The organism is Paraburkholderia sediminicola (assembly GCF_046026855.1).
Lineage (GTDB): Bacteria > Pseudomonadota > Gammaproteobacteria > Burkholderiales > Burkholderiaceae > Paraburkholderia > Paraburkholderia sediminicola_A.
Genome location: NZ_JAQQET010000047.1, coordinates 1 through 57,671 on the forward strand (window position 1 = coordinate 1; position 57,671 = coordinate 57,671).

At 55.8% G+C, this 57,671-nt stretch carries 44 protein-coding genes and 3 pseudogenes (1 of these 47 running past the window's edge); 31 read left to right on the plus strand and 16 right to left on the minus strand.

Features of this window, described 5'->3' with window-relative positions; all coding sequences use genetic code 11:
* Positions 1–302 precede the first annotated feature (302 nt).
* Positions 303–1,091: an IS6 family transposase gene (locus PQR40_RS35355; RefSeq protein ID WP_408510924.1), complete on the minus strand. Its 789-nt coding sequence runs from the start codon at positions 1,089–1,091 to the stop codon at positions 303–305.
* Between the two features lie 912 nt (positions 1,092–2,003).
* Between PQR40_RS35355 and PQR40_RS35360 the strand changes: the two genes are divergently transcribed.
* Positions 2,004–3,143, plus strand: coding sequence for an IS110 family RNA-guided transposase (locus PQR40_RS35360; RefSeq protein ID WP_120305888.1), 1,140 nt, complete (start codon positions 2,004–2,006; stop codon positions 3,141–3,143).
* A 533-nt stretch (positions 3,144–3,676) separates the two neighbouring features.
* Here the strand turns inward: PQR40_RS35360 and PQR40_RS35365 are convergent.
* The 7 genes from PQR40_RS35365 to PQR40_RS35395 form a co-directional block, all read right to left on the minus strand.
* Entirely contained in the window at positions 3,677–4,171 is a 495-nt protein-coding gene (locus PQR40_RS35365) for a RidA family protein (RefSeq protein WP_408510925.1), read from the minus strand.
* A complete protein-coding gene (locus tag PQR40_RS35370) occupies positions 4,164–5,177 on the minus strand; it encodes a threonine ammonia-lyase (protein WP_408510926.1) in 1,014 nt (337 codons plus the stop codon). Before PQR40_RS35370 ends, PQR40_RS35365 begins: the two co-directional genes overlap by 8 nt.
* Complete coding sequence (gene argE / locus PQR40_RS35375) at positions 5,174–6,433, minus strand: acetylornithine deacetylase (protein WP_408510927.1); 1,260 nt, start codon at positions 6,431–6,433, stop codon at positions 5,174–5,176. The genes PQR40_RS35370 and argE overlap by 4 nt, the downstream gene beginning before the upstream one ends.
* A gap of 108 nt (positions 6,434–6,541) precedes the next feature.
* Positions 6,542–7,585 (minus strand): porin, encoded by a 1,044-nt coding sequence (locus PQR40_RS35380; RefSeq protein ID WP_408510928.1) that lies wholly within the window; start codon positions 7,583–7,585, stop codon positions 6,542–6,544.
* 164 nt (positions 7,586–7,749) lie between these two features.
* Positions 7,750–9,099, minus strand: a complete 1,350-nt coding sequence (locus PQR40_RS35385; protein WP_408510929.1) for an MFS transporter — start codon at positions 9,097–9,099, stop codon at positions 7,750–7,752.
* A 2-nt stretch (positions 9,100–9,101) separates the two neighbouring features.
* Complete coding sequence (locus tag PQR40_RS35390) at positions 9,102–10,601, minus strand: aldehyde dehydrogenase family protein (protein WP_408510930.1); 1,500 nt, start codon at positions 10,599–10,601, stop codon at positions 9,102–9,104.
* A gap of 13 nt (positions 10,602–10,614) precedes the next feature.
* Entirely contained in the window at positions 10,615–12,204 is a 1,590-nt protein-coding gene (locus PQR40_RS35395) for a GMC family oxidoreductase (RefSeq protein WP_408232190.1), read from the minus strand.
* A gap of 198 nt (positions 12,205–12,402) precedes the next feature.
* On the opposite strand from PQR40_RS35395, the gene PQR40_RS35400 reads away from it, so the two are divergent.
* On the plus strand, positions 12,403–13,455 hold the full coding sequence (locus PQR40_RS35400; RefSeq protein WP_408232193.1) for a helix-turn-helix domain-containing protein: 1,053 nt from the start codon (positions 12,403–12,405) through the stop codon (positions 13,453–13,455).
* A 60-nt stretch (positions 13,456–13,515) separates the two neighbouring features.
* Here PQR40_RS35400 and PQR40_RS35405 read toward each other — a convergent pair whose 3' ends face one another.
* Together PQR40_RS35405 and PQR40_RS35410 are read right to left on the minus strand one after the other, a co-directional pair.
* The gene (locus PQR40_RS35405) at positions 13,516–15,015 is read right to left on the minus strand and encodes an aldehyde dehydrogenase family protein (RefSeq protein ID WP_408339194.1); all 1,500 of its coding nucleotides are present in this window, start codon (positions 15,013–15,015) and stop codon (positions 13,516–13,518) included.
* Complete coding sequence (locus tag PQR40_RS35410; protein WP_408510931.1) at positions 15,012–16,619, minus strand: GMC family oxidoreductase; 1,608 nt, start codon at positions 16,617–16,619, stop codon at positions 15,012–15,014. The genes PQR40_RS35405 and PQR40_RS35410 overlap by 4 nt, the downstream gene beginning before the upstream one ends.
* A 748-nt stretch (positions 16,620–17,367) precedes the next feature.
* On the opposite strand from PQR40_RS35410, the gene PQR40_RS35415 reads away from it, so the two are divergent.
* The 8 genes from PQR40_RS35415 (at position 17,368) to PQR40_RS35450 (ending at position 28,685) form a co-directional block, all read left to right on the plus strand.
* The gene (locus PQR40_RS35415) at positions 17,368–18,138 is read left to right on the plus strand and encodes a GntR family transcriptional regulator (RefSeq protein WP_408232199.1); all 771 of its coding nucleotides are present in this window, start codon (positions 17,368–17,370) and stop codon (positions 18,136–18,138) included.
* Positions 18,139–19,300: 1,162 nt separating this feature from the next.
* Positions 19,301–20,524, plus strand: a complete 1,224-nt coding sequence (locus PQR40_RS35420; protein ID WP_408510932.1) for a M24 family metallopeptidase — start codon at positions 19,301–19,303, stop codon at positions 20,522–20,524.
* Positions 20,518–22,116 (plus strand): N-acyl-D-amino-acid deacylase family protein, encoded by a 1,599-nt coding sequence (locus tag PQR40_RS35425; protein WP_408510933.1) that lies wholly within the window; start codon positions 20,518–20,520, stop codon positions 22,114–22,116. The genes PQR40_RS35420 and PQR40_RS35425 overlap by 7 nt, the downstream gene beginning before the upstream one ends.
* A 65-nt stretch (positions 22,117–22,181) precedes the next feature.
* Positions 22,182–23,303 carry a DSD1 family PLP-dependent enzyme gene (locus PQR40_RS35430; protein WP_408510934.1) on the plus strand — a complete coding sequence of 374 codons (1,122 nt, stop codon included), beginning with the start codon at positions 22,182–22,184 and terminating at the stop codon, positions 23,301–23,303.
* 71 nt (positions 23,304–23,374) lie between these two features.
* Entirely contained in the window at positions 23,375–23,713 is a 339-nt protein-coding gene (locus PQR40_RS35435; RefSeq protein ID WP_408510935.1) for a DUF485 domain-containing protein, read from the plus strand.
* The gene (locus tag PQR40_RS35440) at positions 23,710–25,338 is read left to right on the plus strand and encodes a solute symporter family protein (RefSeq protein ID WP_408510936.1); all 1,629 of its coding nucleotides are present in this window, start codon (positions 23,710–23,712) and stop codon (positions 25,336–25,338) included. The genes PQR40_RS35435 and PQR40_RS35440 overlap by 4 nt, the downstream gene beginning before the upstream one ends.
* A 76-nt stretch (positions 25,339–25,414) precedes the next feature.
* Complete coding sequence (locus tag PQR40_RS35445; RefSeq protein ID WP_408510937.1) at positions 25,415–26,890, plus strand: aldehyde dehydrogenase family protein; 1,476 nt, start codon at positions 25,415–25,417, stop codon at positions 26,888–26,890.
* A 67-nt stretch (positions 26,891–26,957) separates the two neighbouring features.
* Entirely contained in the window at positions 26,958–28,685 is a 1,728-nt protein-coding gene (locus tag PQR40_RS35450; RefSeq protein WP_408510938.1) for a GMC family oxidoreductase, read from the plus strand.
* A gap of 276 nt (positions 28,686–28,961) precedes the next feature.
* On the opposite strand, the gene PQR40_RS35455 is transcribed toward PQR40_RS35450, so the two are convergent.
* A complete protein-coding gene (locus PQR40_RS35455) occupies positions 28,962–29,741 on the minus strand; it encodes a creatininase family protein (protein WP_408510939.1) in 780 nt (259 codons plus the stop codon).
* A 30-nt stretch (positions 29,742–29,771) separates the two neighbouring features.
* Positions 29,772–30,860 carry a porin gene (locus PQR40_RS35460; protein WP_408510940.1) on the minus strand — a complete coding sequence of 363 codons (1,089 nt, stop codon included), beginning with the start codon at positions 30,858–30,860 and terminating at the stop codon, positions 29,772–29,774.
* A 309-nt stretch (positions 30,861–31,169) separates the two neighbouring features.
* On the opposite strand from PQR40_RS35460, the gene PQR40_RS35465 reads away from it, so the two are divergent.
* The 4 genes from PQR40_RS35465 (at position 31,170) to PQR40_RS35480 (ending at position 34,826) form a co-directional block, all read left to right on the plus strand.
* Positions 31,170–32,135, plus strand: coding sequence for an AraC family transcriptional regulator (locus PQR40_RS35465; RefSeq protein ID WP_408510941.1), 966 nt, complete (start codon positions 31,170–31,172; stop codon positions 32,133–32,135).
* A 79-nt stretch (positions 32,136–32,214) separates the two neighbouring features.
* Entirely contained in the window at positions 32,215–32,628 is a 414-nt protein-coding gene (locus PQR40_RS35470) for a RidA family protein (protein ID WP_408510942.1), read from the plus strand.
* Positions 32,629–32,781: 153 nt separating this feature from the next.
* Positions 32,782–34,074 carry an MFS transporter gene (locus PQR40_RS35475; RefSeq protein WP_408510943.1) on the plus strand — a complete coding sequence of 431 codons (1,293 nt, stop codon included), beginning with the start codon at positions 32,782–32,784 and terminating at the stop codon, positions 34,072–34,074.
* 50 nt (positions 34,075–34,124) lie between these two features.
* Positions 34,125–34,826, plus strand: coding sequence for a DJ-1/PfpI family protein (locus PQR40_RS35480; protein ID WP_408510944.1), 702 nt, complete (start codon positions 34,125–34,127; stop codon positions 34,824–34,826).
* 48 nt (positions 34,827–34,874) lie between these two features.
* On the opposite strand, the gene PQR40_RS35485 is transcribed toward PQR40_RS35480, so the two are convergent.
* Positions 34,875–35,852 carry a GlxA family transcriptional regulator gene (locus PQR40_RS35485; RefSeq protein WP_408510945.1) on the minus strand — a complete coding sequence of 326 codons (978 nt, stop codon included), beginning with the start codon at positions 35,850–35,852 and terminating at the stop codon, positions 34,875–34,877.
* A 134-nt stretch (positions 35,853–35,986) separates the two neighbouring features.
* Here PQR40_RS35485 and PQR40_RS35490 point away from each other — a divergent pair, with 134 nt between their 5' ends.
* The 5 genes and pseudogenes from PQR40_RS35490 (at position 35,987) to PQR40_RS35510 (ending at position 43,153) form a co-directional block, all read left to right on the plus strand.
* On the plus strand, positions 35,987–36,730 hold the full coding sequence (locus tag PQR40_RS35490; protein WP_408510946.1) for a DJ-1/PfpI family protein: 744 nt from the start codon (positions 35,987–35,989) through the stop codon (positions 36,728–36,730).
* A gap of 173 nt (positions 36,731–36,903) precedes the next feature.
* Positions 36,904–37,302, plus strand: coding sequence for a Rid family hydrolase (locus PQR40_RS35495; protein ID WP_408510947.1), 399 nt, complete (start codon positions 36,904–36,906; stop codon positions 37,300–37,302).
* Positions 37,303–37,574: 272 nt separating this feature from the next.
* A complete protein-coding gene (locus tag PQR40_RS35500; RefSeq protein WP_408510948.1) occupies positions 37,575–39,038 on the plus strand; it encodes a benzaldehyde dehydrogenase in 1,464 nt (487 codons plus the stop codon).
* Positions 39,039–39,186: 148 nt separating this feature from the next.
* Positions 39,187–40,836, plus strand: a complete 1,650-nt coding sequence (locus tag PQR40_RS35505) for a flavin-containing monooxygenase (RefSeq protein ID WP_408510949.1) — start codon at positions 39,187–39,189, stop codon at positions 40,834–40,836.
* A gap of 1,149 nt (positions 40,837–41,985) precedes the next feature.
* A pseudogene (locus tag PQR40_RS35510) lies at positions 41,986–43,153 on the plus strand (IS30 family transposase).
* Positions 43,154–43,156: 3 nt separating this feature from the next.
* Here PQR40_RS35510 and PQR40_RS35515 read toward each other — a convergent pair.
* Positions 43,157–43,786: pseudogene (locus PQR40_RS35515) on the minus strand (MFS transporter); the annotation flags it as partial.
* Between PQR40_RS35515 and PQR40_RS35520 the strand changes: the two are divergent.
* Positions 43,683–44,114 (plus strand): annotated as a pseudogene (locus PQR40_RS35520) (transposase); the annotation flags it as partial. The pseudogenes PQR40_RS35515 and PQR40_RS35520 sit on opposite strands and share 104 nt — an antisense overlap.
* Before the next feature lie 67 nt (positions 44,115–44,181).
* Here the strand turns inward: PQR40_RS35520 and PQR40_RS35525 are convergent.
* Positions 44,182–44,478 (minus strand): hypothetical protein, encoded by a 297-nt coding sequence (locus tag PQR40_RS35525; protein WP_408510950.1) that lies wholly within the window; start codon positions 44,476–44,478, stop codon positions 44,182–44,184.
* Positions 44,479–44,542: 64 nt separating this feature from the next.
* Here PQR40_RS35525 and PQR40_RS35530 point away from each other — a divergent pair, with 64 nt between their 5' ends.
* Positions 44,543–45,541: an XdhC family protein gene (locus tag PQR40_RS35530; RefSeq protein ID WP_408510951.1), complete on the plus strand. Its 999-nt coding sequence runs from the start codon at positions 44,543–44,545 to the stop codon at positions 45,539–45,541.
* Between the two features lie 53 nt (positions 45,542–45,594).
* Positions 45,595–46,602 carry a winged helix-turn-helix transcriptional regulator gene (locus PQR40_RS35535; protein WP_408510952.1) on the plus strand — a complete coding sequence of 336 codons (1,008 nt, stop codon included), beginning with the start codon at positions 45,595–45,597 and terminating at the stop codon, positions 46,600–46,602.
* A gap of 233 nt (positions 46,603–46,835) precedes the next feature.
* On the opposite strand, the gene PQR40_RS35540 is transcribed toward PQR40_RS35535, so the two are convergent.
* Positions 46,836–47,165: a hypothetical protein gene (locus PQR40_RS35540; RefSeq protein ID WP_408510953.1), complete on the minus strand. Its 330-nt coding sequence runs from the start codon at positions 47,163–47,165 to the stop codon at positions 46,836–46,838.
* 458 nt (positions 47,166–47,623) lie between these two features.
* On the opposite strand from PQR40_RS35540, the gene PQR40_RS35545 reads away from it, so the two are divergent.
* From PQR40_RS35545 to PQR40_RS35585, 9 genes are all read left to right on the plus strand, one after another.
* A complete protein-coding gene (locus tag PQR40_RS35545; RefSeq protein ID WP_408510954.1) occupies positions 47,624–48,775 on the plus strand; it encodes an iron-containing alcohol dehydrogenase in 1,152 nt (383 codons plus the stop codon).
* Positions 48,772–49,209 (plus strand): acyl-CoA thioesterase, encoded by a 438-nt coding sequence (locus PQR40_RS35550; RefSeq protein WP_408510955.1) that lies wholly within the window; start codon positions 48,772–48,774, stop codon positions 49,207–49,209. Before PQR40_RS35545 ends, PQR40_RS35550 begins: the two co-directional genes overlap by 4 nt.
* A 50-nt stretch (positions 49,210–49,259) precedes the next feature.
* Positions 49,260–50,822, plus strand: coding sequence for an enoyl-CoA hydratase-related protein (locus PQR40_RS35555; protein WP_408510956.1), 1,563 nt, complete (start codon positions 49,260–49,262; stop codon positions 50,820–50,822).
* Between the two features lie 11 nt (positions 50,823–50,833).
* A complete protein-coding gene (locus PQR40_RS35560) occupies positions 50,834–51,712 on the plus strand; it encodes an FAD binding domain-containing protein (protein ID WP_408510957.1) in 879 nt (292 codons plus the stop codon).
* The gene (locus PQR40_RS35565) at positions 51,709–52,245 is read left to right on the plus strand and encodes a (2Fe-2S)-binding protein (RefSeq protein ID WP_408510958.1); all 537 of its coding nucleotides are present in this window, start codon (positions 51,709–51,711) and stop codon (positions 52,243–52,245) included. The genes PQR40_RS35560 and PQR40_RS35565 overlap by 4 nt, the downstream gene beginning before the upstream one ends.
* Positions 52,242–53,003 (plus strand): N-acyl homoserine lactonase family protein, encoded by a 762-nt coding sequence (locus PQR40_RS35570; RefSeq protein ID WP_408510959.1) that lies wholly within the window; start codon positions 52,242–52,244, stop codon positions 53,001–53,003. The genes PQR40_RS35565 and PQR40_RS35570 overlap by 4 nt, the downstream gene beginning before the upstream one ends.
* The gene (locus PQR40_RS35575) at positions 52,996–55,422 is read left to right on the plus strand and encodes a xanthine dehydrogenase family protein molybdopterin-binding subunit (RefSeq protein ID WP_408510960.1); all 2,427 of its coding nucleotides are present in this window, start codon (positions 52,996–52,998) and stop codon (positions 55,420–55,422) included. Before PQR40_RS35570 ends, PQR40_RS35575 begins: the two co-directional genes overlap by 8 nt.
* Complete coding sequence (locus PQR40_RS35580; RefSeq protein ID WP_408510961.1) at positions 55,423–56,175, plus strand: SDR family NAD(P)-dependent oxidoreductase; 753 nt, start codon at positions 55,423–55,425, stop codon at positions 56,173–56,175.
* A gap of 81 nt (positions 56,176–56,256) precedes the next feature.
* A protein-coding gene (locus PQR40_RS35585; RefSeq protein WP_408510962.1) for a class I adenylate-forming enzyme family protein crosses the window boundary here: on the plus strand, positions 56,257–57,671 show its 5' portion. Its footprint extends 166 nt past the window's final position; only the first 1,415 of its 1,581 coding nucleotides appear in the window; the start codon lies at positions 56,257–56,259; the stop codon falls past the right edge of the window.

The following is a 57,671-nucleotide window of genomic DNA, read 5'->3' on the forward strand; positions in this document are numbered from 1 at the left end:
CGGTGCCACGCCTCGTGCGTCTGGGTTCAACTGTTTGTCGAATCTTGAATATCTCTACAACACATCATTCTTGGAGCAGCACGCTTCCGTATTCACGATGGTATGCATTCCTTGAGGCGCGTTGGTTGGCTTTCCAGGACTGTGCGCCCGAACCTGCGCGTAAAGTGAGGTGCGTTTCGAAAGTAGATATGTTGTCCCGAGCGCGGCCAGCGGCGAGTGACTCGCCGTGTGGTTGCGGTCGCTACTCACGGCACCGTCAACTTGCAAGATTTCGTCAGTGCTAAAGCACAGGGTACTGCGGCTTATAAAACATTCGGCGGAGTTTGGGTTACGTTGATCAATTCGCGCCATATGGCAAACGGGGCCGCGAGGTGTTTGCGATATAGCGAAGCGCGCAGCAGATGCCGCTTCAGTGCGAAGTGCTGACGGATCGGACCGAGGCTCGACTGGAAGGCCTGCGTGGACTTAAGGTCGTGAAAACCCCGCATGCGCCGCTCGCGCTCCCGCTCCCGCGTGGGCTGATGGCTGTTCACTGCACGATTGGTTAGGAGAGTCGCAGCCCTGACGAGCACGTCCTTCACCTTGGCCAGCTCCGGAATGTCGGTTTTGGCAGCCGGGTAGCTGCGTAATTGATCGGTGACGATTTCCCGCAGCACCGGGTTGGAGCGCAGCACACGCTTGAAGAAACGCTTGGCGGCGGCCTTGTCGCGCCGCTCTTGCGGCAGGATGTCGAGTTCCACGCCGTGTTCGTCGACTGCTCGCCAAGGCAGGTCACGTTCGCCACGCACGGTAACGAACATTTCGTCGAGGTGCCAGGTGCTACCCGGCTTACGGCGTGCCGCCTTTACCCGATGGGCAAAGCTGGCACCGAACTTCTTCTCACACCAGCGGCGGATCGTCTCGTAGCTGACCGTCACGCCACGCTCGAACAGCAACTCTTCAATGTCGCGCAGGCTGAGCTGGAACCGGAAGGCAGTATGACTTTGCGTGAGGCAGGGGCTGGCCCGCCGTGAGGAAACTGAACGCGGGTTAGCATTGCTGTCAGAGCCGCACGGGCGTGGACTGGGCCGCGCCCCGGCGATTTCCTCCACGGAGGCCGGCGGGTAGCAGCAGCGTATTACTACGCCGCCGCCCCCTAAGAACGCAGCGTGCGACTTTCACCGCACTGCGCTCAAGCACAGCTAAAGTGTCTTCTCGACACCGGTCGTGTCCGAGTGCACACGACCTTCGCACGCATCGCATCGTTGATTCGCCCCGTTGCTGGGGCGAGAGGTGCTGAACCGTAGCGCTACCGATCTCTTCCAAGCTTCCTCTCGTCGAATCTGAGACGTTGGCCCGCGACAGCCGCACCATGCGGAAGTCTGCGCCCTTTCAGGCTGGGGCAAATCTTGAACCCCTATGCTGCCCATTACAGGCGGCCGTTCGCTTTTTCCGCACTCCTATACCCGCTCCCCCAACAGCTCGCCTTACGGCTTGCCTGCCTTCGATTCGATACCCCGAGACGAAGGCGGGAAATCGGGCTTACCACGTTCCCTTCCATGCCGACCCGCATCCTCGCGGGTCTATCCGGTTAGCACCTGCCTGTTTTCCGATGGCGCCTCGACGACGTGCCCCCACATGCCAAGAGAGCAACCTGCCATTTACCTTTTGGTTCAAGCCTCACAGCAGCTTTGGCTTGTTCGTTTTTACGGAAATTCAAACGGCAATTCACTTATGTTGCGCATACGAAACTTGCCTGGCCTTCACACCGCATCGCTGCTTGCAGTGTCGATCCCCTCGTCGCCGAGTGAACCGTCTTTCGAGAAGTACGTTGTCCCCGGAGCTCCAAACCCGACCGTTTCCAGTCACGCATGTCCAAGTAGGCAACTGCTGGTCGCACAGCAGGTCACGGAACTTGAGTCCCGGAACTGGGGGACTCAGGGTGTGACAAGACAAGGAAGAGCTTTGCCATCCAATACTTCAACCGGTTTACGTCCGGCAGACGGCGACACGTGTCGCAAAGCATGCGAAACGATAGCACGGTGTACGTTGGACTGGATCTTCACAAGGACTCGATCACGGTCGCCTACGCGATCGACGCGGGCGAGGTCGAACTGCTGGGCAAGACCGGTACGACCGGGGCCGACATCAATCGCCTGTGCACGCGCCTGCAGTCCAAGGCGCCGCACGTACGCGTCGTGTACGAGGCAGGTCCATGTGGTTACGGGCTGTACCGTCAACTCGTCCAGAAGGGCTTCGACTGCATGGTCTGCGCACCTTCACTGATCCCGCGTAAGCCGGGCGAGCGCGTAAAGACCGACCGGCGTGATGCCATCAAGCTGGCGCGCTCGCTGCGCGCCGACGACCTGTCGGCCGTGTACGTGCCCGGCATTGAAGACGAGGCATTCCGGGATCTCGCCCGCGCGTGGGCGGCTGCCCGCGAGGATCTGCGGCGTGCACGGCATCGACTGAAATCGTTCCTGCTTGCGCATGGCGTTCGCTATACCGGCAGCGCAAACTGGGGCGAGGCACACCGTCGCTGGCTGGGCCGCTGTTCGTTTCCCAGTGCCTGGCAGCACCTTGCCTTTGACGAACACCGGCGCACCATCGAGGACCGGCTTGCGCAGTGCGCGCGTCTCGAAACAGCCCTGCGCGAAGCGGTGATCTCCTGGCGGTTCTATCCGGTAGTGCTGGCCCTGCAGGCCATGCGGGGCGTCCAGTTCGTTACCGCCGTCGGGATGGTTTCAGAAGTGGGCGACCTGTCGCGCTTCGAACACCCGCGTCAGCTGATGGCCTGGCTCGGCGTAACGCCATCCGAGCATTCATCGGGAGGCAAACGCCGGCAGGGCAGCATCACCAAAACCGGCAACAGCTACGCCAGACGGTTGCTGGTCGAGGCCGCATGGAGTTACCGCCATCCCGCCCGCGTAAGTCCGGAAATCCAGGCCCGTCTCGAAGGCCTGCCCAAGGCCATCATCGACCGCGCCTGGGACGCCCAGGTACGGCTGTGCCGACGATTCCGCCGGCTGACCGCGCGGGGCAAACCTATCAACATCACGGTCGTGGCTATTGCCCGCGAACTGGCAGCGTTCATCTGGGACATCAGTCGACTGGCCATGTCGCTTGCAATACCTCGCAGCAAACTGCCCGCGGCCTGCGTGTGATTCCCTGAACAACGGAAGGAGTTTCCTGAAGGCGGCGCAGCCCGGCATCCGAGCAACCCGCGATGGTATTACGCAACGGGCATCACCAACTTGCGGCGGAAGTTAGCGGCAGGCTCATGAGGCGGACCTCTGTAATGCGGTATCCAACCCGCGGATATCAGTGTGATCCACCGTCGAGACTTACTGCTGCGCCGCCCTCAGGAAATTCATGCGTCGATGCAACAACCTGAAAACCAATATCGCGATTGACACGCAAAGTCATATCAGTACCAACGTGCCGCATGACTGATGATTGTTGCCGGGAACCGGTGACCGTGATAAGCGATTCCGCTTTCGTCATCGCTTCATGTTACGCGAACACCCCGCCAACGTGACACTGCCGCGGTGATTATGCTTGGGATGAAGCGGCCATTGACGTCGCAAAAGAATGATCGAGGGCGCCAATGGCCCGATTACTCTCACTGAGACGGTACTGGATGCGCACCTCCCTCACTAAGAGACGACAAACGCGTGAGTTAACGTCTTGGCCTACGTCAACCGGTCGAACTGCCAGAGATTTCGAAAATCGCTTCGATCTCAACGCAAATGCCAAATGGAAGTGACCCGACGCCGACAGCAGAGCGGGAATGCTTACCAGAGGCTCCGAAAACGTTCTTAAGCAGATCTGACGCGCCATCAATTACTGCGGGATGCTCCGCGAAGTGTTCAACGCTTCGGACAAAGCCGAGCAGCTTAACCGCACGAACCACGCGTCCAAGGTCCCCATGGCACGCGGCTTTCACTTGCGCTATCAGATTCAGTCCGGCAATTTGTGCGGCCTCATAGCCCTGGGCTACGGAAATATCATGGCCGATTACGCCCTTGTGTACGAAAGCCCCGTCACGAAACGGGCCTTGCCCCGATATCAGAAGAAATCGACCAGCAGTTACCCACGGTTCATAGCTTCCCTGAGCGGGCAACGCGGGTGGTAGGCATAAATTCATTTCCGCTAATCGACGTTCGAAGTTATTGCTAATGTCTTCAATCATCGTAGGTCCCGATTATCGATGGTTGAGGAATGAAGCCGGAGAGAATCGAGACAAACTTCTCCGCGTCGATGTTCGCGCCGGAAATGATACAGACGACTTTTTTGCCAGTGATTTTCCCGTCCAATATCGCGGCAACAGGTGCGGCGCCGGCGCCTTCTGCCACCGTGTGTGCTCGTTCAAAGATGGCACGAATCGCATCGCATATCGACTGCTGCGAAACGTTAACGCAACCGTTCAATCCACTGCTGACGAGCGGCCACATCTCTTCGAGCACAATGGGGCTGCCCATGCCGGTAACAAAGCTGGGCGTGCACGTTACGCGAACAGGTTCGTTAGCTGCGATCGCATGAGCGAGCGGTGTTGCGGCATCCGACTCGCAAGCAACGATTCGCGTGTCAGGCCTGAAAGCATTCCTTCCAGCTATGAGACCTGAGAGCAGTCCTCCGCCACCGAAGGGCGTCACTACCGTATCAACGCCGGGCAAGTCCTCGACTATTTCTTTGAAAATGGTTGCGTTTCCGGCGATCACTTCACTATTTGCCACAGGATGAACAAAGTATCCCCATTGGTCGTCCACCTCGTGGGTCGTCATGATGTCCCACCATTCGCTTGGAGAGACCAAATGGATCTCCGCACCCATTCTTCGGGCTGAAGAAAGTTTCATTTGATCAGATCCGCGCGGCACGATAACGCGAGCCGGGATGCCAAGCTGCTTCGCGATCCACGCTACGCCTTGCGCCATGTTTCCCGTACTTGCGGTGCATACGCCGTTGTTCAGAGCAAGGTTGGACCTTACGATTGCGTTCACCGCGGCGCGTAACTTAAAAGCTCCAATGGGCTGCAGCCCCTCCAGTTTCAAATATATTTCACTATCGACTCCTTCGATATCGAGTCGCACAAGTGGTGTACGACAACAATACGGCCGTATTGTCTCTTGCGCCTTAAGAATCTCCGTCATGGAAGGCAAAGACGGTGCACGGTTAGTCGTCGCTGCTTGAGAAGTCATTTGTTTTCACCGTATTGTTTTGCTACCGTAAGGTTGTCGACCAGTGCTTGCAAAAAGGCGTCGCACGCGTCGATCTGACTAAGCGCCACAAACTCATTGGCTTTGTGAGCGTTTGTAATGTCACCTGGACCGCAAATGATGGTGGGAATACCGGCATGCTCGAAGAGGCCGGCTTCGGTGCCGTACGCAACTTTGTTCTTTCCGTTCGACGCCGTTAACGTGCGAACCAGGCGAGTTATTTCGGCCTCTTCATGTGCATTGAACGAGGGAGCCACCGCCAACGTCGAAATATCGATCGCGGCAGTGGGATGCTCGCTCCGCATTTGCGGAAGCAAGACCTCCTGTGCGTATCTTTTGATCTCGTTAATAATTTCGTTCGGTGATTCGGTGGGCAGGTTACGAAACTCAAACTCGAACTCGCAAGAGGACGGCACTGTGTTGACCGAGTTTCCTCCCACAATCTTGCTAGTTTGAGCGGTGGAAAACGGGACATCAAAATATGCGTCGAAAGGACCGCTGGAACGCAGGCGATCCGCAATTTCCCTTACGCGGCAGATCAGTCGTGCGGCATACTCAATCGAGTTGAGTCCCTTCGGTGTTAATGAAGAGTGCGCTGCGTGACCCTGCACGCAACAGCGATACACATTGATCCCCTTGTGCCCGATGACCGGGCGCATGCTCGTCGGTTCACCGACAATGCAGCCCTCTGGTTTGACGCCGCGTTTCTGGATATCCGCGATCATGAGTGGTGCGCCAAGACATCCGATTTCCTCGTCGAACGAGAGCGCAATATGAATGGGTTTTGCTAGCTGTGACGCACGAATATGGGGAACGAGTGCTAGCACCGAACCAATAAACCCCTTCATGTCGCAACTGCCACGACCAAAGAGATTTGATCCTTTCACTTCCGCGGAGAACGGATTCGTATTCCACTCCTGTCCGTCTACGGGCACGACGTCTGTATGGCCAGAAAGTACAATCCCTCCGGTTGTGTGTCCATCATATGCAGGCAGGGTCGCAAACAAGTTTGCCCATTTTCGGTCTGATCCTGACGTGAGAGTCGCCTGAATATCAAGCGTCTTGAGGTAGTCGCGCACAGTTTCGATCAAAGCCAGGTTCGGAAGGCGGCTTGTTGTGTTAAAGGAGATCAGTTTCTTCGTCCATTCGATCGACGGGGAAATCACTGCTGGTTGCGATCCAGACTGCCAGGAATCATGGCCTGCCGACTCATTTGTCGAGTCACTGGTAGTGTTCATTCTCGAAGTTCCGTTTAGCAAAGTGGAGACATCTGTTCCGCGATCGGACCTTCTGATGAGGCCCCAGAAAGTGGCGAGTACCGAGGTTCGAGCGAAATGCACCGGCCACTAGAAGTGATGACGAATACCGATTCGGATGGCGGATTGAGCGTCGGTGTCTGAAGGAGCTCCGTACGCGGCTTGTACTTGCGAACCGAACGCGTGGTCATGACCTAGCGCCGCAGCAACGTATACGTCTGTGCGTTTGCTGAGGAGATAGTCTGCGGCGAATGTGAGCTGATTGGCACTAGCGAGATCTTTGCGTTCCTGAAACTGATAGCTCCCGCCGATCAGAATGGCTGGACTCACGTTGTATGTAACGCCCGCCTCGAACGTAGTAGCCCGAGGTGTATTTCCACCACTAAGTTGAACTGACGTGGCCATTCCAAAAAACTTAATATTGTCGATCGTATAGGACAACCCACCCGCGTACTCGTGCAGATTCGACGAAGTTGTAGCGTTATGCACCGTGATGAAACCGACGGACGCGCTTAAATTTGCGTCGTTGTAGCTTGCGATGACATTGTCGACGCTATTGGTCCCGAAGGAACCCGCGACGTTGCCCAAGCCGTACATCGCAGCGAACGTGAGTCCGTGAATATTCGGGGATGTGTATTTGATCGCGTTATTTACGCTTACACCCCAGACACGATCATCAAGCACATAGCCGCCGGCGGCATACGAATGTAGGCCCCAAGCTAGCAGGCCCGCGGGGGTCAATGCTCCGATGCTGTAGAAGGGGAACGTAGTTCCGATCAAATCCCACTGTCGGCCCATCGTCACCGAGCCCCACGGTCCAGATAAGCCGACGTAGGCCTGCCTTCCGAACATTTCGCCTTGCTGGGCCGCTGCGCCGTTGGATGAGACGAAGCCACTCTCAAGCACAAAATTCGCGTGTAGCCCGCCCCCGAGATCTTCGTTCCCTATAAGACCCCAGTTCTCGCCGAGAGAGTTACCAGACACAAACTGCAGATTGCTACCGGCTTTCGTTCCGGTAGACACGCGGTTTGTGTATGTAAGTCCTCCGTCAATGGTCCCGTATAACGCAACGGAAGACTGCGCGTGACTTTCGCCTGATATCAATATAAATAGGAATGCGAAATATGATTTCATTTTTTTTACTCAGCGCAAATATTGGCGTCCATCTTAGGAATCGAGGTTAGAACGGTCAAGACGGACTGGTTGGCGTTCTATTACGTCTTGTAGGGATTGGATGGCACAGCGCCACCAGTGAGCCTCGTCGTCCGAGTTGCACAAATTCAGGACTGGTGCGATGCTTACTTGCTGATCCCAAGGCGCTGGCGGTGCTCATCGAGATCTAGCCGGATCGCTGCATGTGCTTTGGCATCGACGGGATACCTGACCATAACGAGTGCACCCAAGAGGAGCAATGCGGTCGGTAAGTACAGGGCGACCATGTGCAGAGCTTGAGTTCCATCAGATGTCACCGGTTGACTGGGATTGAAGCCAAGATATGACAATAAGGGCAGTGCTATCCCAACACTCGCGGCGATGGCGATCTTCATTGCCAGATTGTAAATCGCCATGTACAGGCCTTCCTTCTTTCCACCGCCCAGTAGCTCGCCTAGGTCTACCGCATCCGCAACCAGTGCCGTCGGAAGCACCCAAATAGGCGAAATGGTCAGACCGAGCACACTGAAAAAGAGGACGACGTCTGTTGTGTTGCCGGGTCTCGCGTGCGACAGTGCCGTGAAGGCGACGGCGGTTAGAACCGCGGCTCCCGCGAGAACCACATGCTTGCCGAACTTGCCGGCAAGTTTGACAATTGCTGGTGTAGCGATCGTGCCAATGAGAAACTGTAGGAACACTACCCGCAAGAAGTTATTTCCAGAGAACTGTAAGGATTTTTCAAGCACGAAAAAGATGCCCGCATTGTAAATGTACACCGCCAGCCAAATAATGAATGTGCCGAAAATTAGCCTCAAGAATGGCTTATTGGTGCTCAGTATCCGAACGGCTTTTAAAATTGATGTTTTCTCGAAATTCTCCCCAGATGTGTCGGGTACGCGCCACAACGCGATCAAAGTCGTCAAGGGAAGCAATATGACTGTGAGCACAAAAAACACGCCGAGAATTTGGCGAAGAGTTGGGACCTGATTGTAGAAGACCAGCGCCGGAACGCCTGTAACAAGTAATATTCCGACCATGGTCCCGCCTTCTCTGAATCCGACTACGCGATTACGCTCTCGATAGTCGTCAGAGATCTCTGCGCCCCACGACAAATATGGAATCTGCACGATCGTCCAGGCCAAATAGAAGAAAAAGATGACGATGAGCAAATAGGCCGGTCCTACGGTTTTCGGTGGTTGGAACAAAAGGTAGGCTGAAACCAATAGGGGGATAACACCAAATGCAATCCATGGCTTCCGGCGCCCCCAGTGCGAACGTGTCTGGTCTGACAAGGAACCAACCAGGGGGTCGATCACGGCATCCCACAGGCGAGCGAAGAAGAAAATCACGCCAACCACGGTCATGCTTAGATGCATCTCTATAGCGTAGAACGGAGGAATGTACATGATCGGCGGCATAAGCAACATCGATAGTGGAATTGCCGGTGCCGCGTAATGAAGAAGTTTGGAACTTTTTGTTGTTCGAGAGAGTGTCATCGTTACCCCGTAATCTCGACGGACATCAGACGAGAGTAGCTGTTCAAGGCGTCCATGCCAAACTCGACGCCAAAACCGGACGCGCCCATGGGTTCTGAGCCCAGGGAGAAACCGTGCGTTGATGTGGAGGTTACGTCGGCTCGAATTTGTAGTTTTCCGACGTTTAGTTGGCTCGAGTATTTTCTGATCGATTTAAAATCATTCGTCCACACCGTAGCCGACAAACCGTATTCGGTCCCGTTTGCTATGGCAATGGCCTCGTCGATGCTGTCAAATGGCGTGATGGCGAGAACAGGGCCAAACACTTCGACCTGAGCCAGATCGCTGCCTGGATCAACCTGATCAAATACGACCGGATTGAGATAGCTTCCAGCTCGTCGGATCACATCGGGCGACGTGTCCACCAGACAGCGCGCACCCTGTTCTTTTGCCAGTGCAATTCTCGCGCGAATCCTGTCACGTTCCTGGCCATTTACGATCGTGCCGAATCGGGATGATGAATCAAGTGGATCGGCAGGCAAGCGTGTTAGCGCGGCGGCATGCAGTGCTTCGGTCAGGGAGTCGGCAACATCGCGATGTACAAGCGCTCTCGAACTTGCAACGCAAAGTTGCCCCTGATTTGCAAACGACTCCGCCGCAATCCGTTCAGCGAGTGAGGCGATACTGTCTTTCATGTCCGGCATAACGATGGATGCATTCTTTCCACCGCATTCCATTAACATGGGTTTTCCGTTTGAGGCTGCGGAGTAGGCCATGATCTGCCTCCCAGTCCTGTGCGACCCCGTGAATGTGAGCATATTGCACGATGAGCTCCTTGCGATCTGCTGACCGCTCGTTTCTCCTCGACCTGTTACCACGTTCAGCACACCACGTGGGATTCCGGCTTCGCAGGCTAGCTCGGCAAGCAATAACGTAGACAAGTAGGCATGTTCGGAAGGCTTCAGCACGATTGAGTTTCCGGCCACCAGCGACGGTCCAATCTTCAGGGCGGCGTTGCAAGTTGGGTAGTTCCACGGGACAATCGCGCCGATTACCCCGCGTGGTTCAAAGCTGTTGTATGCGAGCGAATTTGATGCCGTGAGCGCTTTCTTGGAAAACCATTTATCGATCGATTCTGCATAGTAGGTAATCAGAGCCGCCGTGACGTGGGCGTCTTGTGTGGCATCCGAAATAGTTTTTCCCATCTCCAATGCGTCTAAGGTCGCAAGACGTTTTGAGTTTTGTATGATGCTGGCCGAGAATTGGAGCAGGATCGCGCGTTTTTCGGAGGGAGTAACGTCCCGCCATATACGTTTTTCGTACGCTTTCCTGGCGATTTCGAGCGCGCTAGAAACGGTTGACGAACTACTGAAGCGGGTATCCAGGATTTTTTTGCCGTTCCCAGGATGTAATTTCAGAAAAGACGGATCGAAGATGCCGGGAACGTATTGGCCGTCAACAAATGAGACTCCCCGGTCCTCTTGACCACGCGCGATCTCGAGAGCAGCAATGAAATTTTCCATGGACTATCCAGAATTATCGACTATTTAGAATCAGATCCGACGCACGCTCCGCAATCATGATTGTCGGAACGTTTGTGTTTGCGCTCGGCACGATAGGCATGATGGAGGCGTCGGCGACCCTTAGATTTGAGATGCCTTTTACTCGTAAATCTTCGGAGACCACCGACTGATCGTCAGGTCCCATGCGACAGGTTCCGCATGGGTGGTACATGGGGAATGCCATGTCTTTGATATATCGGACCCAATCGGCGTCAGTGTCGACGCCGTTTCCCGGCAATCTTTCGTCTACCGAATATTTTGCAAAGGCGTGGCTCCCAAAAATCTTGCGTGCAGCGCGCCCGCCGTATATAAGTTTCTGAAGATCACCCTCATCGGCAAGCAGTTTGTGGTCGATGATGGGCGGGTCCAGCGGGGCCGGAGAGCGCAGGCGAATCTCACCGCGTCCGTTTGGGCGACAGACATTGACTGCAATCATTACCGCCGGTTTTCGATACAGCCGCACTCCTTCAGGAGTGAAGTCATACGCAATGGGAGAAAAGGCAAGTTGGAGCGTGGGTGCCGGGGCATCAGAGCTATCACGAATGAATGCGACACCGTGTCCAATAGAGGTGGTTGCGGGGCCTCGGCCACGGAGTAGAAAATTCAGTCCGTGAAGGAATATTCGCAGCGGTGTGACTTCAGTATTTAATGTGCGGATGTTGACGTGCTGGAAGAGAAGAATGCCGGGATGCTCCTGCAGATTGCGGCCAACACCGGGTGCATGTGCCTTGACCTCAATCCCCATGTTTTGCAACGCATCGCTAGGACCGATCCCTGACAATAGAAGCAGTTTCGGGGATGCCATGGCGCCTGCGGATAAGACGATTTCCACGCGACAGCGGACTGTATGTTTCTGTCCAGCTTTGACATAGTCGACGCCAGTGGCAACGCTGTTGGTGACGTTGATCTTGACGACGATGGCTTTGGTAACGATGCAGAGATTGCTTCTGCTTCGTGCGGGGCGCAAATAAGCCTGAGCAGTACTATGACGCCATCCGTTCTTCTGCGACGCTTCCGAGTGGCCGATTCCTTCCTGGGCGGCACCGTTCGTATCGTTGTTTCGCAGGATGCCGGTTTCAACACCGCCCGCAATGAAGGCTTCGGTGATCCTGCTAGGCACGCGGGTAAGGGACGCCTTTAAGGGGCCACTGCGGCCTCGGTACGCGTCGTCTCCTATCTCGCTAGTCTCCATTCGCTTGAAGTACGGCAACACGTGATCGTAGGACCAACTTGGGTTGCCGAGACTAGCCCAGTTGTCATAGTCGTACCTGCTTCCACGAACATACATCATTCCGTTGATGGATGATCCGCCACCCAAGACCTTGCCAGCTGGCCAAACGTCCTTGCGGCCGTCGCGGGTGCTGTCGGGCTCTGCTTCATACTTCCAGTTGTACCGATCACTCATGATCGCTGTGGCTTCGCCAGCGGGGATGCGAACGACGGGCGAGCGATCCGTCCCCCCTGCCTCGAGCAACAGTACAGTCGATCGCCCATCTTCCGACAGGCGGTTCGCCAGCACGCATCCGGCTGATCCACCGCCAACAACGATGTAGTCAAATTCCATTCCATACTCCAGCAATTTCTTAGCTTGTCCGGAGTGATGTTACGGTCTAGATTGATTGTGGAGTTATTCACAAAAATGAAACGTTTATGCGGAAGCGATACGGAAAGCCCCAATGGGCGGGGGGCGTTTCAGACGTTACAATTGTTTTCCCGCAGTTCGCTTGGCCCCTCACAAGCCCCGACGTTCCTGGAGAACTCTATGATTTCTAGCTTGCGGCTGCCCTCGGAGCCTATGATTGATAAGACGATTAGTAGCTCCGTCATACTCGGTTCGATACAGGACCGTGACGGTTCCGATATGTGTTGGGACGGGGTGCGAGGTGGTGCCAGGTTTGTCCAGCCCGGGACGGCAGGCGAGTTTGAAGAGTTTTTTATACTCGATGGACGGAGTGTCGTCGCGTTGAGAGACACGCGATGCCCAGTGGCTGAGCGCCATCTCTATCTGGGTGAAGACTATGTTAAGTTTCACATTCGTTTCAGTGGCAGCTCGATCATAGCTTTAGATGATTATTCTGCGTCGAGGGAGATTTCGGGCCCTTCATTTGGAATCATGGTTCAGCCGAGCGAGCGGCGGAAGGTGGAGCAAATTCCAAGCTGTGGACATCAGCGCTGGCTGACTATCCTGCTGACGCGTGAGACTTTTGTCGACATGTTCGAGTCGACGCTCTCGGATCTTCCCCAATTTCTTACAGCGTTTTCAGCAGGGAAAGCAGATCAACCCTTCATCGCTTCCGCGCAACTAACGAAGACGTTGTCTCAAACGGCTATCGCAATGTTCTCATCGCAACTCCGCGGGTCCACAAGGCGTATGTTCTTCGAAGCAAAGACCTTGGAGCTGCTTTCGATAATCTCCGAGCAGTTGACGCAGCAGTTCGTCCCGGGAAAACGTCTTACGCTAACGACGCGCGATAGCGACAAGATTCGTGAGGTGTTTCGCTTGCTCGAAGACGATCCGTCGACGCTTCCAAACATGAGCGTGCTGGCCAGGCAGTTGGGACTGAACAGGGACAAGTTGATAAAAGGTTTTAAGCAGATACACGGGCAGACAATTACGGAGGCGTCCCTCGCGCTACGTATGCATCGTGCACGCGAGCTTTTGCATTCGGGAGAGTCGGTTACGCGCGTGGCAGATCTCGCAGGCTATGCCTATATCGGCAATTTCTCAGCTGCCTATCGGAAGTTCTTCGGCACGTCCCCAACTCATGAGCACCGAAAGCATACGCATCAATCTGCACGCGGCCCGATAGTTTAGGCTGCATTAGTCATGCGACACGCTTGCGGTGTTCACGCGTCGATGCCCATGCTGGGCGAATCAGCCGCACACAAACTCGACGGCCTTTAGGCGACAGTAGCTCCTGAGACCGTTCATGCCGCCTTCGACACCGAAGCCGGACGATCCCCAAGGCTCGGTCGAAAGCGCGAATCCAGTTTGTTCGCCGCCTCCAGGCCTGCTGCGAACTGCAAGTTTGCCGGCCCTTAGAGCACGAACAGCAGCGTGTGCACGAGTCATATCCTTCGTCCAGACGGTCGCAGCCAGGCCGTAGGACGTGTCATTTGCGATTCGAAGAGCCTCGTCGAAAGTCTTGAACGTGAGCACGGAAAGAACCGGTCCGAATATCTCTTCCTTTGCGATCTTCATGGTCGGAGTGACGTCACCAAAGACCATCGGTGCCATGAAACACCCATCGATCTTCCCTTCTGGAGAGAGGAGTCGTGCTCCTTCGTCGTGCGCGGCATCGATGTATGACCTTACGCGTGCCATTTGGCCTAAGGTGGCGATGGCGCCAAAGGTAGTGTCGGGATCGAGGGTGTCACCGGGAACCAGGTGCTCAGAGGCTCGGACGATCGCATCAACCAGCTCATCGTGGAACGATTCCTCAACGATCAATCTCGATCGCGCTACACACCACTGTCCCTGGTTCCAGAAGGCTTCGTGAATGATCTGAGCGACCATTGCCTCCAGGTCGGGCCGCATGTCGGCGCCGACTACCTGCGGCGATTTTCCTCCAAGTTCGAGCAGCAGTGCTTTCCCATTTGATTCTCCTGAATAACGCAGCAATTGCCGCCCTGTGCGCGTGGAGCCCGTAAAGCTCAACATGTCTACGTCCATGTGCCGACCTATCGCCTCGCCCACGGTGCGGCCAAGACCTGGCACAACGTTGAATACACCGGGTGGGAGTCCTGCCTCCACAGCGAGCTCGGCAAGCCTCAACGTGGACGTGGATGCGACTTCCGACGGCTTCAGTACGAGTGAATTTCCTGCTGCCAGGATTGGTGCTGCTTTGAGACTCGCCATGATCAATGGGAAATTCCACGGGGTGATAGCACCGACTACACCGCGTGGCTCATACAGGTGATATCCGAGCGTTGACGGATCAGATGGCACTACGTCGCCGTAGAGCTTGTCAACCGCTTCGGCGTAATACCGGAAGAAACCGGAAGAGAACGCCAGTTCGGCTTTTGCATTGGAGATCGTCTTTCCCATCTCTAGCACATCTAGCAGGGCAAGCTCGTCGCCATGTTGCTCGATTAGATCGGCGATGCGCAGCAGAACCTGCTTCTTCCGAAGCGGCGGGGCGCTGCGCCAGCGGCCATCTTCATATGCGTCCCTTGCGGACGTAACCGCTTCGTCAACGTCGAGCGATGAGCCGATTCCAATCTTGCATATCTCCTCTCCCGTTGCGGGGTTGATTGGAGAGAAAGTCGAGTCGGATCGTGAAAATACGAACCGACCGTTTATGAATGGCTTGTCGGGGATGCAAAGCGCCTGAGCCCTTGCGTGCCATTCTGCTTTGGTCACAATGGAATTCATTTGTTGGCTCCATCTTCGAGAATCAAGTCCGACGCTTTCTCAGCGATCATGATCGTGGGGGCGTTGGTGTTTGCGCTTGGCAGTATCGGCATGACGGATGCATCAACAACACGCAACCCGTGAATGCCATGAACGCGCAGACGGGAATCAACCACCGCTAAAGAATCGGCTCCCATCCGACACGTACCGGCCGGGTGATACATCAGGAATGCATCGCGCTTGATGAATAAACGCCACTCATCCTCGGTTTGGACCCCGGGGCCGGGTAGCCTCTCGTTGATCCGGTAGGGCGTGAAAGCGTCTGCATTGAACACGCGGCGAAGGACCCGGCAACCGTCTATCAGCAGGCGCATGTCGCGCTCTGAGCCGACCAGTTCGTGTCGGATGCGCGGTGGAGCGTAGGGATCTTTCGACGCGAGTGTGATGCTGCCACGGCTCTCGGGGCGACAAACGTTTACCGCAGCGCAGATGGCGGGCCGGTTGTACAAGGTCAGCCCGCCGTCGTTGAAGTCATAGACGATAGGTGCGTAGGATATCTGCACCTCTGGCCCGTCAGAGTCGGGATCAATTCGCACGAAAGCTGCTGCGTGGCCGATGGAAGCCGTACCGGGCCCCCGGCCACGCAGCACGAAGTTCAAGCCGTGCCAGATCGTCCGTAGTGGCGTCGCCTCCATATTGAGCGTACGGACATTCACATGCTGGCTCATCATGATCCCGGGATGTTCCTGAAGATTTTTTCCAACACCCGGCAGATCATGCATGACTTGAATGTCGTGCTCCCGCAACTCCGCGGCTGGACCGATGCCGGACAGCATCAACAGTTTGGGGCTTGCAATTGCACCGGCACTCACGATGACCTCTTTGCGGGCAAAGGCCGTTTTGGAGTACGCCTGGTGGGTGTATGTGACGCCGGTCGCCCTCGCTCCTTCAACGATGACGCGCTCGCAGTACGCATCCGTGACAATAGTAAGGTTCTTCCGACCGCGGACTGGGCGGATGTAGGCCTGAGAGGTGCTGTGCCGCCAGCCGTCCTTTTGGGTTGCTTGAATACGACCTATGCCTTCCTGTCTTTCCCCGTTCGGGTCCGGGTTGTAGGGCAATCCGATTTCAACGCCGGCCTTTACGAAGACATCGGTGAGAAGATGGGGTGCCCTGCTGTTGGACACGGAAAGCGGCCCGCTCCCTCCTCGAAATTTGTTTTCTCCGTTTTCATTCGTCTCTGCGCGGCGGAAGTAGGGCAACACCGACTCGTAGTCCCACCCGTTATTCCCAAGTTCCGCCCAGTGATCATAGTCCCGCCTGTTCCCTCGTACATACATCATGCCGTTGATCGAGCTGCCACCTCCCAAGACCTTACCGGCAGGCCACATATCGGCCCGGTTGTTTCGGGACGGATCCGGTTCAGCAATGTAGGTCCAGTTATATTTCCGGCTCATGATAGCTTTCATTTCGCCAGCCGGGACGCGGACAACCGGTGACGAGTCTGTGCCCCCAGCTTCGAGAAGCAGAACTGAATTTCGTGAATCAGCACTGAGTCTGTTTGCCAGGACGCAACCGGCAGAGCCTCCACCGACGATGATGTAATCCCAGTTATTCTCGGTCATGACGATGTCTACTTCCTGGTCAAAGAGATGTGATGCGAAAGCATCGGAATTGCCTTGCAATAATTCGGACCATGCCGATCTCGGACAATCGTTGCGACGAATACTTTCCCCTTTTGATCACAGGTGCCATTGGCAGTTTTCGGACTGCACGCGGTACCGGTGCTGCTCGACTCAGTTCGACAAGGGGCCTAAGGGCTACTCGGCTCGGGAGTAGTCTGAGCTGAAGCTGCTGACAATTAAGCAAGCCTTGAGAGCTTGAACCGTTAATTGGCGCAATCTTAGAGGCTGTTGGTGCTACGCCAAATGGGGTAGCGCCGTTAGTTGCCGGACTGTGCAGTGAGTTGCCGAATCATGACAAAGCGTTGATCTTTGTGGCCGTATTTCGGGATCTGAGCGAGGGTTGGACTGACGAAGGGAGGCGCTGCGTGTTGCAAGTCAGGGGCGCGGTTTGGAACGGGGAATTTTCGCCTTACCGCGTCACGTCGAGGCAAAGGCATCGGGTCAGCATCGCCAGGCCGGCCTGAGGAAATCGACCTCCGGGCTTTTGCACGCTATCTCCTTGTTTTTGAAGACCAGCACTACCGCTCATTTTAGGGGTATTATAGTTTGTCAGTAGTATCCCTAGCGAAGCCGTGCAATTTGCTTTGATTCCGCCGGCGTGACAATACCGCGGACGGACGGGAGCGCATCGAAACGGTGGCGACACGGCTCGAAAGCATTGAAAGTTTCCCCGAAAAGGTTAGTTATTATGGTGCAGGCGAAGGATGCAGGGCGCGCTCCCCAGGAAAGGCAGAGCGACCAGGCGTTCGATGTATTCTCAAGGGCAATCAAGCAATGTGAACTGGCGCCTGGCGATATCGTCTCTGAGCCACAGTTGGAGCAGGACTATGGCTTCGGGCGTGTCCCTATCCGGCTGGCTATGGACAGACTGATCCAACTGAAGCTCGTGAAACCGATACACCGGAAAGGTTTCGAGATCGCACCGATCACCCTGTCCGATGTCAAAAACAGCTTTCAGTTGCGTTTGATGGTCGAGCCCCCTGCGGTCAGGCTCGCCGTTGGGCGAGTGGATATCGCTGCCTTGCGGCGCGCTGCAGACGACGCGGGACGCGAGGTAAAGGCAGGTGACAAGGCTGCGGAGGCACTTATTATTGAGGCCAACCGGCGTCTTCACATGTTGATCATGAACGCGTGTGGCAACGAGAAGGTCGCTACGTTGGTTGGACAAATTCTGAGCGACATCGACCGAGTCTATTATTTTGGGCTGGTGCGGAACGCCGACGTGAAAATCATGCAAGACGATCACGGTCTTATGATCGATGCACTTGAGTCGGGTGATGGAGTGAAGGCCGAACGCCTTGCACGCAAGCACATTGAGAACGGTTATTCCATTGTTATGGATACGATTATCAATAGTTCGAACCTCAGTCGTACGACGGTCCAAGCTCTCGATGGTTTGTCTGCGCCAGCCGTCAAACGGGCTCGCGTCCCTGCGAAATCGGGCGTTTTGGATATCTAGCTCGCGAGTGGAGTTCCGCTGCAGCTCGACTTCTCCAACGTATCTGGCTAGTGTTTAGTGACTGAAGCTCACGCGTGAATGATGCTTTTCGCTTCGTATAGTATGGACTGCTATTCATTAGAATTTATTCGACTCTTCCTGGCGCGTGAGACAGGTGCGTCGATGTTTTTGTCCACTGCCAAGTTGTAGGACTACCTGCGCTTGCGAGAAGACAGCAAAAATCGCAACGACCCGTCTCGGCTCTGACCGCCTCCAGCCGATCGGCACAATAGAGTTCAACGCCATCAACAGCGATATCTGTGCCGACCGAATCTTTCCACTCGCCGCATGGTTCATCGACACCTATCGGGCGTCGATATATATCGACTATTTCTCGGGCGACTCTACCGCCGATACCACCGAGCCAGCTTCCCGCGAGCAATCCAGCACCACGTATTCACCGGCATGCTCCCGTTGCGATGGCGGTGATTTCGTTCGCACGGCGGCCCACGACAGGCTGATCCATACGTGAGGGTGTCGTAGGACTCTACGTGCTGTGCGCAGACGCCCCCCGCCTGTTGGGCTCTCTCCAGATCGGTGGTGACGGCTCACCCCTACAAAGTGAACAACTCCAAAAGGCACTTGACAAGGTGAAATTGGAGGCTAAAACTAAGTTGTAGTACCCCTACAGCTATTCGAAAGGGGCAATACAAGTGATTTGTAGGATATTTTTGCTTGAAATCATTTGAGAGTCGAGCGTGATTGATAGCGCAAGAGGGGACGAACCATGGGTAACCATGTCTCTAGTAACCGTTCACAACGCGAGGCAGGTACGTGTCTGCCCATATGTGAGCTGGCTGGAATTGAGTGGGACCAAGCGGGGGCGGGCCACGTATGCCGGCGAGAGATCACCCCGCACGGTGGAAGTGCTACCGCCGAATACTGTCGTTCGGAACAGATGGTCGTCATGCCGGTTATGACATATGCCGATCTGCTTCCCTACTTGATGCTACCGATGGCAGGCGGCTTCTGAGGGAACTACCTCGCAATGCATAAGGGACTCGTGGCCAACGTGCGCGCGAGCAGCGCATACCGTTCCAACGGCAAAACTGATCCTGATAGGACGCGTCATCAGGCGTTCGGACTGCCATCGGACTAATACTTGAGCAAATGGAGAAGGCAGATGTTGTCAAAATTCGAAACTGACGTTGAAGGACGCTGGCCCTACACATGGGATGAGCGCGAGAAGGTCCTTGAGCTCGAATTTCCGGTCTATGAATATCGAGCGAGACTGGAGAAGCTTCGCTCGCTCATGGACGCAGCCGGCATCGATATTGCCATCATCTACGGCGGCCCCAATAGCGACGCAAACGTACGATACCTGACAGGATGGTCGAGTGCATTTGGTGACAGCTTTGCGATCGTCTCCATGAAGAACGATCCGATCGTTATCACGAATAGCATCTTCCACGGCGAACCGATGCATTCGAATATCCAGACTTGCTGGGTACCGGATTTCAGGCCGCTAAAAGCATTTGGAACCGTTCTTAAACAAAGGAGCATCATCGACTACGTCGTCGATGGCCTGCAGGAGGCAAATCGCGCCGAAGGAAGAGTTGGTTATGTCGGTGGACGCCGTATTCCGGCGATGTTCGACAAAGCGCTACGCGAAAAACTTCCGAAAGCTGACCTGGTTGACGTATCGGATCTCCTGTTCTCACTACGCAGAATCAAGTCTCCGCTCGAGATCCAGATCATTCGCAAGCTTGCCGTGGCGACCTCAGCCGGCATGGAAGCGGCGCTTGATATCGCTAAGCCCGGGTTTACGGAGTGCGACCTCTCGGCTGCGGCTCAGAAAGAGATGGCGGCGTATGGATGCGAACTGAACCCGCTGGGTCCGAAATGCGTTGCTGGCGTCCGAAGTGCCATGAAGAATGTGTTTGCGCTTCCGGGCAAGGTTATCAAGGACGGGGATCTCGTTTCGATCGACCTTCATGGTCAAATGTGTGGCTATATCTCGGATCACAATCGCAGTACAGTCGCCGGGAAAGCGACGTCTGAACAGATCAGGCTTCTTGAGGCTTGCGCTGAGGCAGAAGAAGCTGGTATCCGGGCGACTGGTCCTGGTGTAATGCCCGGCGAAATCATCAAGGCGATGTCGGCTGTTGTGAGCAAATGGGGCTTCTCCGAATGGGACTGGTGTACTGGTCACGGCTTCGGACTTACTCTGGTTGAGGACCCATTGATCATACCCAACAATCCGAAGCCCCTCGAAGCGGGACAGACGTTCTTCATTGAACCTATGATTGTTCCCACGCACATGGGCTGCAGTTGCTTCGAGGATCCGATTCTTGTGACGGAAAACGGAGCCGAGCGTCTTACTACGTCGCGAGTGCGGACATGGTAGATTGCCTCATCATGGGGGGTACGATCGTCGATGGAACGGGTCGTCCGCCATACCGGGCTGACTTGGCGATAAACCGAGACCGCATCCAAATCCTGCGCGACGTGGTGATGCCACAGGCGAAGCGAATCGTTCACGCCGAAGGTCTTGCCGTTGCGCCAGGTTTTATAGACATACATTCCCATAACGATCTGGTCGCGGTCATGGGTGCAAGACTTAACGACAAAGTTTCTCAAGGGGTAACTACCGAGATCTTTGGCAATTGCGGTTTTTCGGCCTTTCCGGTTACAAGCCGGAATGCTCATTTGACGCCGGACCTCATGAGTCTTATCGCCCCCAGGAAGCTCGACCTGGAACAGGGCGTCGGATGGGCAGATTGGGCCTCATTCCAGGCAGCGGTGCTGGAGGCTGGGTGCCAAGCCAACGTCGTCGGGCAGGTGGGGCACATAATGCTACGCTCAGCGGTCATGGGAATGGCATTACGCTTGCCCACCGCCGAAGAGCTCACAGAGATGAAGGTACTGCTCGAGAATTGTCTACAGCAGGGGGCGTCTGGATTGTCATTCGGACTTATGTACCATCCTAGCAGTTACGCGGAAAAAGCTGAGATTCAATCCCTATGCCAAGTCGCAGCGGAACATGGCGCCGTAGTCTCAGTTCATCTCCGAGGCTACGATGTTTCGACGCTGATTTCGAGCATGGACGAATTGATTTCGGTTGCGGACGTTACGGGTGTGAGATTGCAACTATCGCACCTCTCGCCGACTGGGAGAGATGCCCAGGACCTCGCTGGTGCCATGCTTGATGCGATCGATCGGGCGGTTGCCCGTGGAGTTGATGTTGCATTAGATAGGTATCCATATGAACAAGGAATGTCTCGACTCGGTTTGATTTTTCCGAAATGGGTTGTCTCCGGCGGTTCTGAAGACATGCTTCGACGACTTTCAAGCGATGCTGAGATAGCTCGGATGACTCCGGAAATTGACAGTTTCGTCCGGCCTATCGGATATGACCAGATTATTATAAATAGAAACTGTGAGCATGAACTAATTGGCAAGTCGATTCTGGATATCTCCAGAATGATGGGTTTATCCCCAGCCGCAGCGGCCGCGAAACTCATGCACGATTCTGAGGGCCTCGCAGGCATTGTCCTGACGCTATCAACGATGGCAACACAAAGGCGGGTGATTAAGCACTGTCTTTGTATGGTTGGATCGGATGGAATGCCGTCGCTTGAGGGCACACATCCCCGTACGTTCGGGACTTTTCCGCGCGTTTTGGGGCCCTTCGTTCGAAGCGGAATCCTGTCCATTGAAGAGGCCATTGCCAAAATGACGAGTTTGCCAGCCCGACGATTCGGGCTGGAGGCGCGAGGGGAAATTCAAGATGACTTCGTAGCGGACCTAGTGATATTCGATCCGGCGATCATTGTCGACGAAAGCACCTTTGATGAGCCGTACCGCTTCGCATCGGGCATACAGGAGGTTTTTGTCGCAGGGAAATCCGTGCATCGAAAAGGGGAAAACTTGGATGTCTTACCAGGAACTGTTCTGACAGGGAGAGTAAGTCAGGCTGATGGGCATGAGATCCATTAACGCATCCTTTGTCACAGAATTCATGTCGTCCATTTTTCGAACGCGATATCGGAGATTCAATCAAGATGCTTAACCTGTCAAACGATGTCCTTGTCGGAAAATTCGGGCGCGCCGGCGAGCTGTGTGGTCCTGCCTTGGTAGTCGAGAAGGACACATTTTTCCGGAACCTGCACGCAATGGCCGAGCGATGTACCGCCGCCGGTGTCGCGCTAAGGCCGCACGCGAAGACCCATAAATCGGCTCGAGTGGCACGCGAACAAATCTCAGCTGGAGCAGTAGGAATATGTTGTGCGACAGCGAACGAAGCAATTACGCTCGGGCGTCTCGGAATTGACAACATTCTGCTGACAACACCCGTTACGGAGCAGCGGAAGATCTCTGCGTTGGTGGCGTTGGCAAGCGAAATCGCGTTAGGAGTCGTAGTCGATCACGTATCTCAACTGGAACTCTGGGAGCGAGCTCTCGATGGCTCCGGCACCAACCTGAACGTTTTAGTCGACGTTGATATCGGCATGAGGCGGACAGGTGCTCGTGGCGGTGATGTAGTCGCGCTAGCAAAGAGAATTCAGCAATCTCACGGGATGACATACGCTGGCATCCAGGCGTATTCGGGAATGGTTCAGCATATCGAAAAATTTGACGATCGAGAAACTGCGTATCGTGCTCAACTAGAGACTTTGCGAGAAATAATCGAGATTTTGCGGGTTGAAGAAGCCGCGCCGGAGGTTGTCTCGGGTGGTGGAACAGGAACTATGGACATGGATTTGTCGATGGGCTTGATGACTGAGGTGCAGTTCGGCTCTTACGTTTTCATGGACGTTGAGTACTCAAGCGTAAAACTGCTACCAAAGAGCGAGAACCCGTTTGGTCCGGCTCTTTTCGTCCGCTCCGCTGTCATCAGCGCCAATGCAAGCGAGCATTTGACCATAAACGCCGGATTCAAAAGCCTATCGACAGACGGGCCCCTGCCTCAAATTAGAGATGAGACGTCGACGCGATACGAATTCTTTGGTGACGAATATGGCCGTATTAGTGGATCTAAAATAAAAAATCTAAAGCTCGGCGACCATATTGATATTGTAGTTCCACACTGCGACCCTACGGTGTGCCTGCACGACTACTATCATCTGATCGATCATGACACGTTGGTCGATATTTGGACAATTGACGCGCGGGGACCGCTCTAGATCTATTGACTTGAGATAGCGGCAAGGTTTCGATAAATCTTATTGAGATGTTTATTTGTTAGGAGTGAAATATGACATGTCTAGATTTAGACATTGCCAGATCGTCTGGTAATGCGCATGCCGTGCTTGAGTTGTTGGCCTTCAGGCAGGCTTGGATCTCCGGCTCGCTTGGGTTTCTATTCGCATCGATGATAATCGCATTCTTTGCTGTGTCGGAGCTCAGTCCCGAACTAATGGCCGTCAGAATTTTCGGGCGATTCCCATTGGGATGGTTATTAGGGGTTGCGATGTTGGCGGCGGGGATGGTAATTACCGGAATTTTTAATCACTATTCTCGAACGGTATTGGACCCATTGCGAGAGGAAGCTATTGAATTGATAGCTCGCGGCCATCGTGGGGTGCAGAAATGAACGGTCACACGTGGTCGCTTGGCATATTCGCCGTGTTACTCGCCGCTACTTTCATACTCACCTATCTTGCTAGCAGACGCACACGCACCTCAGAGGACTTCTGGGTAGCGGGGAGATCAGTCGGTCCAGTGCGTAATGCGCTCGCGATTAGTGGCGACTTTCTTTCTGCATCTACGTTTCTTGGCGGAACGGGATTGATATGTATCTTTGGTTTCGATTGCGTAATTTTTTTGGTAATTCCGACGATTGCCTTTGTCCCGGTTCTTCTCTTCTATGCAGAACGCATGCGCAACCTTGGGCACTTTACGCTGACGGACATCTTGACCAGTCGCTTCGACTCGTCATCAATCCGGGTCGTTTTGGCGCTGTCGACGTTGGTGATTACAGGTCTGTATCTCCTCGCTCAGCTTATTGCTGCAGGGTCGCTCTTTCAACTCCTTGCTGGCGTTAGCTTTCCAGCGGCGGTCGCGCTCACGTGCGTGATCGTCGTCACCTATGTAGTTCTTGGGGGCATGCTGGCCGCGACCTGGGTTCAGGTGGTAAAGGCATCCTTGCTCCTTGCCGTGCTCGCCTCGCTCGTACTACTAGCGCTATTGCGCATCCCGGCAATGGGCGGCTTCGATATTTGGATAGGTCAGGTAACAGCCCCCTTGGGGCACCTCGATCCAGCGGTACCAGGAAATTTCTTCAAGAACGGCTGGAATTTCGCTTCAATTGGTATGGCTCTAATGTTCGGATTAATTGGTTTGCCGCACGTGATGATGAGGATATTCACCGTGCCTGATGCAATCGCTGCGAGAAAGTCGGCCTCCATGACGGTAATCGTGCTAGGACTTTCGGTTCTGGGGGTCATCATTGTTGGCTTGTCGGCACGCTCCTATCTTGGACCAGAACTCGCGTCGATTGCTAAAGGGGGGAATCTCAACGTTGTAACACCGATGGTTGCCAGCGTTCTGGGTGGAGGCAAGGAGACGATAGGCGGCCAACTGATGTTGGGGCTGGTTGCTGCGGTAGCCTTCGCGACGATTCTCGCTGTGATGTCGGGCCTCCTAGTTAATGCTTCGAGCGCCGTGGTTTGCGATCTTTGGCCTTCGCGCGGGCGAGTTGACAATGCTGCGGAGGGTTCCGTCGGCATCAAGAGGGGACGTTACGTGTCGTTCCTGATTGCGGCATTTATGGCTGTAGTAACTATTGCGATCTCAGCAGCCGGCAAGGCACCACCGATTCTCGCGTTGTCAACATTGGCAATCGGAGTTGCCGCCAGCGCTAATTTTCCCGCCCTGACCTTGGCACTCTTCTGGCGACGATTCACTCCGGCAGGCGCAGTGTCCGGAATTCTCGTCGGTCTGGTTGCGTCCGTTGTCGGGGTCGCGTTTGGCCCTTTGCTGTGGCATGGCTCAAATCCTTCGCCCATCTCCTTGATGGACCCGGCTATTTTTGCGGTGCCGTCAGGATTTGCGGCGGCGGTGGTCGGGACCTTGCTCTCGAAAAGGCAGGCAGACTTCGAACGCTTCGAGCAGTTGCGTCTTCGGTCGCTAATCGGCCCTGAAGCCGCGGCGCTGTCGACGGAGACCCGACCGAAAAGCAAGGAAGGTGGGCGGCCACTTGCTCGATTCGGCATCTGATCGGATGAAGGTCACGTGAATTGTAATTGTACTTGCCATTCGAATCTTTTTTGCTCTGACTAAAACTGGAATAATTATGGATCTTCAACTGCAGGAGAGCTATGGCGCGTTTTTCAATAACGAGCGGCAACTAATCTCTGGTCCGACCTTTCCGGCGATCAATGCGGCCACGGGTCAGAATCTTGCCGAGATTGCTCGTTGCGGGGAAACGGAGATTGATGCGGCCGTCCGTGCCGCTGAGGTGGCCTTCCCCGCATGGAAGGCTCTCGGATTTGAAGACAGGGCAAGAATGCTTCACCGGTTTGCGGATCTGATTGAGGCCGATGCGGAGCGACTTGCACAGATCGATGCACGGGATATCGGTCGCCGGCTCTTCGAGACGCGTATCGACCAGGTAATCGCTGCACGACACTTCCGGTACTTTGCCTCGGTTATCTTGGCTCACGAGGATTTTGGTCGCCCCATTCAAGGGGGGCATCTCATCGCAAAGCGTGAGCCACTAGGCGTGTGCGGGCAAATCATTCCGTGGAATGCCCCGGCGATCATGGTTGCGATGAAGCTGGCACCTGCCTTGGCGGCCGGAAATACGGTCGTGCTTAAACCGGACGAGAACGCATCGCTGTCAACATTGGAATTGGCTCGCCACATCGCGGCGGTATTCCCGCCCGGTGTCGTGAACATTGTGCCAGGTCTTGGCGCTGAAGCCGGTGCCGCACTAACTGCCCATCCGAAAGTCCGGAAGCTCGCCTTCACAGGTAGCACCGAGACGGGAAGGATTGTTGGCGGAGCGGCCGCTGAGAGGCTCATTCCGGCCACATTGGAACTGGGTGGCAAGAGCCCAAGTATCGTTTTCCCGGACATCGAAAGCATTGACGAGGTGGTCGACAATGTTACTTTTGGTTCGATATTCGCAAACGGGCAGGCGTGTTTCGCAGGTACCAGACTCTTCCTGCATTCAGACATATACGACAATTTTCTTGAAAAACTTGTTGCATCGTTTGGCCGTGCGAAGGTTGGTGATCCGCTGGCGGAGAGTACGGTTGTTAGCTGTCTTGTGACGCCGGAACAAGGGAGGCGTGTACTGAACTATCTGGATATTGGACGAGATGAAGGTGCGAGACTGATCCGTGGAGGAGGGCGGGTTAACGTGTCCGGCAACGAGTATGGGTACTTCATTGAGCCGACCATTCTTGAGGTGAAGAACGATATGCGCGTAGCCCAGGAGGAAATCTTCGGTCCCGTTCTTTCGGTTATCAAATGGAATAACTACGAATCGATGCTGGCGGAAGCAAATGACAGTCGCTACGGACTCGCTGCGGGCATTTATTCATCAGGGTTGCACAATGCGCTGAACGCGGCTGATCGGCTGAACGCCGGGTCAATCTGGATCAATCGGTTCTTCAATCTCGTGGAAGGATCACCGTACGGTGGATACAACGACAGCGGGCTGGGACGTGAGTTTTGCCGAGACACTCTTAATGCATACAGCCAACTCAAATCGATCACCGTCCAAACGTCTACTGATGCGGCTTGGTTCGTACCAAGAGGGTAGGACGGAGCCCGTCACGGTGGCGAAACTCGATGTCGCTTCTCAATTCTAAAAATTAATATGGTGCAGCATGATTAAAGAAAAAGACGACTCTTCCGACAAGCCAAATCGTCTGGCTGCGCTAGACAGGGCGCTGCTCATGGGGCGAATTGACAGGCGGATGTTCATTCGACTCTGTGTATCCGCCGGCATGTCAGCTGCAAGCGCCACAGTCATAGCTGCCGAATCGAGCGCAGCACTCTCAAATCAACTGGAACGGGCCCGTTCACTGGAGAGTCGCTATGACTACATTGTCTGCGGGGCTGGATCGAGTGGCTGCGTTGTCGCATCCAGGCTCGCTGCGGATCCGAGAGTAAAGGTGTTGCTCCTGGAGGCCGGTGGTAGCGACGAGGCTCCAGGGCTCGTTGATCCTGGAATCTGGTTCACCAATATTGGTAGTCCTACCGATTGGGATTATAGATCAGAGCCAACAGATGCTCTGAATCGGCGTTCGGTTGCTGTGCCTATGGGGCGTGCCCTGGGAGGTGGTAGTAGCATTAACGCGATGGTGTGGGCTCGTGGTCACCGGAACGACTTCGAGTTTTGGGCAAAGGAGGGAGGGGACCGCAACTGGGGATATGATCATGTTCTGTCGATCTATAAGAGAATCGAGAACTGGCAAGGTACGCCAGACCCGGCGCGGAGAGGCACGGGAGGGCCTGTCTGGGTCCAGCAATTGAAGGATCCTAGTCCTGTCGCCACGATGGCCCAGAAGGCGGCGGCTCGCATTGGCATTCCTGCATTTGAGGACATGAACGGCGAGATGATGGAAGGCGAGGGTGGAAGTGCAATGCCTAACGTGATCATCAAGGAGGGGCGTCGTAACAGCATGTTCAGTGCGTACCTGAGGCCAATGCTGAAGCGACCAAATTTGACGGTTTTGAGTGAGGCATTTGTAAGTAAGGTCTTTCTTCAGGGTGATCATGCCGACGGTGTTGAATTTAAATGGCGTGGTCAATTGCATAGAATTCAAGCCGGAAAGGTAGTGCTTTCGATGGGGGCAATCAATACGCCAAAGGTCCTGATGTTATCTGGTATTGGCGATCAGAACGCCCTGAAGAAATTTGAAATCCGTTCGCGTCACCATTTGCCGGGTGTCGGGGAAAACTATCAGGATCATCCGATCGTGGAGGGTTGCATTTGGGAATATAAGACGCCGCTCGCGCCACGTAACAACGCAGCCGAGTGGACATTCTTCTGGAAGAGCCGGCAGGAACTGGCTGAGCCGGATCTTCAGCCGTTTCTCCTTGAGATTCCTGTTGCGGGTGAAAGAATGCATAAACTCTACGGGATGCCGGAGAATGGCTTTGTGATTGCTCCAGGACTCGTCAGACCGAAGAGCCGAGGCACAGTGCAACTCCGTTCGTCGGATCCAAAAGCATCGCCTCTGGTTCAACCGAGCTTTTTGCAGCATCCGGACGACATTGAGGCGCTGACGCGCGGCGTGGAGCTATGCCGTGAAATTGGAAACTCGGTGGAGATGCGAGATATCGTTAAACGAGAGGTATCTCCGGGAGCAGTCAGCAAAGCTGAAGTTGCCACGCTTCTTCGTAATGCGGCAGAATCTTACGGTCATTCGACGGGTACTTGCCGAATGGGAACAGACAAAATGTCAGTGGTCGATTCCAACCTTGGGGTACATGGATTGAAGAACCTATACGTTGCTGACGGGTCGATCATGCCGCGTGTCACGACGGGAAATACGATGGCGCCTTGCGTGATTATTGGTGAACGTATGGCCGAGATTTTAACGAGTTGACGGTCCGTCTGTCCGTGCAATCCGCCGCTTCCCACAGTGTTTGGCGCGAGGACCTCATGCTCGTCTCTCCGTTCGCTGGCCCCGGATTACACGACCCGCAGGCTTGTCCCGACACACGGTGCACGCGGCTGCAGCAAGCTGATGGCGGCCGGGCCGAAGCATCTGACGCGCGCCAGTCCCAATGTAATCGACAACTGGGTTGCGCAGCTTAGAGACTTGCTTGGGGCGGTCGGTGAGTGACCGTATAGGCTAGTACGCGCGCTAACGCCTAGATAGTCATCGCGTTACTGGTTCAGAATTGCCCCACCAGGTATCGTCACTGAGTCGTTCCGCCAACGCCCTTGCGGCGGCGTCGAGTAACGCTTGACCTTTTTCTGGGCTCGCAAGAGACGGGCTACCTACCACGCCAGAAGGTGATATCTCGATCATGGTACGGGTCCGGTGTGCTCCCCTTACCTCGCCAAATCCGCCAACGGGAGCATGGACCGTTAGCGCCGCTTCAACGTCTACGAACTCTGGGTGCAACGCCATGATCATTGATGTTTCCGCCTCGCAGGCATGCAGAAGATTTCGCTGTCCCTCAAGAATATTGCCGAACTCCGAGGCTGATACGTTCCAATACGTTGCGGTCATCAGAGGTACGCCCAGCTCTTTCGTTAGCTGGTCGACGATGATCGACAAGGCAGCGATGTTCCCGCCGTGCCCGTTGAGCAGCAAGATGCGCCGAAAACCCTGCGCCTGAAGAGATTTAGCGAGGCATCGCAATACGCTCCGGAAACTGTCGAAATCGAGGGTGAGCGTGCCTGGGAACACCATGTGATGTTCGGCCATGGAAACCCACAACACTGGTGTCACCAGGACGCGAGCATTGCCGGTAGTGATGCGCGCGGCGCGTGCAGCAACTTCAGCAACTAGCCGTGAGTCGACCATGACGGGTAGATGTGGACCGTGCTGTTCCGTCGAACCAATCGGTAGTATCGCGATGTCGCTTGCCGTCCTCCCTTCCAGAAACTCCGGCGCGCGCAGCGTATCCCAGTGGTGGCGATCAATGCTCATATCTCTCATCCTCTTATCCTGAACCAATACTTAAAATCGATGGGTCATACCAACGCGCACGGCCAACTGTGACGCGCTGGAGGAAGGCGTCTGAAACAGCAGGGCCGCGTGCTGCCCCTCGCTTCCCACACGTTGGTACGCCGTCGACAGATAAACGTCCGTGCGTTTGCTGAGAACGTAATCCACCGCGGCTGATCCGACATTCCATCGTCCGTTGAGTCCAACTGAGCGTGCATAGTTGGCCGAGACGATAAGTGCGGGAGATACATAGTAGAAGAGGGAGAAATTGCCGGTCTGCAGCATCTCCGTCACCGATAGCGCCCGCAGATAAGTCCGGCTATAGGCGGCCGAGGCGAGCCACGGTCCAGTCTTGTACGAAACACTGGCCGCATATGTCGAAAGATTGTCGAGATTGATGCCCGTTGCCAGCGTTGGCGCGAGCTCTTCGCCGAAGGCGCTTGTCAGGCCAATAGAAGCGGGATTGATATTGATACCGTTCAGATCCGTCATCGCGGCGACCACGGTCAGCGGCCCACGCAGATAGTCGATCAGGAAGCTTAGCCCGCGGCCGGTGTTGGACGCAGGCGCGGTCGATGAACCGAAGCTATATAGTGCCCCCAAATGAATTCCTGCCCATCTGGGGCTTTCGTAGGACACGGTATTGCTGAGAAATTCACCCGCAATACGATCGTAGTCCCCTGGATGATAGGCGTAGATCGGCCCAACGATGACCGGCAATAAGCGGATCATGAAGTCAGGTTGGCGCCCGAATGAGACTGTGCCGTAGTCGGCGTTTTCCAATCCGACTGTCGCGAAGCGGTTGAATTCCTGCCCACTTGCGGCGAACGCACCATTGGCTACGTCAATGCCGCTTTCGAGACGAAAGACGGCGCTCGTGCCGCTGCCGAGGTCCTCCTTTCCTGTGATTCCCCAGCGGCTTGGATTGGCCACCCCGCTGCTTTCCCGCCATGCGGAACTGCCCGCGACATTGCTGAAGTACGTCATGCCCATATCGAGGACGCCGTATAGCGTCACAGTCGACTGCGCAATCGCCGGGGCGGATCCGGCAAGAAGGGAGGCGAACAACATAGTTCCAAGCGGCGCTTTTTTAGATGACATGGACACGTTCTCACAGGATGAAATAACCGCTCGTGTTGGGGACTACCGGCACGGTGTCGTTTGACGAGCGAATCCTACGCATCGGTTAGGACTTACAAAAATGATGTCGAAGTTAGGTGCCGATTGCCGAATCATCTTGCCGAAACTTGCTGTTGATAGACTAGGAAATCTTCCGGCGTTGGTCAGGAACCTGGAGTTTTCGAGTGTTGTCCGGGAAATTCTGGTGCGTTACCGTGACTCGTCTGCTCACTCCATTGAGTGCCGCGCCCCGCCCCCAGACGGCGTCCACCTTCCGTCGGAGTATCTCCCATGAGCGTGTCCGAATTCCGTGCCAGTTCGCTGATCGAATCCACCGAAATCCTCTGCCGGGAATGGTCCCGCCATAAGATTTCGACTGTGGGTCGTGCGCAGATGGATTTGCGGTTTAGCCAACTCAAAATCAGCAAGAATCTAACCGTCAACCGGCTGTCGTATGGCGCAAACGTGAGCATTGCGCCTTGGGATCGGGACGAGGTTCTGCTAGTCCAGATGCCAGTCAGGGGCCGTGCAAGTGCGGTATATGCGAGTGGGGAGGTATCTATTGATGCAGCGCACTACGGCGTTATTGATGTACGCCGGGTCGAGCGTTTTACGTGTGACGCGGACTTCGACGCACTGATTTTGCGCGTTCGCGTCGAGAGTATTCGCGAGTATCTGGAGGAGGTGCTCGGCATGCCTCTGGGGCATGAGTTGCGCTTTGCGGACAACATGGCCTTGGACTCAAGTGCGTGGCATAGCTGGGCGCCATTTGCTGGCATGCTGGGCGGTTTGATCAGTGAATCGTCCGCCGAATTTTCACCGAAGTTACTTGCGTCGATCGAGAACACCGTTGTGTCGGCACTCGTCTTTGGTCAGCGCCACAATTTCTGGGACGAAATCAGGCGGCCGTGTGCGCTCCCAGCTCCACGGCATGTCAAGCGGGCAGAAGCGTACGTGCTCGAACATGCTGGCGAAACGCTGTCGACGAAGTTGCTGGCAGCTCACGCTAACGTGAGCGTACGTGCGCTTTTCAACGGATTCCGGACATTCCGCAACATGACCCCAGCTGAGTTTGTTCGTGGCGTTCGCCTCGACCGTGCCCGAGACGACTTGCTGGTTGGGACCCATACGGTCTCAGTGATCTCGAAGAAATGGGGTTTCGCGCATCTTGGCAATTTCGCCTTACATTATCGTAAGCGGTTCGGGGAATCGCCTGTCGAGACATTGCGATTCGTTGGTCATCGCTGCTCCCTATGAGCGGATTTCGGCAACTTCATGTGCATTTCGGCAGTATTCAGATTCGCGAGTAACGCATGCCCTTTCGGCACCTCTATGATTGACTCATTCGATCAAAGAGGTACCGATGGTTTACCACTTCCCGCCGACAATTTCGCACGCAAAAATTCCCCCGTTGTCGTCCGCGTGCCGCGTCGATGACTGGGTTTTCGTCTCCGGTACGCCCGGTTACGACGATGATATGGAGCTCGATCCGTCGTTCACCGTTCAGTTTGAGACCGCCCTGCAAAGTCTCACTGCAATCCTCGCAAGAACCGGGAGCTGCCTAGAGCATGTCGTCAAGGTGGGAATTTATCTTACCCGGGCAGAGGACATTCCCGAGATGAACCGTCTTTACGGCCTCGCATTCGGTCCAGCTCCCTATCCGGCACGAACAACGGTGATCGTGGCAGCCTTGCCAGATCCGGCGATGCTCGTTGAGCTCGAATGCGTGGCCGTAATTCGCAGCAGCTAGTCACACCAGGCTGCAGGCACGGCAATCTACGAATGGGCGAGTATGTCCCTGCTGGACCTGCTACCCACACATTGTTCCACTCCTCCTATCTGCTCGGGCCGTCGCGCAACAATGACGGCGCACTGAGAGGCGTGCATCTAACGAGAGCCAGCAATGAGCACCATCGATGGTGTTTTCCCATACCACAGGACCCGCCGCGTCATATTCGCGACAACTATTGGTAACGCACTAGAATTCTTCGACTTCACGGTCTACAGCTTTGTGGGCGTATTGATTAGCCGGCTGTTTTTCCCATCCGCTTCGGCAACGGGACAATTGCTGCTGGTTACGGCTACGTTCGGCGTTGGCTTTTTAATGCGGCCAATCGGCGGGCTGGTTATCGGTATCTACTCGGACCGCTCAGGACGGAAGGCGGGTCTGATGTTAACTATTGCGTTGATGGCGGTCGGATCCCTTCTTCTCGGTATCGCGCCGACCTATCAACAGGCCGGCATAGTGTCGCCGATCCTGATTGTTATTGCGCGACTGTTGCAAGGTTTTTCATCGGGTGGTGAAGTGGGTGCGTCTACGACGCTGATGCTTGAGAGTGCCCCCTCGTCGCGGCGTGGTTACTACTCAAGTTGGCAGTTCGCCAGCGCGTGTCTCGGCGTAATGCTCGGAGCGTTGGTGACAGTCGCATTGACGACGGTCATGTCGTCGAACAGCTTCGAGCGCTGGGGATGGCGCGTACCGTTCCTTCTCGGTGCACTGATTGCCCCTGTGGGTTGGTATATTCGCCGATCGACCGAGGAAACGTTACGCCCGGCCGCTTCAAATGTGAGAATGACAGATGGCGATCGAGCGCCGGGCCGCCTGCAGGGCAACGGAAAATGGTGGAGAGCGATCCGCGGTATCCTGCTTGTCGGTGGAGGAATCACCACGTCATACACCGTGACTTTCTTCATCCCAACCTATGCAATCAAGCAGCTCGGCATGCCTTCCAGTGTGGCGCTGACGGCCGCCGTCGTATGCGGATTCACTGGATTCATTACCGCGCCGGTCGTGGGCATTCTCTCGGACATCTATGGGCGAAAGCCGCTAGTCGTGGCGGCGCGGATATTCACGATTACGGCTATTTTCCCGTGCCTACAGTGGCTTAACGCGGCGCCCGGAAGTTTGCGTCTGTTTGCTGTGCTTGTATTACTGGGCATGTTGTTGGCATTACAGATGACACCTATCATTACGATGGTAGCGGAAATGTTTCCACGCACGAACCGCGTTACCAGCATGTCGGTGGTGTATGGGATCGGTGTTTCCGTGTTCGGCGGTTTCGCACAATTCGTCAATACTTGGCTCGTCGCCGTTACCGGAAACCGCATGGCACCGGCTTGGTATTTAAGCGCTATTCTTGTCGCTTCGTCGTTGGGCCTCATCGGCATGCGCGATCGCACGCGCAATTCGATCTGAGATGTCAATGCGCTCTATTTTCAAGACGTCCCCTTTCACGGAGACCAGGAATGGATAGTCCCGTTGTGAGTTTTAGTGTCGGAATGTTCGTTTTTCAAGGCATGACCAATCTCGATTTCGCTGCTCCGTTTGAGGTCTTCGCCCGAATGCCGGGGACGGAGGTGCATGTGATTGGCGTTGAGGATGGAGTTGTGACCTGCGATACCGGTGCGCGGCTGCTACCGACGACTACGATAGACCGATGCCCGAGGCTTGACATGATCTTCGTCGGTGGAGGACCGGGTATCAACCCGTTGATGGAGAATCCGCCTGTTCTTGCATTCCTGGCGCAGGCCGGTGCACAGGTAAGCTGGGTGACTTCTGTGTGCACGGGGGCGCTATTGCTCGGGGCCGCAGGTTTGCTGAGAGGCTACAAAGCGGCGACGCACTGGACGGCGATGGACGTACTTCCCGCTTTCGACGTTACGCCCGTGTATGAGCGAGTGGTGATTGATCGCAACAGAATCACTGCGGGCGGCGTCACGGCGGGGTTGGATTTCGGCCTTGTGATTGCTGGGCTGTTGCATGGCGAAGAGGTCGCGCACGCAATCCAACTCGGGATGGAGTACGATCCGCTTCCGCCATTCGCGGGTGGCTCTCCGCGATCCGCGCCGGCTGCCCTTGTCACCGAAGTTCGGCGACGGACACAACAGATGACAGACGAGCGGATGGCGATTGCAGAGCGCGTTTCGGCGCGTTGGCGCGATCAATGACGGTCGGATTTTGACTTAGCCGCAAGGATGCTCAGGTTGTCTATTGTTTCACTGAATGTGTTCAGCGGTAGCCTCAGCTGAATCATCAGGCGATACGTGGCGACGCATCGCCTGTGGCGTTACTCCGAAGCTTCGAACGAAAGCGCGACGCATCCGATCGATATTGCCGAAACCGCTATCACGAGCCACTTGCTCAAGAGACCGCGCCCCAGCCTCAATTGAGGTCTGGGCGTTTTCGAGTCGAAGCCGCTCAATAGCTTTTGCCGGCGCGATACCGACGGTTGCGGTGAAGGCCCGCGTAAACTGTCTTACGCTCAATGCGGCACGCTCTGCTAGATGCTCGACATCGAGAGGTTCATTGAGATGTGAACGAGCCCAGATCAATATCTCGTTGAACCTGTTGTCACCCCCTACCAATTCCAACAACGCCGAATGCTGTGACTGACCACCGGGGCGATTAACGGAAACGACCAAAATCTGAGCGACGCGTCGCGCGGTCTCGAAGCCATAATCATCCTGAATCATGGCAAGCGCAAGATCTATCCCAGAGGATATTCCCGCAGAAGTCCAGATGTTTCCATCTCGCACAAAGAGACTTTCGGCATCCACGTTGATAGAGGGAAATCGCCTGGCAAGTTCCGCGGCCTCCCGCCAATGCGTTGCGGCGGTCTTGCCATCAAGAAGTCCGGCTTCTGCCAAAAGAAAGGCTCCGGAACAGACGCTCGCCAGTTTGCACCCGCTCTCCGCGACGCTTCGAATGAAGGGGAGAAGATGCGCGTAGTTCTTCGGATTCTGGACGCCCAAGCCTCCGGGAATCAGGAGGATATCGCAGCCTTGGGTCCGACGGAAATCCGTCGCACCAACGGTAGCTCCGCTGCTGCTAGTCACGTTGCCAGTGGTCGAACCCAGAACCTCAATCGAATAGCCTGGGACGCCGCATTGGCTTGCGGTCTCGAATGCCGTGATTGGTCCGGCCATGTCGAGAAGGACGAAACCTTCGAAAAGGAGGCAACTTATGCGGATCATTGAGCGTCCTAAAATGACGAGTTTTCGTCCTTTGTGCCATTGTAGTGAGAGACTACAATCGTGTCCAGCATCACACCAAATCTTCACATTGAGTAGCAACACATCATATTCGAAACCAACTTGAGGAGGTCATTATGTTAGATATACTAAGCAATGAAGATGGTCAGAAAAAACTATCGGTAGCAATGGTACTGTTCCACAGGGTGACCCTTCTGGATTTAATCGGGCCCGCGACGGCTTTGGGATTTCACGCTGACGTTCATTTGGTGGCGAAAACGATGGATCCTGTTTCCAGCGATCAGGGTGTTAAGATTTTGCCGACATGCACATTCGACGAATGTCCAAAGGACCTGGACGTCCTGTTTGTTCCCGGCGGTGTCGGAGTCCTCGACGCAATGGTGGACTTGGAACTTTTGCACTTTGTGCGTGATAGAGGCGAGCGAGCAGGATACGTGACATCCGTCTGCACGGGGTCTCTAATACAAGGCGCTGCAGGGCTTCTCAAAGGCTACGAAGCAACGACACATTGGGGCTGGCACGAAGTGCTGTCGTCTCTCGGTGCGATACCTGTGAAGAAGCGCGTTGTGCATGACCGAAATCGAGTGTCGGGTGGCGGAGTAACTGCGGGATTGGACTTTGGTCTTGGCCTGCTTGCAATTTTGCGTGGAGAGGAAGCTGCCAGGACGGTACAGCTCATGATGGAATATGACCCTGAGCCTCCGTTCGACGTTGGAACTCCTGATAAAGCGGGGCGTGCAACGGTTGAAAACGCACAGCGCGTGCTCAACGCTACTGCAGAGTGCAAGATTATGATTGACCGCCAGAGGGAATTGGGGTTTCCCTTGGAGAGGAATTTCCGGTCGTCTGCATCCGCCTAGCTTTCGGAAGATTCAATCAGAAAACTGGGTTCGGGCTGACGTTCGAATATCGCCCAAAGAGCAATGTGGCGCACATCTAAATGGTGCATGCGCTGCATGTTTGCCGTGGCGATGAGCTATCGTCATCTAGCGAAATTCGAAGTAATGCTTGCAAGTTAAACGAGGGAGTACTTATGTCCGGAATTGTCCATATACATCATAAAAATAGAAGTGCCTTATATGATGAATATAATATATCGCCCGCAACACTAAATGGAAATATTCTGCTGATGTCTGGTCTGGTTGGATTTCGCCGAGATGGATCTGTTGCTGACTCCCTCGAAGAGCAGATAGAACTGATTTTTGAACAAGCGAAGGATATTCTCGAAGAAGCTGGTGGTGACTTTTCGAATATTGCGTCCTTCGATACATATCACACCGGCGAAGTAGCGATCTTCGCCCAGATGGAGGCGTTCATGTCTGTTAGAGATCGGTATGTTCAGCGACCCGGCCCGGCGTGGACTTCGCTTGGAGTCAACGGCCTCGCGATCCCGGGAGCGGCCATTGAAGTGAAGATTACCGCTTACATATAAGCCTTTTCAGCGAATTTCGAATGCTTATGTTAACCCAACTTGAGAAGCAATCGAGCCCCGCCAAATACGGTAAGTTTAGAACTAATTTTTGAGTAAGGCTTCGAGGGTGAAGCGTGTTTGAGAAATATGATTGTTATTCAAAGACATGGTTTTTATTCTGGAGTGCTCGTGATTTTGTATGGTTGGACAGCATCGATATTACATCATCACATTGATAGAATAAAAAATCGCGAATTACAGGTTGCGCATAGTGCGGAGTTATGGAGACGACAATGTCTTGTATAGCGAACCAAGAAGTCTGGTCCGGGAAAATTTTTATCGGCAATTGGACAGAAGGGAGTGGTGGCAGCGCCGCCGTCATTGAACCGGCTACTGGCGCTGAAATCGGTGTAACGGGGATAGCGACGGTCGGAGACGTTAATGATGCGGCGGAACGCGCCGCTTCTGCTCAGCGTATCTGGAGTGCAATGTCGTTCGACAAACGCGCTGCAGTGCTTTATGAGGCCGCTAGTTTGCTTAAAGCGCGCACTGAGTTGTTCAATTTCTGGAATATCAGGGAATGTGGATCAATCAGCGCAAAAGCTCAATGGGAGATCGATGCGGCGTACGAACAGATCTTGGCGGCGGCCGCGTTACCAATGCAGGCTACAGGAATGCTGTTTCCATCGGTCATGCCGGGACGGACAAATACGTGGCGGCGGATTCCGATCGGTGTTGTGGGTGTCATCGCTCCGTGGAACTTTCCTTTGCTACTGGCGATTCGTTCGATCGCTCCGGCATTGGCATTGGGCAATGCGGTACTACTAAAGCCCGCTCCTCAAAGTACTGTTACCGGGGGCGCCTTGTTGGCCAGCTTATTCGCAGATGCGGGCCTGCCGGAAGGGGTTTTTCAAGTACTCCCCGGTGATGCATCAGTGGGCGACGCGGTTGTGAGGCACCCAGCCATAAATATGATCTCGTTCACGGGATCGACTAATGTAGGTCGCCAGATCGGGGAGATCTGCGGTCGCTTGTTAAAAAAATGCTCGCTCGAACTCGGTGGCAATAACCCGATGATTGTGCTGGCCGACTCAGACGTTGACGGCGCCGTATCTTGCGCTGCCTGGGGCGCATTTTTGCATCAAGGACAGATCTGTATGCAGACCGGACGGCATATCGTACATCGAAGCGTTGCGCACGAGTACGCTACCAAGCTCGCTGAGCGTGCCCGCCGTCTGGTGGTTGGCAACCCTGGTACGACTGATGTTCATATCGGCCCGCTTATAGATACACGGCAGGCAGAACGCGTTCATCGAATTGTTATCGAGTCGATCGACGCCGGCGCAGATCTTGTGGTGGGTGGTTCGCGCCGCGGCAACTTTTTCGAACCCACGGTGCTGATGAACGTGACACCTCAGATGTCAGCATTTCAGCAAGAAATATTTGGTCCGGTTGCCCCGATAACAGTATTCGATTCCGTTGATGAAGCGATTGAGATCGTCCACGCGAGCGAATACGGGCTTGCTGCTGCCGTGCACTCCCGTTCGATCCCAGCAGCGTTGGCCATTGCCGATCGTCTGCGTAGCGGAATGATTCACATCAATGATCAAACCGTAAACAACGAATTCCATGTTCCGTTTGGCGGAATGGGTGCCTCGGGGAACGGCGGGCGTTTTGGCGGGCCAGCCAATGTTGAGGAGTTTACGCAAACACAGTGGATTAGTGCGATTGATAAACCAGTTCAATACCCTTTCTGATCATAGACGCTTTGTAGCAGAGGAATTGAACCATCAGTCAGTTGATCGCGGTGGGGTCGGTTTTCAGTTGATGCTTGAAAGAATTTAAGGTCGTGGAACAACGGGCGTTCACGCGTTTAGTTTTTAAAAAATCAGGAGACACAAGGCTATGAACGACGAAGGATATGGAGGCAACGAAGCGGCCGCGGGGAGGGGTCCATTCGATGTCCTGGTTGTAGGAGCAGGTTTTTCCGGTATGTATGCCCTATACGAACTGCGGCGGCGCGGATTCACCGTGGCCGTTGTCGAGGCCGGCTCTGACGTCGGTGGAACCTGGTATTGGAATCGGTATCCCGGCGCGCGTTGCGACGTGGAGAGCATGCAATATTCATACTCTTTTTCTCCAGAATTAGAACAAGATTGGAAATGGAATGAACGTTACGCAACGCAATCTGAAATTCTTCGATATGCGAATCATGTAGCACATCGTTTTGATTTGAAACGTAACATTCATTTCAACGTCCGTGTGCGTTCTGCATCGTTTGACGATGAGTGTAATCTCTGGACGGTCACAACAGACACGGGCGAGCAGATCTTGAGTCGCTATTGCATCATGGCGACGGGTTGTCTTTCATTACCTCGTGAACCGAATATACGCGGGCTGTCCTTGTTCGAAGGCGCACAGTATCACACCGCTCGATGGCCGCGGGATGGCGTTGATTTCACCGGGATGCGCGTCGGCGTCATCGGCACGGGGTCCACGGGCATTCAGGCGATTCCGCAAATCGCCAGGCAGGCGAAGCATCTTTACGTGTTCCAAAGAACGGCGAACTACAGCGTCCCTGCCAAGAACCGTCCACTGGATGAAAACGAGGTCACTGAGTTCAAGAGCCGCTATCGTGAGCATCGTCAGCGCATGCGCACGTCTGGTTCCGGAACGCTCTGGACTCAGGAGAATAAGTCCGCGCTTGATATTTTGGATTGGGAGCGCGAAGAAATATTCGAAGCAAACTGGAACCGAGGCGGTCCTGGTTTGGTGCAGGTGTTCCCGGACCTTGGACGCGATCTTAAGGCAAACGAAACACTCGCGAAGTTCGTGCGAGCAAAAATCTGTCAAGCCGTGAGCGATCCGGTAACTGCAGACGCTCTTGCGCCAAAGGATCATCCAGTTGGCACGAAGCGAATTTGCGTTGATATCGAGTATTTCGAGACTTATAACCGGAAAAACGTCACGCTGATTGACCTGAAGAGCGAGCCGGTGGAGCAGATTACCCCAGACGGCATTGAGACAAGTGCAGCCAGCTACAAGCTCGATTGCTTGGTATTTGCAACGGGTTTCGATGCGATAACTGGCGCGCTTCAGGCAATCGATATCCGCGGACGTGGAGGAAATTCTCTCAGGGAAAAGTGGGTGGGCGGTCCTCGAACCTACCTTGGCCTTGCAACGGCTGGTTTTCCCAATCTTTTTATGGTGACTGGACCGGGAAGTCCGTCAGTGCTAAGTAATATGTTTGTCTCAATTGAGCAGCACGTCGAATGGATCGCTGACTGCCTTACCTATCTCCGCAAGAATGAAATGGATTTTATAGATGCCAACTCAGATTTTGAAGACAGATGGGTTTCGCATGTCAATGACCTAGCGGAGCAGACTCTATTTTCCCACGCGAAGTCGTGGTACTTGGGTGCCAATGTTCCAGGCAAGCCACGTGTGTTTATGCCGTACGTCGGCGGCGTTGGCGCATACCGTGAGAAATGCGAGCAAGTGGCGCGAGACAACTATGAGGGGTTCACAACAACCGTGGCTGTGAAGCGGCGGTAGGGGATCGTCACTGCGGTATGGCACGCTGTTTGGGACGCGGGCTTCGGAACTGCTGTTTGTCCGCCCCATCTATCTGGCCGAGACGAGGCGATTTCGGCGTGGAACGCGCGCATTCCTTCGGTGAAATGAACCGCGAGCGATCCAGCCGCATTTCTGTATTCGCCTTTGGAAAGCCTAACGTATCTAAGTGACCAAAATCAGGGTCAAGAAAATGAGGGAGGCCCATAGATTTGGTGTGACGACGCCGTGCTCGGTCTCGCTGTCGGTTGCAAGGCCGCCTGCAATTTCGTTTCCTTTGTCGCCTGGATTTTAGTTTGCGCTCTTGCCGCACCACATCCATCTTGGGCTCTGCACTTTTTCGAAGACTTCGGGAAGTCATGTAGAGATCGAAGTATTCGATGAGACTTGATCTCACATGGTTCGTTCTCACGAATTGGATCCACAAGGCGAGAGAATGAGCGAGAGGTATCTACATAACCTGTCTCCGGTTCGTGGTTTTTGAGGGTGCGCCGCCGTTCAACAGGTCTCTCTAGATACAAGCCTGATTCTCAACGTTCGTTTTGTATCGATGTGATAGTAGAGGGAGGGTAGTTCGGATAACAATATTATTTTTGAGCTTAATCGATATCATTGGCCGTATTGCAACATGCGATCCCAAGGAAATATACGCCGCGGCTGCATCGAGCAGAGTGATGCACGACTTCGCTGCTTGGGCACTATACCCATATACGCAACACGTGAATTCGATGAGGCCACGGCTGCGGCAATTTCAGCTGGGCCGGCGTGGTAGGGGGCATGCCGGCGACATTTTCTACGCGCCTCACTCTATCGAAAACAGCTCACTGCGCGCTTCGCCAACCGGCATTACTTGACTGAGCTCACCCAGTATCCGTCTGCGTTCTGACAATTGCGTTATGTCGGCTAATGTGTCGCGAGGACTTTAACGTGAGAGCGCCGTGCACGGCATCCACTGGATTGTGTGCGTGAGATCGTATCAACAGGTAGTCAGTTTCAGGTAAGCAGAACGATTGAGACTGATGGAGTCGCTCCGATAGAAGCAGCATTTCAACCGGACAAAGAAGGAGACGGCGGATTCAACCGGTCGTTGCAACACCTCTGTTCCAATACGGAATCTGAGAGTGGAGCAATATGGAACGCCAGAGAAAGCATTGGCTGAGTGCTGAGCAGAAGAACGATATCTGGAGGATGTGGCGCGAGGGCGAGTCGTTGAGCGCAATTGCGCGCATGCTCGAGCGGCAGCCGAGCGGGGTCTATCGGGTTGTACACAAGACTGGGGGAATCTCGCCGGTCGTTCGTAAGCGATCTACCCGGTCACTGACGCTCGCTGAACGCGAGGAGATATCGCGCGCGCTGGTCGAAGGCAGAACGATGGGCGAGATTGCACTGCAACTGGGGCGCTCGAAATCGACCATCAGCCGGGAGATCGCGCGCGATGGCGGTAGTCACAGGTATCGGGCACACGAGGCCGATGCGCACGCCTGGGAGCGTGCACGACGGCCCAAGGCGTGTGCGTTGTCGGGCAATGCTCGGCTGCGCCGGCTGGTGGCCGGCCAATCTCAAATTACAATGGGCTCCTGTACAGATAGCGGGATGGCTCGGGCGCGAGTTCCGGGTCAACAAGGACATGCAGATATCTCACGAGACGATCTACCGGAGTCTGTTCATCCGGGCGCGCGGGGTCCTTAAAAAGGAACTCGTCGCGCACCTTCGTACGAACCGTACGATGCGTCAGGCGAAAAGCGCCACGGCAAGCGGCCAGAACAGGGGCAACATAATCGGAGCAGTGTCGACCAGCGAAAGGCCGGCCGAGGTGGAGGACCGTGCGGTACCCGGGCATTGGGAAGGCGATCTGCTGGCGGGTTCGAACAACACCTACATTGCCACACTGGTGGAGCGGCACTCGCGTTATGTGATGCTGGTCAAGGTGGCAGGCAAGGACACGGCAAGTATGGTGTCGGCGCTGATAAAACAGGTGAACAAACTGCCGAAACAACTGCGTGGATCGCTGACATGGGACCGCGGTACAGAGATGGCGAGCCACCGGAACTTCACGATTGCCATGGACGTGCAGGTGTATTTCTGCGATCCGCGAAGCCCATGGCAACGGGGCAGTAACGAGAACACGAATGGCCTGCTGCGTCAGTACTTCCCCAAAGGCGAACCGGTAGACGGCTATTCGCAAGCGCAGTTGAACAAGGTTGCCGCGCGTCTGAACGGTCGGCCCCGACAGACCTTGCAACTTATGAACCTTGCTGAAAAACTGGCAGAAACGTTGGGTGTTGCATTGACCGGTTGAATCCGCCTTTTCGCTGGTTAACGTATCGCGCAATGGTGTAGACGTGGTTGTGGCGTCTAGGAATTCCGGCGTTTCGGGCACGCTATGACGGATGAAGTATGCAACCGGACCAATTAGCAAACCGAGAACGAAAGGAATACGCCATCCCCATGCGGCCAAATGATCTGGCGTCAAATTAACGGACAACAGCGCTCCGAGGCCCGTAGCGAACACCGTCGTCAGGCCCTGGCTACCGACTTGAAAACTAGAGAAGAAGCCGCGCTGAAGCGGCGCGTGCTCCGCCATGAAGGCGGTCGAAGAGCCGAACTCTCCACCGACTGAAAACCCCTGAATCAGACGTGCAATCACGAGCAGAACAGATGCGGCCACGCCTATGCTGTTGTACGTCGGCAAGACAACAATAATTAGTCGAGCCTGAACAATCTTCAAAGCCTTTCGGTGTGAGGTTTTGAGCTGGAAATGCGGTTGTGGGAATTGCAGGGACCTGGCATATTGAGGCGTGAATCCTGCATTTTTCGACGAGGCGCAGATGGGTCCGAAGACGCCTGTGACGGAGGGAGATTTCTTCCGGCAACCGCTGCGCGAACAGATCAACCTGAGGCACCCGTTGGTCGGTTTGGCCGACCTGATCAACTGGGATCGATTGGGCGCATCGATGAGCGAGAGTTTCGTATCACGCAAGGGTCGGCCAGCGACATCGCCGCGCCTGATTGCGGGGCTGCTGTATTTGCGGCATGCGTTCGATCTGTCCGACGAAGAGGTCGTCTGGCAATGGGTGGAGAACCCGTACTGGCAGATCTTCACGGGCGAAACGTACCTGCAGACCGAGCCGCCGATCGACCCGTCGAGCCTGACGCGCTGGCGTAAGCGACTGGGCGAAGCCGGCGAGTTGCTGGCCGAGACGATCGAAGCAGCAAAGCGTGCCGGCGTGATCAAGGCCTCGAGCATGAAGCGCGTGATTGGCCACAACCTCAGGATGATCTTGAGGAAGCTGCGGTTTTTTTGCGTCTTCGTTCTCGCTATTTTGCTCAACCGCTGCGTTGCCGCCGACGTGACGGCGTGACGCCGGCGCAACGAGAAACGAATTGTTCAGGTCCGACTTCTAGGTAGCGTTCGGATACGCCGGTTTGTTCTGCGAGGCTCCTCCTGGTAAGCGCATGCCGCGCGCGCAGCGCCCGAACCCGGCTGCCGACGGTTCGGAGGAAAAAATCCTGCCCATCCTCCACACTGCTGTCCCTGTCCGCCGCTGCCATGATGACTGCCTGATCGCCGGCCTGTTGGTGGCCGCCCGCGATTGTCCGCCCGTTTGAAGAAGTCAGTTTCATCGTCTGTCCTGTGACTTGCATAAATAGACTATACTGCAGGTGAGGAGACGTTGACGAGGAGATCATGGACAGCATGGATAGGGATGTCCTGAGTGCGGCGGTCATGTGGCGCCGGGCCGGCGAAACTGTGGCGTTAGGAACTGTGATCCGGACCTGGGGTTCAGCACCACGACCGGTCGGGTCGATGGTCGTCATTCGAGGCGACGGTATCCTAAAGGGGTCGGTATCAGGCGGCTGTATCGAGGACGATCTGATTCTTCGGGTCAAATCGGGCGAGTTACCGAAATTGTTGCCTTGCGAGGTGACGTATGGCGTATCGGCTGATGAGGCGCATCGCTTCGGTCTTCCGTGCGGCGGCACATTGAAACTGATCGTCGAACCTGTCGGGCTTGCTTCCGGTCTTGAGCGACTATTGGAGTTGACCGGGCGTGGTGCTGTTGTAGGGCGCGCGTTAGATATGAGCAGCGGGCGCGCCGCTGTCCACGAGTGCAACAAGTCTCAGGACGTCCAATTCGACGGACAAAGCTTGCGAACAGTTCATGGGCCTCAATACCGTCTGATAATCGTAGGGGCAGGTCAGTTATCAGAGTACGTCGCGCGTATGGCTGTCCCCCTCGGGTATGACGTCATCGTGTGCGACCCGCGGGAGGGGTATGCATCCGAGTGGCCCGTTCCGCATACACAGATAACTCGTGAGATGCCGGACGATCTGTTGATTCGCATTGGACTGGATCGACACACCGCCGTTGTCACACTCACACACGACCCAAAGTTGGATGATCTGGCGCTCATCGAGGCATTGAATTCCAGCGCGTTTTACGTCGGGGCCATCGGCTCCCGGGCGAACAATTCGAAGCGGCGTGCGCGGCTACGCTTGTTTGATTTGCGCGACGACCACATTGCAAGGCTTCGAGGGCCAATCGGGCTTCACATCGGCGCACAAACGCCCCCGGAGATTGCGGTATCCATTCTTGCGGAGATGACTGCAATGCGGCATTCCGTACCGGTTCTGCAGGGACATGAGATGCGGAAAAATCCGGTTCAATCGGCCCATGCAGCGTGAAGTAAAATATCGGATTGCGCTGGTCGGCATCCAGAAGGTATCGATAGGTTTTTATGGCAAAGCCCGCAATACTTGAAGCTGACAGTCACCGCGCCTCTGACGCCCGCTTTGCTTCGGTCGAGCGTTACTCGTCCGTCGCGCGCACTGTTGAAATCCTTTCGGACCCTTGGGGATTTCTCGTTTTGCGTGAGTGTTTCTTTGGCGTACGGCGGTTTGAGCAGTTCCAGAGCCTTCTGCAGGTTCCACGGACCACGCTTGTCGAGCGGTTGAAGAAATTCACAGGTCTCGGGCTTTTGCGAAAACAGATCCCCTCAACGGGTGGAGCGCGTCATGAGTACCGCTTTACTGACAAGGGCCGAGACCTCTACGCCACGATGATTGGACTCCTCGCCTTCGGGGATCAATGGCTGAGCGGCGACGCACTTCCGCCGTTGAAGCTCATCCATAAATCTTGTGGATGTGAGTGCCATCCGCGTGTGGCATGTTCGCATTGTCACGGCGAGATTAACCCGCGTCAGGTGCACTATCGCGATGGTGTCGGTGCGGGTGAAGCAGCACGAAATGAAGACCGTAAGCGTTCGCGCCGTGCCTCCGACCCCACCGTGCTAGAGCGAGTGCGGCCGTGTTCTGTAGCTCGAACTCTTCAGATCATTGGAGATCGTTGGAGCTTTCTGGTCATCCGCGAGTTCTTTTACGGGGTACGGCGTTTCGACGAATTCCAGACGCGGTTGGGTATCGCTACCAACATACTTGCTGACCGGTTGCAGCGCCTGGTTGAGCAGGGCGTCGCGAACAAGACTCTTTATCAGGAGGGCCCGAAGCGCTACGAGTATCGCTTGACAGAGATGGGGCGAGCGCTGTACGGTCCAATGCTCATCATGATGCACTGGGGCGATAAGTGGCTCTCCGGTGGTAAGCCGCCCCTCAAACTTCGACACCGGGTATGCGACCAGGATTTTCACGCTGTTGTGGTCTGTGACAAGTGTGGAAACGAGCTGGATGCACGAGAAATGGGCTATGTCCTGCGATATATGCTTCCGGCTGAACTTGATGCCGCGTAACAAGGGCAGTTGCCCCACCGCGTCTTGCTGAGACGGGCCGGCGATTGAGCGCCTTCCCGCGCTTCGGCGCTGGTGAGCCTTTCCAAAACTAGTTGGCCGACGCGGCACGCGATGTCTTGACGACAAATACTGCTGCTCCTTTCCGCTGTCAATCGGCAGGTGGGTTGCACCTCTTTCGCAGCCGCGCACACATCGGTGGAAAAATCTCAATCCACAGACAACACGCACTGCTGCTAGCGGACTTGTGACGTCGACGCGCTTTGTGCGTCAGCGTCGGGTACGACGCACTCAATGCCGCAAACGTCGAGAAGGCGCCAACCAGTGGCAGGCACGTCAACGACTTCGAGGCAAGCATCGCCTCCGCTTGCCGAGAGTCCCATCTTCTCGACCACTTCAACTAATACCGGGTCGCTGCGGCGCGCATATTGGTGGGCGAATTGACGCGACAATGTCGTGCTGGACTCACTGTCCATCTCGCTCCGCCCACTCATCCGCAAATAGCGATGCGCGGCCTCGTCACTCAAGTTAAACGCGCCTACTTCCCTGTTGATAACGATTTTCACGAGGGGTCTCCATTTAGACGGGTTGGTGAAGCGCCACGGTCCTGTCTCTCCGGTCCGCCGCCCCAACGAGTTGAACCAATCCTACTGCTCTTTCGGCAAAGTCCCCCTCGATTCCCGCTCGCCGAACTTCGCAACGCGAGCATCTCTATGGTGTCACGATTTAAACGAGTAATGCAAGTTACCTTTGCATGATCAGTAGCAATGCGTTGCCAGGGCCTACTGACAGCCGGTTCTCCGACATCATTCACCGCTCCGATGCCCGTCTGTGCGAGTGTTTCGGGGAAAAATTATGCAATCAGACGGATACGCGATCGGAAGATGTTAGCAAGCCTTCCGTCTCACGGGAGAGGGAAAACCCGCTTGCAAAGTGAGTCTCGGCTAACTATAGTCTAGTTACGCAAGTTACTACGGCACTCGCATCGAGAGTTTCGGGACGCTCGTCAGGCCAAGGAGATATCGTGACCAGTTTTGAATTTCAGTCGACTCGTTCCACCGTTGTCGAACCCGGCGCTTCCGCCCGTTTGGGCCAGATTGCCAAGCGTTTAGGCTGCCGGAATATCTTTCTGGTGACGGATAGAGGTGTGGTGGACAACGGCTTGATTAAGTCGGCGCTGCGCAGCTTCGCTGCCGAAGAGATAACGGTAACGGTCTACTCTGACGTACAGGCGGATCCGCCCGCGCACGTGATTCTTGCAGCGACAGATGCCGCAGTTCAATCGCGTGTTGACGGCGTGATCGGGCTCGGCGGCGGAAGCTCGATGGACGTAGCAAAGCTTGTCGCGCTTCTGGCGCACGGGACGGAGCAACTCGACGAGATCTACGGCGTCGGCGTCGCGAAAGGTCCCCGGTTGCCACTCATTCTGGTGCCGACAACCGCCGGCACAGGGTCGGAGGTGACGCCTATTTCCATCGTCACGACGGGCGAGGGCGAGAAGAAAGGCGTCGTGTCGCCCGTTCTTTTGCCTGACATAGCCGTGCTGGACGCAGAGCTGACGCTGGGTCTTCCTGCAGCGGTGACGGCAGCGACGGGCATTGATGCGATGGTCCATGCGATTGAGGCATACACGAGCAAGCGTTTGAAAAATCCAGTGTCAGATTGCCTGGCCCGAGAGGCTCTGCGTCTGCTCAGTTTGAATATTCACGAAGCCTGCTCAAACGGAACAAACTGCGAAGCGCGTCAGGGAATGCTGTTGGGGGCGATGCTCGCAGGGCTGGCGTTCGCCAATGCTCCGGTTGCTGGCGTTCACGCGCTTGCATATCCGATCGGCGCTCGTTTTCACGTGCCACACGGCTTGTCGAATTCTCTTGTTCTGCCCGCGGTCATGCGCTTCAACTTGGAAGCTGCTGAGTCGCTTTACGCAGAACTGGCGCCTGTGGTGATTCTCAATGTCCAGGGAACCAAGGCTCAAAAGGCTCAGGCGCTCGTCGAGCGTCTCGGGGCTTTACCGACAGAATTGGCGTTGCCGACCCGCCTCCGGGACGTCGGCGTTGCGGCCGCCGACATCACGGCATTGGCCGAAGATGCGATGCGTCAGACGCGCCTCCTCGTAAACAATCCGAGAGAAATTGCCATCGAAGATGCTAAGGCGATCTACGAGGAGGTCCTGTGAGCGAAAAGACCAGACCAACGCGTCGGGAAGCATACCGTCACTTCACGATATTGCCGACTCGCTGGGGGGATAACGACGTGTATGGTCACGTGAACAACGTTGTCTATTACGCGTTCTTTGACACCGCTGTGAACCGCCACCTGATCGAGCAAGGCGTTCTCGATATCGCTAACAACAAAATCGTTGGCCTTGTTATCGAAACGAAATGTACGTTTTTCTCTTCGGTGGCGTTTCCAGACACCGTCCACGTTGGCTTAAGGGTAATACACCTCGGTAACTCAAGTGTTCGATACGAAATTGCTCTGTTCCGCAACGAGTCCGACGAGGCCTGCGCGGTCGGCCAGTTTGTGCATGTCTATGTGGAGCGCGCAAACAATCGCTCCGTGCCTATTCCGGATGCCGTGCGTGCTGTTCTGGAATCAGTAGCCGCATAAGCCCAGTTCATCGCAGGCGCAAAACACGCAGTGAGACGGAGGAGTCAATAATGGAAATGGTCGGCGAAGCGAGGCTGGAGGCTGCGCGCGAAGTCGTGTGGGAAGCGCTGAATGATCCCGCGGTCCTGCAAGCGAGTATTCCAGGGTGCGAATCCCTTGAAAGCACAGCTGCGAATGAGTTCACAGCAACGGTCGTATCAAAGGTCGGGCCGATCAAAGCGCGATTCGCTGGCAAAGTCAGCCTCTCGAATATTGCCCCGCCGCGTAGCTATACGTTGACTGGGGAAGGTTCGGGCGGTGCGGCGGGCTTCGCGCGCGCCGATATTGAGGTATCGCTTGACGCTCTTGAGCCGACGGTGACACTCCTGCGCTACGGAGTGAAGGCAAACGTGGGCGGCAAGCTGGCGCAACTCGGCTCCCGCATGATTGATGCGGCGGCACGGAAATCCGCTGATGACTTCTTTGAACTCTTCCGCAAGCAGGTGGATGGCCGCGCGTCAGACTCCACTTCGGTCTCTGCCGCACAACCGGCGGGCATGCACGCTTTCATGCAGGAACTCTCGGCCCCAGTAGCCGAAGTCGCGACCTTGGAGGTCCCAGCAGCTGTGCCTGCAGCTGCTGCAGCCAACGCAGACACCGCGAAAGCATCGATGCTGGAGGCGGCGCCTGCGCCGCGGGATGTTCCTGCGCAGCCTGCGCCGGTACTAACACCCGTGTCACCAGTGCCGGCCGCAGAAGCGCAGGCTGTGGTGATGGACGTGTTGACTTCAGAAAAGATCAAGGTCTGGATTTCTGATCAGGTCGCCGTCGTCACGCTGAACCGTCCTGGCAGCCGAAATGCTATGACTCACAGGATGTGGCTTGCGATGCCGTCGATCATGGCCGCACTCGACCGCAACCCGGAAGTGCGCGCCGTGATTCTAACTGGCGCAGGCGGGGACTTTTGTGCCGGTGCCGACATCGCCGAATTCGAAAAAGTCCGCGCTGACGTCGCGCAGGCTACGACGTATGAAGTCGCAGTTGACGCTTGTTGTGATGCAATCGCAAACATATCGAAGCCGACGGTCGCAGTACTGCGGGGCTACTGCCTCGGAGGGGGGGCCCATCTGGCCATGTCCTGCGATTTCCGTTTTGCGGGTCAGGACGCGATGATGGGAATACCTGCCGCGCGTCTGTCGATAATTTACGGCGTGAAGGGAACGCGCAAGCTGCTGTCTCTGGTCGGGCTCCCCGAAGCAAAGAAGATTCTGTACGGCGGCCAGAGGTTTGACGCCGCCCACGCTCAGCGAATCGGTTTCGTAGATCAGGTCGCCGGCCTTGGCGCAATAGTTTCTGGCCGATCTTTGTGGGAGCGCCTTATTGGCGCGAAGCAGCAGGTTGCTAAAAATGATCCGATGGCCGAGGCACGTGTTTTTGCCACATCGCTGGCAGGCAATGCGCCGCTGAGCATGGCCGGCGCCAAGTACCTTCTCAACGGGATGGCGATGGGGACGGGCGCTCTCGATCTGGTCAGATCTGAGGCGCTAATTGCTGCAGCAGCTGCAAGCGAAGATTACCGCGAAGGGCGCGCTGCGTTTGGTGAAAAGCGTGCGCCAAAGTTTCAGGGCCGCTAGACGGGATCACTATGAAACCTGCTCCTTTTGACTACTGTTGTCCCGACACCATCGACGAAGCTGTTGAGGTGCTTGCAGCTAACGTCGATGATGCCAAGCTGATGGCAGGCGGGCAGAGTTTGACTCCAATGTTGAACTTCAGGGTCGTCCGGCCGGCGCTCATCATCGATATCAGCAGGCTGCTAGAACTCGAGTACGTCCGCGAACGCAGAGACGGCGGGCTCACGATCGGCGCTCTGACGCGGCATCGAGTTCTTGAAACTTCGGCGTTGGTTGCAAACCGTTTTCCTGTGATTCCGGAAACGATGCACAACGTTGCCCATCTCGCGATTCGGAACCGAGGCACGATTGGCGGAAGTCTGTCGCACGCTGATCCCGCGGCAGAGCTGCCGATGCTGAGCCGTCTTCTCGACGCCGTGATCGTTGCTCGTTCGGTTCGGGGCGAACGGGAATTCCCGGCATCCGAATTCTTTGTCGCGCCGCTGACGACTGCGTTGGATGATGACGAAATTGTTGTCCGTGTCGAACTCCCGGGATTGCCCGCTGGCATGGGATGGTGCTTCCAGGAGTTTGCGCGGCGCGCAGGCGACTTCGCGCTTGCAGCTGTTGGCGTGTTACTTGATGTGCGGGGCGGTGAGATCCACCAGGCCCGCGTCGCGATGATGGGTGTCGGTGATACGCCGATGCGCCGTCCCGAAGCCGAAGCAGTACTCACCGGGAAAGCTCTCTCCGACGAGGTGATGGCCGATGCCGTCCATGCAGCCTGCGATTCGCTGCAACCGAATACCGATCTGCATGCTTCGCCTGAATTCCGCCGTCATCTTGCCGGCGTATTGATGGAGCGTGTAACACGCAAAGCGTGGCAGCGCGCCGCAGGAGTAGCTCAATGAGTGATACTGAAATCCCCCTCAAACCCCTCTGGGTCCTGGTCAATGGGAAGGTCCACGAGGATCATGTCGAACCACGTCTTCTACTGTCCGATTATCTGCGGCACACGCTTGAGCTGACGGGAACCCACGTTGGCTGCGAGCACGGGGTTTGCGGTGCATGCACGGTGATGGTTGACGGCGACAGCGTGCGGTCGTGTCTGATGCTCGCGATCCGTGCAAATGGTTGTGAAGTCCGCACGGTCGAGAGTATGGGCACCGTCGACGCGCTCAGTCCTTTGCAGGAAGCTTTTCGGGAGCACCACGGCTTGCAGTGCGGTTTCTGTACGCCAGGCATGCTGGCCAGCTGTGAGGATGCATTGCAAAAATATCCGCTCGATAGCGATGAAGAGATCAGGGACGTTCTTTCGGGGAATCTCTGTCGCTGTACGGGCTATCAAGGCATCGTTGAAGCGGTTCGCGTCTGCGTGACTGGACGAAACGCTCTGCGCGATGCTGCAGGAAGCCAGAAAGTCAGCAAGGACGATACACCATGAAAATGCATATTCTCAACGGTGGTCGACTGCGTATGCGCAAGAGCGTTTATCTACCGGAAGCGGAGCGCGCCGAGACAATCGATTTGCCGGTTTCCTGCGTTCTGTTGCGTCATGCACAGGGCAACGTCCTTTTCGACACCGGATGCCATCCGGATACCGCGGTAGATGCGACTGGCCGTTGGGGTGCGATGGCCAAGGCGATGATGCCTTTGAGCGGTCCCGAGGACAACGTTGTTTCACAACTGGCAACGCTAGGATTAGTGCCGGATAACATTGATGTCGTGGTCAACTCGCACCTGCACTCTGACCATTGTGGATGCAACGGGTTTTTCAAGCGCGCCACGTTCTTCTGTCACTACAAGGAATTGGAGGCCGCGCAGGGTCCAGACGCCGTGCAGAAAGGGTACATCCCGGCCGACTGGGAGCATCCCATGCCGACCGAAGCCATTGACGGTGAGTATGACGTTTTTGGCGACGGGAGGTTAGTCCTGGTACCTCTGCCCGGGCACACACCGGGAAGCGTTGGCGCGGTCGCGACGCTGAGCCGGGATGGCAGTTTTCTGCTCGCTGCTGATGCAGTTGCCATGAGACCCAATCTGGTCCGCGAGGTGATGCCGCGCAACACGTGGAACCCTGACCTGGCGATGGCTTCACTACGCGAAGTCCAACGTATTGCCGCGTCTGGAGCAAGGGTCATATTTGGCCACGACCCGGACCAATGGGCGGAAATGCGTAAAGGGGAAGATCGATATGAGTGAGCGTAACGATCGGTGGGCCCAACCCGATTCACCGGATTCAGATGTGCTCGAGAGGACCCGCGACAAGTTGGTCGGGCAGCCCGTCAGGCGTGTTGAAGACGCCCGACTCCTGACTGGACTGGGTCGGTATGTCGATGACCGTCCAAGTGGTCACGCTTTGCACATGGCTATCCTGCGAAGTGACCAGCCGCATGCGCGGATCTTGGCAATACGCGCGGACGCTGCCAGAGGGATGCGCGGGGTCTACGGCGTCTATACGTGGCAGGACATCGAGCGGCTTATCAAGCCAGCGCTTGCTGTATCCCGTATGAGTGGTTATCAGCCCACGCCAATCCACGCGCTAGCCAATGGGAAAGTGCATTTCGTTGGTGAGCCTGTCGTTGCGATCCTGGCGGAGAACCGTTATCTCGCGGAGGACGCGCGGGACGCCATCGAGGTGGAATACGAACGTCTACCGGTCTGCACAGATCCGGAGGCCGCCGCATTGGAGGACGCTCCGCTGCTGCACGAGGGATTCGAAAGCAACGTCCTCGTCGAACGCAGCTTTGTTCGCGGCGAGATCGAACAGGCGTTTACGAATCCTCCTGTTCTGGTCGGGGGCCGGTTCCGTTTTCACAGGAAGACATCGGCAGCCATGGAGCCGCGCTGCTATCTCGCTGAGGTTGACGCAGGGCGAGACGCGCTCACTTTATACACGTCCAGTCAGGTGCCGGGCATCATCCGCGACGCCCTGGCCGACCTGCTGGAGATGCCAGGCAACCGCCTTACGACGATAGCACCCGACGTCGGTGGAGGCTTTGGTGGCAAAACGTCGCTTTACCAGGAGGAAATGCTCGTATGCGTTCTTGCGCGGAAAATCGGCAAAAGCGTGAAGTGGACTGGCGACCGCCTCGAGGATCTGCTTTCCACCAGCCAGGCATTCGATGAACTGGTGACTGCGGAGTTGTCGCTTGACGCTCATGGTCAGATCCTGGGTCTGCGTGCCGACGTGGTTGGTGATGTGGGCGCGTATTCCATTTACCCGTGGACCTGCGGGATCGAGCCGGTACAGGTAATCAGCTTTCTGCCGGGCCCATATCGAGTGCCCGCTTATCACGGCCATGTAAGAGGCGTCACCACGCCAAAGGCGCCCACCGGGCCTTATCGCGGCGTTGGCAGACCGACTTCCACTTTCGCGATGGAACGCCTCATGGACATGGCGGCTAAACAGCTAGGTCTTGACCCAGCTGAAATTCGCCGTCGTAACCTGGTCCGAGATGAGGAGTTTCCTTACCGTACGCCGGTCGGCATCGTGTGGGACAGGTCTGCTTTCATGGGCGGTCTCGAAGGCGCGATGGAGCGTTTTGACTACAACGCCGCCCGCGAAGCGCAGGCGAGGGCGCGCGCAGAAGGTCGATGGGTCGGCATTGGCGTTGCCTGTTATGCGGAACTCTCTGGGATCGGATCGCGTATCTCAGCATCGCCCGGGATGCCAATCAACACGGGAACCGACACGTGTGTCATCCAGCTCGATTCGACGGGCTCAATTACTGCAGCATTCGGTTGTGCCTCTCATGGCCAGGGCCATGAAACTACACTTGGGCAAGTACTCGCCGATGAGCTCGGCGCGCGCCTTGAGGACCTTCGCGTTATCACGGGCAATAGCTCGACCGTGCCACACGGTACGGGTAGTTATGCCAGCCGCACTGCGGTCATCAGCAGCGGGGCGGGGATATTGGCCGCGCGCGAGCTGCGCGAGCGCATGCTGCGAGTCGCTGCTCACTTACTCGATAGCCCTGTCGAGTATCTCGAATGCGTCGACAGTTCGATTCGTGTGCAGACAGGGGGCGGACGGATCACTTTTCCGGAGCTTGCCCGTGCGCTGTACTCGCAGATGGGAAGGGTCCCGGCCGATGTACGTGAAGAAATGTGTGTCACGCGTGTCTACGACCCGGTCGTCGGCACAACCAGTTCGGCCACGCACCTCGTGCAGGTTGAGGTCGACCCGCAAACTTACGCGGTGCACATCCAGCGATACGTCATTGCCGAAGACTGCGGGCGAATCATCAATCCTCTCATTGTCGCAGGCCAGACGCGGGGTGCGCTTGCGCAGGGAGTCGGCGCCGCACTGCTCGAGGAGGTCGTGTACGACGCTGACGGTCAGTTGCTTACCGCGAGCATGGTGGACTACCTGCTGCCGTCTGCGCCTGAGGTTCCAGAACTGGAGATGGTTCACCTGCATACCGAAGCGCCGAACACGCTTGGCGGCTTCCGCGGAATGGGCGAGGGCGGAACCATCGGTTCCCCAGCGGCAATTGCCAACGCAGTGGCCGACGCGCTTTCTCCGCTAGGTATTGAAATTAGCGAACTGCCAGTCACGCCGGAGCGCATTTTCCAGCTTATCCAATCAACATCGCTTAAACGCAAAGAGGAGAATTAAATGAAGTTCGAACTGGACGGGAAGGTTGCGCTCATCACAGGTGGCGCCCGCGACGTCGGAAGAGAAATCGCGCTTGGGCTCGCTGCCGAAGGCGCGAGTGTGGTAGTGAATTATCACGGTTCCCGGGAGGGGGCCGAATCGGTCGTTGCAGAAATCAAAGCTGCGGGCGGTAAGGCTCTAGCCATTGGCTGTGACATCTCCGACCGCCGCGCAGTAGACGCGATGGCGGCGCAGGCCGTAGAGACTTTCGGCGGCCTCAACATCCTCGTGAACAATGCCGGCCTTGTCATTCGCAAGCGGTTTGCCGACAGCACGCCTGAGGAATGGCGCAGGCAGATCGACGTGTGCCTTTACGGCACCTTGAACTGCACCCACGCGGCGCTGCCCCATCTGGAAGCCCAGAAAGGCAGTGGTCGGATTATTAGCATCATGGGTGACTCTTCGCGGGTCGGCGAGGCAGGGCTGGCTATTGGCGCTGCGGCGCGTGCCGCCAATATCGCCTTGATGAAATCGATTGCGCGTGAGACCCGCTCCGGAACGACCGCTAATGCGCTCGCGTTGGGTCTAATCGAGACGGCGCACGACCCCGAATTTCTCGAAGCTAACCGCGAAAAGCTCACCAGGCTGTACCCATTGCGTCGGCTGGGGCAGCCGGGCGATGTGGCACCAATGGCTGTGCTTCTTGCGTCCGACAAGGGCAGTTGGATTACTGGCCAGGTGATTAGCATCAGCGGCGGCTTCAGCATGATCTGAAGTCCGCACCACCAAACCTATCAGGACAGGGGATGCTTGCCTTGCGACATCGTCGTTGGCTACATCGCTTAGGAGACAGCCATGATTCAAACAGAGCTCATCGTACCGGTTCACGAACTACTCAAGCGGCACGCCGAAGAACGGCCCGATAAAATCTCATTCGAGGACGAGAGGTCGTCCCTGACGTACCGGCAGCTCGAGGAAGTCACCGCTCGACTTGCGGTGCATTTTCAGGACTCAGGCGTAGAGTCGGGAGATCGCGTAGCCGTCCTGCTGCCCAATTCGGTTGAATGGGTTGTAAGTTGTCTGGCTATCGTGCGGGCGGGCGGCATCGCCGTACCGGTCAGTCACGAGGCCACCATGCCTGAAATTGAGTACCGGCTGACGGACGCATCATGCGTAGCCGTCGTGACGAGCGATTCGAGAGAGCTGGAAGTCAGAAGGCTTGGCGATGGTATTCCGTCGCTCAAGGAATACGTCACAGTCCAGTGGAGGTCAGCGCCTGTAGTTGGCACTGAGTACAGAAAAGTAGTTGGAGAAAGGGCGCAGGGTATCCCTGTGGACGCAGATACACTCGACCTGCCGGCGTTTGTGGTCTATACCTCCGGCACTACAGGAAAGGCGAAGGGCGTCCTGCTTTCAACCCGTAGCATGCTGTGGGTTACCGCGTCCTGTTGGGTGCCAATCGCCGGTCTGAATCAAAACGATCGTATATTGAACTGCCTACCGCTTTATCATTCGTATGCTCTTAATTTTGCAGTGCTTAGCGTGCTCGCGGTGGGTGCATCGGAATATTTGATGGACAGGTATTCGTCCAGGGAAATTCCAAAGCTCCTCGTGAGCGGCGACTTTTCCGTAATGCCCGGGGTGCCGACCATGTTTCATTACCTGCTGGAGGGTGCCCAGACCAGCACTGCAAACGTGCTTCCCGGCATCCGTCTCTGCGTGTCAGCCGGAGCAATCCTGCCATCGGCTACCAATCGGGCATTCGAGGAGCGGTTTGGCGTGAAGCTTCTGGATGGCTACGGAATTACCGAAACGTCCACGATGGTCACCATGAACTGGCCGACCGGCACTCGTCCTTACGGATCATGTGGTCTGCCGCTGCCAGGTGTGGCAACCCGCATTGTTGAGCCGGTTGGTATGCGTGACGTCGACGTGGGTGAGGAGGGTGAGTTACTGGTGCGGGGCCCAAATGTAATGAAGGGTTATCTCAACAAACCGGCTGAGACTGATGCTGCACTTCGGAACGGGTGGTACCACACCGGAGATCTTGCTCGTTTTGACGCGTCTGGCTACATCACTATCACGGGCCGATTGAAGGAAGTGATTATCCGTGGCGGACAGAACATTGCGCCTGCGGAAATTGAACAACTCGTTTCGGTGTTTAACGGGGTGCTGGACTGTGCGGTCACAGGGTCGCCGCATGAGCACCTCGGAGAAGTGCCAGTCGTTTTTATCGTCCAGCGGGAGGGCGAAACGGTGGACGTGGAGGC

Coding starts and splice junctions, on each gene's coding strand:
- PQR40_RS35410 (WP_408510931.1), bottom strand. CDS start 16,619: ATGACCGAGAATAACTGGGATTACATCATCGTCGGTGGAGGCTCTGCC.
- PQR40_RS35405 (WP_408339194.1), bottom strand. CDS start 15,015: ATGAATTCCATTGTGACCAAAGCAGAATGGCACGCAAGGGCTCAGGCG.
- PQR40_RS35385 (WP_408510929.1), bottom strand. CDS start 9,099: ATGACACTCTCTCGAACAACAAAAAGTTCCAAACTTCTTCATTACGCG.
- PQR40_RS35460 (WP_408510940.1), bottom strand. CDS start 30,860: ATGTCATCTAAAAAAGCGCCGCTTGGAACTATGTTGTTCGCCTCCCTT.
- PQR40_RS35415 (WP_408232199.1), top strand. CDS start 17,368: ATGGTGCAGGCGAAGGATGCAGGGCGCGCTCCCCAGGAAAGGCAGAGC.
- PQR40_RS35455 (WP_408510939.1), bottom strand. CDS start 29,741: ATGAGCATTGATCGCCACCACTGGGATACGCTGCGCGCGCCGGAGTTT.
- PQR40_RS35440 (WP_408510936.1), top strand. CDS start 23,710: ATGAACGGTCACACGTGGTCGCTTGGCATATTCGCCGTGTTACTCGCC.
- PQR40_RS35445 (WP_408510937.1), top strand. CDS start 25,415: ATGGATCTTCAACTGCAGGAGAGCTATGGCGCGTTTTTCAATAACGAG.
- PQR40_RS35570 (WP_408510959.1), top strand. CDS start 52,242: ATGAAAATGCATATTCTCAACGGTGGTCGACTGCGTATGCGCAAGAGC.
- PQR40_RS35400 (WP_408232193.1), top strand. CDS start 12,403: ATGATTTCTAGCTTGCGGCTGCCCTCGGAGCCTATGATTGATAAGACG.
- PQR40_RS35450 (WP_408510938.1), top strand. CDS start 26,958: ATGATTAAAGAAAAAGACGACTCTTCCGACAAGCCAAATCGTCTGGCT.
- PQR40_RS35370 (WP_408510926.1), bottom strand. CDS start 5,177: ATGACTTCTCAAGCAGCGACGACTAACCGTGCACCGTCTTTGCCTTCC.
- PQR40_RS35485 (WP_408510945.1), bottom strand. CDS start 35,852: ATGATCCGCATAAGTTGCCTCCTTTTCGAAGGTTTCGTCCTTCTCGAC.
- PQR40_RS35535 (WP_408510952.1), top strand. CDS start 45,595: ATGGCAAAGCCCGCAATACTTGAAGCTGACAGTCACCGCGCCTCTGAC.
- PQR40_RS35365 (WP_408510925.1), bottom strand. CDS start 4,171: ATGATTGAAGACATTAGCAATAACTTCGAACGTCGATTAGCGGAAATG.
- PQR40_RS35495 (WP_408510947.1), top strand. CDS start 36,904: ATGTCCGGAATTGTCCATATACATCATAAAAATAGAAGTGCCTTATAT.
- PQR40_RS35560 (WP_408510957.1), top strand. CDS start 50,834: ATGAAACCTGCTCCTTTTGACTACTGTTGTCCCGACACCATCGACGAA.
- PQR40_RS35425 (WP_408510933.1), top strand. CDS start 20,518: ATGGTAGATTGCCTCATCATGGGGGGTACGATCGTCGATGGAACGGGT.
- PQR40_RS35430 (WP_408510934.1), top strand. CDS start 22,182: ATGCTTAACCTGTCAAACGATGTCCTTGTCGGAAAATTCGGGCGCGCC.
- PQR40_RS35490 (WP_408510946.1), top strand. CDS start 35,987: ATGTTAGATATACTAAGCAATGAAGATGGTCAGAAAAAACTATCGGTA.
- argE (WP_408510927.1), bottom strand. CDS start 6,433: ATGAACACTACCAGTGACTCGACAAATGAGTCGGCAGGCCATGATTCC.
- PQR40_RS35505 (WP_408510949.1), top strand. CDS start 39,187: ATGAACGACGAAGGATATGGAGGCAACGAAGCGGCCGCGGGGAGGGGT.
- PQR40_RS35530 (WP_408510951.1), top strand. CDS start 44,543: ATGGACAGCATGGATAGGGATGTCCTGAGTGCGGCGGTCATGTGGCGC.
- PQR40_RS35525 (WP_408510950.1), bottom strand. CDS start 44,478: ATGAAACTGACTTCTTCAAACGGGCGGACAATCGCGGGCGGCCACCAA.
- PQR40_RS35465 (WP_408510941.1), top strand. CDS start 31,170: ATGAGCGTGTCCGAATTCCGTGCCAGTTCGCTGATCGAATCCACCGAA.
- PQR40_RS35435 (WP_408510935.1), top strand. CDS start 23,375: ATGACATGTCTAGATTTAGACATTGCCAGATCGTCTGGTAATGCGCAT.
- PQR40_RS35500 (WP_408510948.1), top strand. CDS start 37,575: ATGTCTTGTATAGCGAACCAAGAAGTCTGGTCCGGGAAAATTTTTATC.
- PQR40_RS35580 (WP_408510961.1), top strand. CDS start 55,423: ATGAAGTTCGAACTGGACGGGAAGGTTGCGCTCATCACAGGTGGCGCC.
- PQR40_RS35480 (WP_408510944.1), top strand. CDS start 34,125: ATGGATAGTCCCGTTGTGAGTTTTAGTGTCGGAATGTTCGTTTTTCAA.
- PQR40_RS35475 (WP_408510943.1), top strand. CDS start 32,782: ATGAGCACCATCGATGGTGTTTTCCCATACCACAGGACCCGCCGCGTC.
- PQR40_RS35575 (WP_408510960.1), top strand. CDS start 52,996: ATGAGTGAGCGTAACGATCGGTGGGCCCAACCCGATTCACCGGATTCA.
- PQR40_RS35395 (WP_408232190.1), bottom strand. CDS start 12,204: ATGGAATTTGACTACATCGTTGTTGGCGGTGGATCAGCCGGATGCGTG.
- PQR40_RS35360 (WP_120305888.1), top strand. CDS start 2,004: ATGCGAAACGATAGCACGGTGTACGTTGGACTGGATCTTCACAAGGAC.
- PQR40_RS35555 (WP_408510956.1), top strand. CDS start 49,260: ATGGAAATGGTCGGCGAAGCGAGGCTGGAGGCTGCGCGCGAAGTCGTG.
- PQR40_RS35390 (WP_408510930.1), bottom strand. CDS start 10,601: ATGGAAAATTTCATTGCTGCTCTCGAGATCGCGCGTGGTCAAGAGGAC.
- PQR40_RS35380 (WP_408510928.1), bottom strand. CDS start 7,585: ATGAAATCATATTTCGCATTCCTATTTATATTGATATCAGGCGAAAGT.
- PQR40_RS35565 (WP_408510958.1), top strand. CDS start 51,709: ATGAGTGATACTGAAATCCCCCTCAAACCCCTCTGGGTCCTGGTCAAT.
- PQR40_RS35420 (WP_408510932.1), top strand. CDS start 19,301: ATGTTGTCAAAATTCGAAACTGACGTTGAAGGACGCTGGCCCTACACA.